Source organism: Daejeonella sp. (assembly GCF_036405355.1).
GTDB lineage: Bacteria > Bacteroidota > Bacteroidia > Sphingobacteriales > Sphingobacteriaceae > Daejeonella.
The window spans coordinates 1-57671 of record NZ_DASWXT010000142.1 but is presented as its reverse complement, the minus strand read 5'-3'; the positions used below and the strand labels follow the sequence as shown (position 1 = coordinate 57671).

Genomic DNA, 57671 nt, shown 5'->3' with positions numbered 1-57671 from the left:
TAAATTCATCTTTTGGTATTTTACCTTCATAAACCAGTTCAACATCATACCAGCGTTCAATTTCACGCATAATTTCCTTGATTGGTGTATTTCTGAACTTGAAATAGCCATTTTTCCAGGCAACAGCTTTTTCTGTGTCGGCATTTTCTATACGAATACCAGAATGTGAGGCTTTAGTCAAGGACTGCTCTCCTGGTTTTAGTAGCCTGGTATTAGAAATCAGATTTGGTTTAGAATTAAGGATAACTTTAACACTTCCTTCCAATAAAGTTGTCTTAACGTAATCTTCATCATCATAGGAGTTTATGTTAAAATGTGTACCCAGAACTTCTACGATCTGGTTACCGCTTTGCACACGAAAAGGAATATTTTTATTGGGTGAAATCTCAAAATACGCCTCCCCTTTCAATTGAACCTTTCGTTCATTGCCGGCGAAAGTAGTTGGATAACTTAGTGTAGAAGCCGAATTTAACCATACCTTACTCCCATCAGGTAAACGAACCTGATATTTACCTCCTTTAGGAGTTTGAATTGTATTGGTCACAGAACGATTGGCCATAAATTTAGTCCTGTCTCTATTGTTATTTTCGTAAACAATCTGTCCGTTTTCTGTTTTGGTTATCGCGATATTCCCCTGACTGGCAAGCAGCCCATTAGCAGCATCATCCAGACTTATCTTTGAACCATCTGCAAGTGTTAAAATAGCTTTATTATACCCGGGAGCTATATCATTCCTGACATCGATCTCAGCAAAATGTTCAGGCTCGGCAAGTTCTCTGCTAGAGTAAAAATATATACCTGTGGTAATAGCCAGCAAGATCATCGCTGCAATTGAAATTGATTTTAAATAATAAAATCTATAAGAATACTGATCTTCTTCAAGGGGCTGAATTGTTTCCTGAATTCTTTCAAAGATATTATCTCCTATCTGATCAATCTCCAGATCTGATTCAGGTTGTTTTTGAAAACTGCCATAGAAGTTAAGTAAACGCTGTTCCTCCTCCAAAGAGGCCTCTCCGGCAATATACTTATCCAATAGTTTTTGAAAATCTTTCTTATCCAAAACAGGGTGTTTGATATGATGAGTAAAAAAACAGGCTTATCCCCTAGTTGAAATAAAAAAAAAATGATAATTGAGAGTGTAGACCCGATAGTATTCGGGTGGAGAGCTGAACAAATTGGGAATAGGAAATGGGAAATGGGGAATAGGAAATAGGAAATAGGAAATGGGGACCCGATAGCCATTGGGTGGGGAATTAAAAACTGGAAGATAACAATGGAAAAGAGTGCGTATAGAATTAACAAACTAAAATAAAAGGGAGGGACTACTTAACAACTGAACGACGTTGAACCTTATGTCAACACTTGTCTAACACTATCTATATCGGTATAAGGTCGGTATAAGGACGGTATATGGTCGGTATAAGCCTTGAGGAGTACTTAATCAGATAGTCTAATATACTGAAAATAATGTAAATGCTAGAACAATCCAAGAGAAATCCTCAATTGGCGGAGTGCTTTATTCAGGTGATTTTCAACAGTTTTGGTCGAAATATCAAGTTGTGATGCAATTTCCTTATGTGATAATTGTTCCTCACGGCTTAATTTATAAACCACCTTGCATTTGGCAGAGAGTTTATCTACAATCGAATTTATCTGGGATAGCAGTTCGCGATGCTCAATATTACCATATTCAGAAGGTGATTCCATGCGCTCAAATATATTCTCGAACAAATCTTCACGGACTGAGCTAAAACGAACCTGCCTGTAAACTTCATAACGGGTTGAAGCGAAAAGATAGGATTTTAATGATACTTTAATTTCTATTAATTCTCTTTTATTCCAAAGATTGATAAAAATTTCCTGAATGATATCCTCACAAACCTGCTGATCATGCAAGACATTATATGCAGAAGAAAATAATTGATTCCAGTATTTTTTGTAAATAAGCTTGAGTGCTATATCATCTCCCGACCGTATCCGATCCATCAATTCTACATCCTCAATTTTTAATTGCTCACTCATACAGTCAATAAAACTATTAAATAAAAAGTAAAAATCAAAATTTACCAGAGAGCATAAGCTAAACCCCGCGAAGAAATATTTTACTAAAATAGAATTTTGTCAAAAAAACAAATCCTTCTGTAACAAAAAAAATATTATTGCCAGACTAGGGGATATATTCATAAATTAACACTCCATATTACCGGTGAACCATTAACCAGGAATTAAATTTCTTGTTAATGGTTTAAAATCAATAAGATAAACCAAAATAATAAAAACCTAAAACGAGTAAAATGAATCAAAAACATCTTTTTATTTTCGCCCTGCTCTTCTCTGTTTATCTGAGCGTTCAGGCACAATCGCCCAAGCCTTATAACATTGTTATAAAAGGGGGCCATGTTATTGATCCTAAAAATAACATCAACACTGTGATGGATGTTGCTATTAAGGACGGAAAAGTTGCCATGATAGCAAAAAATATCAATGCTTCAGAGGGAGTTCAGGTTGTTAATGCTAAAGGTATGTATGTTACTCCGGGATTAATTGACATCCACGTTCACTTCTTCTGGGGACATGATGGGGATGCTTACATGAATGCTCCGGCAAGTTTACCTGCGGATGGTTTTACTTTCCCCGCAGGTGTTACAACTGTTGTGGATGCAGGTAGCCCTGGATGGAAAACTTTTGAATTATATAAAAAGCAAACGATAGAGAAATCTCAAACCCGTGTACTTGCATTTTTGAACATTGTTGGTCAGGGTATGGCCGGTGGCAAATATGAGAACGACATCAATGAGATGGATTCTCAAAAAGCCGCTGAAATGGCAAAAAAATACCCAAATGATATTGTCGGTTTCAAACTTGCTCACTTCAACGGTCGCACATGGGTACCAACTGATCGTTTAATGGAGGCGGGTCGTCTGGCGAACCTTCCGGTTATCGTAGATTTTGGTGGCGCAACCCCATTCCTTCCATTAGATTCACTATTCAACGTGAAATTTCGCCCTGGCGATATCTATACGCATGCTTTTGGTGGAAACGGAAGTACAAGCCCTAATGGACGCGAATCAATTGTTGATGTAACTACAAATAAGGTAAAACCATACGTAATCAAAGCACAGAACAGAGGAGTTATATTTGATGTGGGTTTTGGAGGATCAAGCTTCCTGTTCAATCAGGGAACCCCTGCAATTAAAAGCGGCTTCTATCCTAACTCAATCAGTACTGACCTTCACACAGGAAGTATGAATAATGCAATGAAGAATATGCCAAACATCATGTCGCTATTCATGGCAATGGGAATGGATCTTCAAAGTGTAATCAAAGCCAGCACCTGGAATCCCGCACAAGAGATTAAAAGACCAGAACTGGGTAATCTTTCAGTTGGTGCAGAAGCTGATGTTGCCATATTTACTTTAAGGGAAGGAAATTTCGGCTTCTATGCCAGAGATGGTAAAATTGCTGGAAAAAACAGGTTAGAAACTGAAATGACAATCAGAGGCGGAAGAATTGTTTATAATTTAAATGCAATTGCTGAGCCTAATATTCTTCCAAATCCTCCAAGAACCAGGCCAGCAAGACCTGCAACAAACTGATAGATTAAATTCATTTAAATAGTATATATGGGCACCATTCGATGCACATTTAGAAAAACAGGGCTATTAACCCTGTTTTTTTCTTGCTCTGTATTTTGTTTTGCACAACAGAACAGTCCCAGAGCAGCACCGCCAATAAAGACACCAGTATCATTAAGGGCAGATATAACTGTCGAAAAAGTAATGAATATAGGCCGTCTGGGAGTTAGATTAATTCTAAACCCAAAAACCAGGGAGTTCTGGTACTCAACTTTTGATGGCAATGTATTCAGGATATCAGATTTTGATACCCCTGAGGCAAAAGAACACCAGATTTTCAGTGCTGAAGACCACGGTATCACCCGACTGCAGGGTGCTGCTTTTTTAGGAAATACTTTATTCCTGTGTGGCAATATCAGTGTAAACAATGGTAAAGGAACGAAAGGCCGCATGGTAAAATATGAGCTGTCGGGATCCAAACCGGTATTGAAAGAAGTTTTCAATACTGTTGAATATGGAACCAATGCAACCACATTTGATCATGGCTGGAATGCCCTTGTTGTTAGTCCGGATAAAAAATTCATTTATGTAAACTCCGGAGCCAGAACAGATCATGGAGAAGTTCAGGATAATAAAGGTGCTTACCCTAATGCCCGCGACAATGCCCTGACAGCAAATGTCTTCAGAATCCCTGTAAATGCCGAAAATTTGCTTCTGGGTACTGATGCCGCGAAGCTAAAAGCAGATGGTTATCTGTATGCGGAGGGTATCAGAAATGCTTATGATATGACCTTCGATGGTAAGGGTAATTTATTTGGCGTTGTAAATTCGGGTGATTATGACCAGTCGGAAGAAATGTTCTGGATCAGGCAAGGCCGACATTACGGCTTCCCATGGCAAATGGCCGGAGTCGAAAACCCACAGCAATTTTCACCTTGGGAACCAGATCCGGCAAAAGATGCATTCATTAGTCCCGGCTCACATGCCTGGATTGTAAAATATTTCAGGAATGACCCGGACTTTCCAAAAATCCCTGAAGGGGTTAAATTTTCGCCGGGAGTTCAGAATCTGGGACCTGACGCCAATGAATACCGGGATATTGCATCTGGCAAAATTGTAGACGGTGATATTACCGGAAGAACTGTGAGCACTTTTAATGCCCATAGTGTGCCACTGGGTCTGGTTTTTGACGTAAAGAACGTACTATCACCTGAGTTTAAAGGTGATGGATTCGTTTTCAGATATGGTGGAGGCTCTGACCGTCCCGGAACCAATTTATTAAGAAAAGCCGGAAAAGACCTGATGCATTTGGATATGTCTTATAATTCGGCTGCTGATAATTATTATATGAGAACTACTACATTGGTTAACAATTTCAATGCACCTGTGGATGCCGTTATGGTTGATAATAAAATCTATGTGATGGAGCATGGAACGGCAAATTCTGAAGGTGGAAGAATATGGAAAGTCACTCTCCCAAAAAAATAATTCAATAGAATTAATTCCAATCCCCGGTATCGATTTCAAAAATCAATACCGGGGATTTTCTATTCAATTTTATTTATAAATTGTAAGCCAATAATCAAAAACTAAACTCTTTAAAATGGAACAAATCTGGTCTCAAAATTATGATCCCTTAAATAATGCCGTGCTGTCCACTATTCTTGCAGCACTCCCAATAATCGTTCTTCTGGGATCCATTGCTGTATTCCATATCCGGATTCACCTGGCAGCTGTTTTTGGTTTGACAGTCGCTATCGGAGTTGCACTTTTTGTATACCAGATGCCTGTTCAAACCGTTGCTGCGACAACACTTTATGGTAGTGCTTATGGCCTCTTTCCTATTGGCTGGATTGTCTTGAATCTGATATTCCTGTATCAGCTAACAGTCAATAAAGGTTTGTTCACCTTGATCAGGATGCATTTATCAACCATTGCACCCGATCCAAGAATACAGGTAATTCTGATTGCCTTTGCATTCGGTGCCTTTTTTGAAGGTGCAGCTGGTTTCGGAACTCCGGTCGCTATCACTGCTGCTATTTTGATACAGCTTGGTTTCAGGCCACTGGCGGCCTGCGGACTATCTTTGATAGCAAATACCGCTCCTGTTGCATTTGGTGCCCTGGGAACCCCTATTATTGCCCTTGCGGCTGTAACAGATATAGATATACTAAAATTATCTGCCATGGTGGGAAGACAACTGCCTCTATTCTCATTCATCGTTCCATTCTGGGTAATCTGGGCCATGGCAGGATTCAGGGGAATGATCAGTGTATGGCCTGCAGCACTTACTGCCGGTTTATCATTCGCGGTGACACAATTCCTGGTTTCAAATTACCACGGACCATGGTTAGTCGATATTTTTGCCTCAATTGCATCTATCGTTTCTATCATTGTCCTGCTTAAATTCTGGCAGCCAAAAACTATATGGGAACTACCAAAAGCAGACGACGTGATTCCAATAGCTGCAGACCCCGTCTCAGTCTCTACGAAAGACATGGTACGTGCCTGGACACCATGGGTCATACTTACCATATTCATCTTTGCCTGGGGAGTTCCTACAGTTAAAAAATCTTTGAATTCTATATCAGCGCCGGAATACCAGGTTTCATATCTGCATAATCTGGTGAAACGCTCCCCTCCCATTGCTCCGGTTCCAAGCATTGATAAACCGGCAAAAACCGAAGAGGCTGTTTTCAAACTAAACTGGATATCGGCTACAGGCTCAGGTATTTTAGTTGCCAGTCTAATTGCAGGTTTTGCAATTGGTTATTCTATTCGTGAGATGCTGAAAATTTACCTGCAGACCTTGTGGAGGGTTAGATTCTCACTGATTACTATAGCAGCAATGCTCGGACTAGGGTATGTAACCAAATATTCGGGGGCGGATGCGACCCTGGGGCTGGCTCTCGCAAAAACAGGAGTTCTTTATCCATTCTTTGGAACCATGCTGGGATGGCTGGGAGTTGCGTTAACAGGTTCTGATACTGCCTCGAATGTATTATTTGGTAGTTTGCAAACCATAACGGCTAAACAAACTGATGTCAGTCCGATTCTGATGGCTGCCGCCAACAGTTCAGGAGGTGTAATGGGGAAAATGGTTGATGCTCAAAGTATTGTTGTAGCTAGTACCGCAACAAACTGGTATGGGCATGAGGGACAGATTCTTCGGTATGTATTCTTCCATAGTATTGCTCTGGCTGCGCTTGTCGGACTTTTTGTCTTCCTGCAGGCTTATGTAATACCGTTTTCGGATATGGTTGTGAAGTAGGAAGGGAATGGGAATGGGGAATAGGAAAAGAGAAATAAGAAAAGGCTGACAGGGTTATGAATCCTGTCAGCCTTAAGGCCTGCTTGTATTCCTTCCTGCCTATGTTATAACATTCTCGGATATGGCGGCTAAATCAGGGAATAGTTAACGGGAAGTGGGAAATGTTTAAAAGGGTCTCGCAGAGACGCGAAATATAACACCTAAATTAAATGATATTATATAATCTGTAGCCCCTTGCGTCTTGGCGTCTTTGTGAGAAAAAAAAATCAAGCAGTTTCAAAGGATAAAATGAGGTCGTGGCTTTCGCCACGATGACAAATCAATTTTAAAATTGAGGAGATTCCGGTTCGGAGACCGGAATCGGATTGCATCATGGCCTTGGATAGCAATTAATAAAAAAGGCTGACAGGGTTTTGAACCCTGTCAGCCTTATAAAACCCTTTCAGCCTTATCTCAGGCTTTAGATAATTCCTCTTTTATACGGGAAGCAACTATTTTTTCTTCTCCCGGAACCATAATGAAAGTAACCAGTGATATATTGTTCTTACCTGCATTTAATTCAATACCAGGTTCTCCTTTACTCAGTCTTTCCTGAATCTGCTGACCGGTAAAAGGAATGACCGCCGGATCCCAAGATATCTCAAGATTAGGAGTAGCATTAGCCAATTCAGGTACAAAAACACGTGTTTTAACACTCTTGATATTTTTTACGGCATTTTCGATATGGGCAATCTGTTTCATCCAGAAATTCCATTCATCTTCACCTGTACGTATGAATTTTTCAATAGCAACATACAAACCCAGAATTTCTTCCTTGTTAACTTTATGACCTCTTCCAATGGTGCTTCCTCTTGGTGAAGCGCTCAACCGGGCTGCAGCAATCAAATCTTTCCTGCCCATCAATACTCCAGAGCTTTGAGGACCACGAATTGCCTTTCCACCTGAAAGACATACCAAGTCAAAGCCCATATCATTGAATTTCCAAAAATTTTCAATTGGAGGAACGTCGGCTGCTATATCAATAAGTGTTGGAATATTGTGTCTTTTTGCAACTTCCAGCCATTCTTTGTGTTTGATCTGACCAGAGTTTGTATTGCAATTCATAAAGGCCATCATTGCTGTTTTTTCATTTATGGCACGCTCAAGTTCCTCGCGGGTCTCAACCCAAACCATGGTTACACCACAATTTTTCATAGCCTGATAGTAGCCAATATTATGACCCTTCTGCAAAATAACTTCTGTTTTCATACCACTGCCCTCCAGATGAGGAATCATCGCAGCTTTCTTTGCATCAAGCCCCGATAATACACCAGCAGTTCCCAGCATAATTGCAGAAAATGCTCCTGAAGTAACGGTTGCAGCTTCAGCATGGCATAATTCAGCAATTTTGGCACCTACTTTATCCTGCAGTTCATCCAGCATGCAATATCTTCTGGATGAGTTTTTTATTGCATCAAGCACTTCATCCTGCATCAGCGACCCAGTCATAAAGGTTAGGGTTGCTCTGGCATTAATGAATGTACGGACACCTAATTCCTTGAATAAATCTCTTTTTGCCGCTGCTGCGGCAGTGTTAGCTACATTGGGCAATGCAGCAGCTGCGGCACTTTCCCCTGATAAAATCCCTCCGGCTAATGGAAGAACTGTTAAACCTTTAAGAAGGTCTCTACGTTTCATATAATTAGTTTTTATAGTAAAAAAAATGTCTGATCGGCCTATGGCGGATCAGACATCGATTATTTTTCAGAACCGTGACCGAGATAAGTTCTGAGCTTTTCACTTTCGAACAAATCGGCTGCTTCTTTTTCTGGTTGTAATAGTGAGACAATGATACCCACTACGAAGGCTGAGGTCATTGAAACGATGGTAGGATTTTTCAGAGGGAAAATCGCCTCTGAATTGCCCATGATATCAACCCAAACTGTAGGACTTAGAACAATCAGTATCAAAGCGAGGGATGCTCCGGTAACCATACACCAGACAGCACCCTTAGTGGTAAATCCTTTCCAAATGATTGACATAAGCAATGCAGGAAAATTTGCACTTGCTGCTATTGAGAAAGCAAGTCCAACCATGAATGCAACGTTCTGACCTTTAAACATCAAGCCTAAGGCAACTGCAAGCACTCCTAAGAAGATTGTCGCTCTCTTTGCTACTTTCATTTCCCCCTTTTCATCAGAAACACCATGCTTCACCACGTGTACATAAAGGTCGTGCGAAATAGTTGAGGCACCCGAAAGTGTAAGACCTGCAACTACTGCAAGAATTGTTGCAAATGCTACAGAAGCAATAAAACCAAGAAATGCACTTCCACCTGTATTCTCTGCAAGCAGGAGTGCGGCCATATTACCTCCCTTATCAAGACCTAAGATTGCATCTTTACCTACAAGAGCAAGTGCAGCAAATCCGATGAAGAAGGTTAAAATATAGAAGTATCCAATGAAACCGGTAGCAACAAAGACAGATTTTCTGGCAGCCTTATCATCAGGTACAGTATAGAAACGCATCAGGATATGCGGAAGGCCCGCAGTTCCAAGCATCAATGCTAAACCAAGTGAAAGCGCATCAAATGGATTGGTAATAAAACCTCCCGGTGCAAGCATATCGGCTCCATATTGAGATTTTACAGAAATGAATAATTCTCCAGGACTGAAATTAAATTTAGCAAGTGCAAGCAAAACTAGAATAGTAGCACCTGAAAGTAAAAGAACCGCTTTAATGATCTGCACCCAGGTTGTTGCAAGCATACCTCCAAAAAGCACATAGGACGTCATCACTATCCCAACTACAAAAACTGCTATTTCGTAATCAAGTCCAAATAGCGTTTTGATTAAACTACCAGCCCCAACCATCTGTGCAATCAGATAAAAGGCAATAGTCATTAATGAGCCTGCTGCTGCAGCAATACGAATTGGTCTTTGTTTTAAACGAAAGGCAACCACATCGGCAAAAGTATATTTACCAAGATTACGGAGTGGCTCTGCAACCAAAAACATAATTAGCGGCCAGCCAACAAGAAAACCAATAGAATAGATCAGTCCATCATATCCTTTAGTTGCCACCATCCCGGCTATACCGAGGAAAGAAGCAGCACTCATGTAGTCTCCTGCTAATGCAAGTCCATTTTGAAAACCTGAAATATTCCTGCCGGCAGCATAGAATTCAGAACCTGTTTTGGTTTTTTTTGCAGCCCAGTACGTAATGTAAAGCGTGATTGCAACAAACAGGAAGAATATTGCGATTGATACCGGATTTGCAGTTCCCAGAGTAGATGGGGTAACTTCCGGACTGATTTGAAGTAATAAGTTCAAAGACATATATTTTATAGATGTATAGATATTTAGATAATTTCCTTTTTGATTTCCTTTACGGCTTCATCGTAATAATTGTTCGCCCAATAAACATATGCTCCTGTGATTAACCAGGAAAATAAAATAATCCCTAAACCAACCACAATTGCTAAATTAAGAGATTCACCAATAGGAATTTTAAGTGAGTCTTTATCATAGGCTACTAAAAGCAAAAAACCTATGTAAACAAAAAGCATGACGAATGTGAACGATAGAGATATATTCCATCTGTTTTTAACAAGTTTCTTGAATGCCGCACTTTGAAGAATCTCGTGTGTGTTTGTTTTACTCATAATCTTACCTGTATTTGTATCTAAAAAAATTAATTAAAAAAGGATTTGTATTCAGAAAATGTTTGCCATTGAAACCCAGGAAAACCGGTTTTATATCATGGAAATAATGCTGCCATAAACGAATCTATAATTCTATGAAAAAAAATTGAATAAGCGGCCTTATTGCAGTTAATCTTTTAAAAGTCATAAAATCGTTACGCTTTTGTTACAATACCCGTACCGCCGTTAATGATCTGTCCATAATTGTCAAATATGCTGTCAAAAGCTAAATTTTAAGTTTCAAACCAAGTCGATTCAGTGAACGGGTTACCAATACACATAAAAGTGCGAAACAAAACGACTTCAATAAGCCTAATCCTCCCGTTAAAAGAAGGTCCGGAAGTTTTAATCCAGTGATTCTGACGATTGCATAAGCAAAATAAGGTATGAGATAGCAAAGCAGGGTGTCAGTGCCTGCAGGTTTTATGATGTCGAACAACTTACTCTTTTTCCATACATCTGCTACCCAATAGATCAGGGTAAAGGCCATTAAAGTAAAGGCTGAACAAAGAAATAACCATGCGGGGGTAGCGCCTAGTTTAGCAAGGCCCCAATATGGGCGCGTTATTATTGATAAACAAATTAAAACCAATGATGAGATCAGAAATATTATGGTGAGTCTCCATCGCTCATTTATTTTAACATAATGCCTGAATACATAGGATGTTAAAACCCCTCCCATTGTAAGTGCGGGCAAAGTGCCACCCAAAATGGCACCAGGAATGTATGCTGATATACTTCCGGGAACCAAACCTGCTTTATTTACCATACTCAATACACAAAAGAAAATCCAGGCAGACAGAAGTGCATAGAAATTATTTCTTGAGAATAAGGTAACTAAGGCACCGGCAAGATAAGCCCAGCCTATTAAACCAAGAATACCCCACCACTGGCTTGCAAAACGAACATCTCCATTTTCGCCTCCGCGATAATAATAAGCTAAAACTGTTAAAGTAATGATGCCAGAGATCTTCAGGATATTTTGCAGCGCTATATTGACCTTACTTGAATAAGTATTCCAGATTAAAATAAAACAAAAGCAGCTTAGCGGATACCAGAGCCAGCCGGGGATTCCCATTGCCGCAGCATTAACAGTTTCACCGTTAACAAGAAATACACCCATCACCAATAAAGCAATAGTCCTGAATAAAATATGCTGAACAATATCAGCGGTAGTATCGCCTTTTTTTATCCTGTTAGCAATGGCGTATGGTAATGAAAGTCCCACAATGAACAGAAAAGCGGGGAAAATTACGTCTGAAAATCCTATACCATCTACCCCTCTTTTTACATGTTTCAATCCTTCCGGGATATCAGTCAGTGACCAGAAATCGTTGACAAAGATCATAAGTACCATCGTAATAGCCCTCAAAATATCGATGGAGGATATACGCTGTGCTGCAAAGCCGGGCTTGGGATTCTCTAACTGATTTTCTGCGACATTTGTTATCATCTTACAATTTTACTATTGGATTTCTGGATAAACAATCCGGCATACCAGTTTACTAATGTAAAGAAATAGCCATGATTATTCAGATCGATAATATTACATTTATAAAAAAATAACCCGAATATTCTTAAAAAAAAGACATGACATCAAATCTTAGAAGATCAATCCTGCTACTATCCATCATCTTTAGCTCGGGCATGCAAACAAATATGGTCTTTGCCCAAACCTTCAGAACATTCAATAAGCCTGTGGTTTTTGATGAACTTAGAAAAAAGCTCTCGGTTGAATACCTGAAAGAACGTCATGGAATAATCCAGGACTCTGCCACTATTGTTCCCCGAATGATCGTATTACATTGGACAGCCATCCCCACCCTGGAACAATCCTTCGATGTGATGAACCCTGCCCTTCTGCCCGGTGCAAGAAGTGGTATTGCAGGGGCAAGCAGTTTAAATGTGGCCGCACAATTTCTCGTGGATCGGGATGGAGTCATTTTCAGGCAATTGCCTGAAAATGCCTTCGCGCGCCATACTATTGGGCTAAATTATTGCGCCATCGGAGTAGAAAATGTTGGAGGCAGTAATGCTCCATTAACTGAAGCACAACTGGATGCAAATGTGGCATTGATCAGATACCTCAAGAAAAAATACAATATTGAATATGTGATCGGGCACCATGAATACAAATCATTTATCGGTCACCCGCTATGGAAAGAAAAAGATCCAAATTACCTGACTAATAAAACTGATCCCGGTGACGAATTTATGAGCAAGGTTAGAGAGCGTATTAAGGATTTAGATATTATGGGAGCTATTCAAAAGTAATCAGCTCTTTAAGGCCGATAAAATTCTGTGAGACGAATATTTATATCCAAAAAGGGTATCATCAGGCAGAGGTTTATAATAAAAGATTTTTTCGTAACTTTGAATATTGAAAAAGTTATTATCCATATTACTTATTTCAGTCTATCTGATTTCAACAACTGAATTTTATCAGGTGTTAAAATTTCCTTTGCTCGCAGAGCATTTCAATGAACATAAATCATTGAATAAAGGGACAACATTCTGGGATTTCCTGGTCATGCATTATACAAACAATGATGTTAAATATGCCGACCATGACAAAGACATGCGTCTTCCTTTCAAATCTCATGAAGGTTCTGTACATAGTATCGTATTAACATTTATTCACAATCCTGCTGTCCTCACACTTATCAAACCTGTAGTGATTGATTTGAATGAATATAATCTCAGGGAAAATATCTGTTTTAATTCCACCTACCTTTCCAATATCTGGCAGCCGCCAAAATTCTGTTAACAATTTTATAATTCTTTTACCAACTCTAAATCAGGAGCAGGTACATTTTTATTATCAATAAATTGTTAAACAATACAATATATGTTAAACGCAATTATAGAGTTTTCCGTAAGGAATAAACTAATTGTAGGATTGTTTGTCATCGGGCTTATTGTCTATGGCACTTATCAAACAACAAAACTACCAATAGATGCTGTTCCAGATATCACCAATAATCAGGTTCAGGTAATCACTGTTGCACCATCATTTGGTGCAACAGATATTGAACGATTGGTAACCTTTCCAATCGAACAGGCAAACAGTAATATTAAGGGAATCAAAGAGATCAGAAGCTTTTCCAGATTTGGTCTTTCATTGGTAACCATCGTCTTTAATGATGATATAGATGTTTACTGGGCAAGGCAGCAGGTTGCTGAGCGTCTTCAGCAGGTACAGACCATAATTCCTCCGGGTATAGGAACGCCGGAATTAGGTCCCATTTCTACTGGTTTGGGCGAAATTTACCAGTATGTGGTGAGGCCAGAAAAGGGCTATGAAAATAAATATGATGAAACTGAACTCAGGACGATTCAGGACTGGATTGTAAGACGTCAACTACTTGGAGTTGAAGGAGTTGCTGAAGTAAGCAGTTTCGGAGGAAAGCTAAAACAATATGAAGTAACGGTTGATCCCAATAAATTACAATCCTTTAATATTACCATCCATGATGTTTTCAATGCGCTGGAGCAAGGAAATCAGAATACGGGTGGAGCCTACATTGAAAAAGGACCTACTGTACTTTTCATCAGATCAGAAGGACTTATAGGTTCTAAAGAAGACATAGAAAGCATCAGTATAAAAAGCACAGAAAGTGGCTCACCTGTATTCATCAGGGATGTAGCTGAAATCAACATCGGATATGCAACACGATACGGGGCTATGACCTATAATGATGAGGGTGAAGTGTCGGGGGCTGTTGTAATGATGCTTAAAGACGCCAATAGCAGTGAGGTAATTAAAAATGTTAAAGAGAGAATTGCCATAATTCAAAAAACATTACCTGAAGGGGTAGTCATTGAACCCTTCCTTGACCGGACGAAAATGGTAAACAATGCCATTTCTACTGTTGAAAAAAATTTGATGGAGGGGGCTTTGATTGTTGTCTTCATTCTGGTGCTTTTTCTTGGCAACTTCCGGGCTGGCTTACTGGTTGCGTCTGTAATACCATTGGCTATGCTTTTTGCGATTATTTTGATGAATACCTTCAAAGTAAGCGGTAACCTGATGAGTTTAGGAGCACTTGATTTTGGTTTGATTGTGGATGGCGCTGTCATAATTGTAGAAGCTGTGATGCATCAGATATCACATGGCAAAAGGTACGGGATGGTCAATCGTCTGACCCAATCAAATATGGACGATGAAGTCAAGAAATCAGCTAGTAAAATGATGAATAGTGCTGTTTTCGGACAAGTAATTATACTGATTGTATACCTGCCTATTTTAACCTTACAGGGCATTGAGGGCAAAATGTTTAAACCCATGGCACAAACCGTTGCATTCGCACTGCTGGGGGCTTTTATACTATCTGTTACTTATATTCCAATGATGAGTGCCTGGTTTTTAAGTAAAAAAGTAAAACATAAACCAAATCTATCAGACCGGGTAATGAACCGGATAGAAAGGTCTTATCAAAATTTACTTTCAAAAGTATTACGTTTTCCAAAAGCTGTGCTGGGAACTGTTATTGTGCTTTTCATTACAGCAGTATTTATACTTACAAGACTTGGCGGGGAATTCATTCCGGCACTGGAAGAGGGAGATTTTGCAGTTGATACACGTGTATTGACAGGAAGCAATCTAAATACCACAATTGAGAGTACCACAAAAGCTGCCCATATTCTCAAAACGCAGTTTCCTGAGGTTATAAAAGTTGTAACTAAGATTGGAAGTGGTGAAGTTCCTACCGATCCGATGCCAATGGAGGCAAGTGATATGATGGTCATTCTTAAGGACAAAGCAGAATGGACCACTGCAAAAACCTTTGATGAACTGGCAGAGAAAATGGGAAAAGCACTTCAGGATGTACCGGGAATTACAACGGGCTTTCAGTATCCTGTGCAGATGCGTTTTAATGAATTAATGACTGGTGCGAGGCAGGATGTGGTTTTGAAGATCTTCGGTGAAGACCTCGATACTCTGGCAAAGTATGCTGACAATCTGGGAAAGATTGTAAATACAGTTAAAGGTAGCCAGGATTTGTTTATTGAGCCCGTGACAGGAATGCCACAAATTGTTATTGAGTATAACAGAGCATCAATTGCTCAGTATGGTTTAAAAATTTCTGATATCAATAAGGTAGTGAATACTGCATTTGCAGGTCAAAGCACCGGGCTTGTTTTTGAAGGAGAGAAGCGTTTCAATCTTGTTGTGAGACTAAATAACGATAAGCGGAAAGACCTGGAAGATGTACGAAATTTATTAATTCCTACTCCCAAAGGCAGTAATATTCCACTCTACCAGCTTGCTAATGTCGAGATCAAGGACGGCCCTAATCAGATACAGCGGGAAGATGCAAAGCGCAGAATTGTTGTGGGTTTCAATGCAAGAGGACGTGATGTACAGAGTATTGTCAATGAACTGCAGTTAAAAGTTGATGGGCAGATAAAACTTCCGGCAGGATACTATATCACTTATGGTGGTGCATTTGAGAACCTAAATGCAGCTAAGCAAAGACTGATGATTGCCGTTCCGGTATCTTTGCTTCTCATTTTTTTACTTCTGTTTTTTGCTTTTAATTCAGTGAAGCAGGGCTTAATTATCTACACGGCCATACCCCTGTCGGCTATTGGTGGAATTTTCTTTTTGGCACTCCGTGGGATGCCGTTTAGTATCAGTGCCGGAATTGGTTTCATTGCATTATTTGGGGTTGCAGTTCTAAACGGAATTGTCCTTATCGCCGAATTCAACAGGCTTAAAACATCGGGACTTAAAAATTTAAATAGAATCGTACTTATGGGAACAAAAATTCGCTTGCGTCCGGTAATGATGACTGCATTTGTAGCATCTCTGGGATTCTTACCAATGGCACTGAGCAGCGGAGCCGGGGCTGAAGTACAGAAGCCTTTGGCTACAGTAGTAATTGGGGGTTTAATGATTGCTACCCTCCTGACTCTATTCGTTCTGCCAATACTCTATATCATTTTTGAAAAAACAGGAAAACTCAAAGTTTCAAAGGCACCGGCCACCTTACTGTTGCTAATAGCTTTTTCAGGTATCCTGGAAGCAAATGGACAGGAACGAATAAGTCTTCAGGCGGCTATTGACACCGCATTGAAGAATAACTTATCAGTTAAAAACGAAAAGCTCAAAGCTGAATATCAGCAAAAGCTTATCAGTTCATCAGCTAATATTCCGCAGGCGAATTTGAGTACAGAGTTTGGGCAGATCAACAGTATTTATAATGATAATCGTTTCGGTTTAAGTCAGTCATTTAGTTTTCCAACTGTCTATTCCAATCAAAAAAAGGTTCTGAATGAAGAATGGAAGGCCTCAGTTTTAAGTGTTTCATTAAAGGAAGCTGAAATCAAAAAGGCAGTTTCTCAGATCTATCACAGTATTATTATTCTTAGGGAGAAGGAAAAACTTTTATTGCAGGCAGACAGCATCTATTCAGAATTTGTGAAGAAAGCCAATTTAAGGTTTAAAACAGGTGAGAGTAATGTATTAGAGAAAGCAACGGCACAAAGCCAGCGGGGGGGTATTTTTCTGCAGCTAAAATCCTTACAGGAAGAGATTCAACTGGCAAAACTGCAAATGGCTTTGGTTCTCAACTCTGCGAACAGATATGAACCGGTTGAAAATTCAATAAGAATGGATTTGCCGGCCATGATATCTTTTCAGGCATTAGAAGAACATCCCCTATTGAAAATTACAGATCAGCAGAAGATAATCACTGCCGCAAACACCCGGCTTGAGCGATCCAAAATGCTTCCTGATTTAAGTCTTGGCTATTTCAATACCAGTATTCAGGGTACAGGTGCAGATAATATACTGTATTCCCAATCCAAACGCTTTAATTCGGGTCATATCGGAATTGGGATACCCATATTTGCAGGTGCTCAGAAAGCCAGAGTAAATGCTTCAAGAGTTCGTGAAATGATAGCTGATAATGAATATCAGAATCAGCTTCAAACGATTGAAAATCAATATCAAAGTGCCAAATCACAATACGAAAGTTATTTGGAAGCTGCCAATTATTTTGAAAGGAACTCCCTGCCAGAGGCAAAAACAATCAGTCAGACAGCTGATAAACAATTTATAAATGGTGAAATCAACTATCTGGATTGGGTAATGCTGAATAATCAGGCTATAGTTATCCGCAATAATTATCTGGATATCATAAAAGCTTTAAATGAAAGCATTATTAATCTAAATTATTTAGGCTCAAAACAATAAGAACTAATGAAGAATCTACTAATAATTTCTGCTTTTCTACTAATAACAGCCTGTGGAACCAAGAGTCCTACGGAAGAGCTTAAGGCAGATGCAAATGCAAATCAAAATACAGTGAGTCTTACTCAGGCTCAATTCAAATCTGCAGGAATTGTACTCGGTAAACTGGAGAATAAAAGTATTGCTTCTGTACTGAGGGCAAGTGGTACAGTAGATGTTCCACCCCAGAACATGATATCTATTTCAATGCCATTGGGAGGATATTTAAAGTCGACAAGACTTTTGCCTGGAATGCAGGTAAGAAAAGGCGAAACCATTGCGATTATGGAAGATCAGCAATACATACAGTTACAACAGGAATACCTTACTGCCAAATCGAAGCTGGTGTTTAGTAAAGCTGAGCTCGAGCGTCAGAGGGAATTAAATCAAAGCAAAGCAAGCAGCGATAAGATCTTTCAGCAGGCTCAGATGGACTATAGTACATTAAGTATAAGCCTGAACTCGCTGGCCCAAAAACTGCGCCTGATCAATATTAATCCAAATAATATAACTGAGAATAATATTTCAAGAACTGTTCCGCTATATTCGCCTATTAGTGGTGTTGTTTCGAAAGTGAATGTCAATATTGGACGATTTGTAAATCCATCGGATATACTTTTTGAAATTATCGACCCATCAGACATACATTTAAATCTGAAGATATTTGAAAAGGACCTTGCTAAACTTTCTAAAGGGCAAAAATTAATGGCTTATACCAATAATCAGCCTGATAAAAAGTACCCCTGTGAAATCAGCCTGATCACTGGAGATCTCAGTGAAGAACGAACCGCTGAGGTACATTGTCATTTTGAAAATTTTGACAAATCCTTAGTACCCGGAATGTATATGAATGCTGAGATTGAAATAAAAAGCCATGAAACCCTTGCCATTCCGGAAGAAGCAATTGTTAGCTTCGAAGGTCTGGATTACGTATTTATTAAAAAGAGAAGACTGGAATTTGAGATGAAAGCCATTGAAACCGGTGTAAAAGAGAATAACTATGCAGAGGTAATCAATAGTGCTGCCTTTGCCGACAAAGAAATAGTAACAAAGGGAGCCTATACCCTGCTGATGTCACTTAAAAATAAATCTGAAGAGTAATTGTCTGGCAAATAATATAGGCCCTTTGCTTCTCGCAAAAGGCCTGTATTATAAAATTCAATATTAAATCAGGATTTAATGTACTTTCTTCCCTTCAGTTTATAGATATCCGATACAAGTTGTTTTAAAGCGGCTGTAACACATTCGCCAATACGAACACCTTTTTCGGCAGAGGATTTAGTTGGATCACCATAAACACCATTGGGTGTCAACTCCTTCATTGTGCGATAAAAGGAAATTTTAGGACCGGATAACAAATCTCCCTCCACCGAAGGAAATGCCGGTACATTTGCCCCAGGCTTGATCAGCGATTCCTGAACTAAATGGGGGGCAATAACCTTCATCAAAGAAGTCTCAAATTCGCAGGCATGGCCCGTGCCTCCGGGACCTGTTTCTGTAATTTTCAATAGTTCCTCTTTTGCTACATTCCACCAGGAAGCACCAAGGATATGAGCATCGGGATTAGCAAATCCAAGCTGTTCAATAATGACCTGCATGATACCCTGATTACCACCATGACTATTCAGCAGAATAATATTATAAAAACCATGATTCAAAACAGATAGAATGATCTCTTTTACTGCTGCTGAAAATGTAGCATGACTTAACGTGAGAGTCCCGCAAAAGCCCATGTGATGATCTGAGCATCCGACGGCGACAACCGGCAGAATCAGAACCTTGTCTGCGATCTCTTTATTGAGCAGACCTGAAAAATATTCACCTATCATTCTGTCGGTAGCTACCGGCAAATGAGCACCATGCTGCTCTATTGCAGCAATGTTCAAGAGAACCGGAGTTTGTTTATCCAGTGCAGCAAGCTGTAAGGATGTAAGTTGATCCCAAAACATAATTAACTATTTAGAAAAATATACCACTGGATATCAGTTCAAACCGATGATCCTGTGGCATGTTTTATATTTACTTCTTCGAAATTTTAGCAATTGCATCAATCTCCACTTTGATTCCGAAACCTAAGCCAGACTGAACGGTAATACGTGCCGGACGAACGCCGGTAAAGAACTCAGAATAAACCTTATTGTATCTGTCCCAATCCTTAATATCAGCAAGGTGTACAGAACATTTCACCACGTCATCTAATGTACCGCCGGCAGATTCAATCAGGCATTTTATATTATGAAGTGTCTGAAGTGTTTCTTCCTCAATGGTTCCTCTTACAAAATTACCAGTCGCGAAATCAACAGGACCCTGACCACTGATATAAACAGTGCCATCAACTTCAACAGCATCTGAATATGCTCCAATTACAAAATCCTTGTTTTTTTGTTCCGGATGAAAAATTTGTCTTTTACTCATTGTATATAATTTTAATAAGTCGCTCTTCCACCTGAAAGATCAAATGTAAATGCTGTAGAAAAACTTGCTTCAGGTGATACAATGAAAGCAGCAGTCGATGCTGCTTCTTCCAAAGTCCCGCATCGTTTCATTGGAATTTTATCAGTCATATATTTCACCTGCTCATCAGGCAGGGCTTCAACCATGGCCGTACGAATTACTGCAGGTGCAAGTGCATTGATGGTGACGCCTGTCTCTGCATATTCTTTACCCTGAACTTTAGTCATACCAATTACAGCCGCTTTGGATGTAGAATAAGCCAGCATACCGGCATTACCTTCCTTACCCGAAATAGAGGCTATGTGTAGCACTCTTCCATAATTATTCTTAAGCATTTTCGGAATTGCATATTTAGAGGTATAAAATGAACCCATAAGATTCACATTTAGAACCAATTGCATATTATCAGCCTCAACCTCATGACTAAGAATATTTGTTTTTCCAACGATACCTGCACAATTGACCAGAATATCAATCCGGCCAAAATGCTCATTTACCCTGTTAATTGAATCTGCAACTTCCGATTCATTTGTAATATCTAAAACATAGATCTCTGACTCACCTGCCAACAGGTTCCTTGTTTTTTGTAAACCATTTGTATCCCTATCGAATAAGGCAAGTTTTACACCTTTTTTTGATAAGTTCAGGGCAATAGCCTGACCTAAACCGGAGGCTGCTCCGGTAATAATTCCCACCTGATCTTTAAATTCAATTTTCATTACTTAATAATTTGTTTTTAATGACCCCGCATATACGGGATTTCAATTTCTACCTAAATATTTTATTCAACCAATTCCTGTAAACTTACTGTATCTGATTTCCTGGTCAATAAATGAATGATCGTCCAGGCAAACAGATAGGTTAATCCGCAAATAATGAATAGCAGGTTGTAACCACCGATTAAATTCCCTGCCGCTTTATAACTATCCAGGATATAGCCAACGAGTAAGGGGAACAGCATACCTCCTACTGCTCCGGACATTGCTCCTATACCTGTTACAGAGCTTACAGCCTGTTTAGGGAAAAGATCAACAACCAATGTGAATATATTTGTACTCCATGCCTGATGAATCGCCAGAGTAAAACTGAGGATTCCAACCACCATCCATGCATTGGTTGCATACTGAGCGGAAAGTACGGTTAATTCCATAATTGCAAAAATAAAAAGTGCAGTTTTTCTTGCTTTTAGTGTCGGCCAGCCCCTTTTGATAAGCCAGGATGAAAAATAACCACCTCCAACACTTCCCAAAACGGTCATTGTATAGATAATCATTAATTCAGGGCTCAAATTCGACATATTCAGCTTGAAAGTTGAGGCGAAATAAGAAGGCAGCCAAAACATAAAAAACCAGTAAATCGGGTCAAGCAATATTTTGCCGGTGATAAATGCCCAGGTCTGAGGATAAGTAAAAAGTTTGAACCACTTTATTTTCACAACTTCTTCCTCAGCTTCAGCATCAAGTTTTTGTCCATCATGGATATAATTATACTCATCAACAGTTAAACGTTTGTGTTTCGATGGCACATCATAAACGTATATCCAAACCAACAGCCATATAAAACCAACAGATCCGGTAATGATGAATACCTCATGCCAGCCATAATTCCTCAAAATCCAGGGAACAATAAGCAGCGCTATGATTATACCAAAACTGGTACCCGCATTGAAAAGACCGGTTGCCAAAGCCCTTTCTTTTTTTGGAAACCATTCTGCAATCGTTTTCATCCCCGCAGGTACGTTTCCCGATTCAGTCAAACCTAAACCAATTCTTGCGAGCCCAAAGCCGGTAACACTTCTTGCTGCTGCATGCAGCATACCCATAATGCTCCAGGCTGCAACTGAAATGACATATCCGGGCTTGGTACCGATCCGGTCGATGAACCATCCCCATGAAATCAAACCGACAGCATAAGCCCCTGTAAATGCCATCACAAGAAAGGCGAAATCTGTCTCAGACCAGGTGAATTCTATTTCGAGGGTTGGTTTTAATAAACCGAGGATCTGCCGGTCAAGGTAATTGATAGTAGTGGCCGAAACCAATAAGGTTAAGATGATCCAGCGGTAATTTTTTATTTTCAGACCAGACATGGAATAGGATTTTAATAGGCTAAGAAAAAATGACAAGATTGATTTTAGGATAGCCGGCTCTTCACTGAGCCGGCTAAACATAAAGGTGTATTCAAAAAAAGTTTAAAGATTCAGTTTCTTTCTTCCTGTATCTGTAAGAAGGTTAACACTCCATAAAGGATACCATGTTTGCTCCATGATTACTTTTTTGACACCTGGAACCGCATAAAGTGCTTCCATCATTGTTTTTGAAACTGAAGAATGCACCACATTGGAACTGTGGGTGAAATAAGCACCGAGTGGCCGACCTCTATGTGGCATAGCCAGCGTTACTTTTACAACACTACCACGTACTGCTATATCGTAAACTAATCCCAGATCAACAATACTGATATCAGCTTTATACAATTGCGGATCTTTCACCAATCCCAAAGCTTCCCATAGCAATGCTTTATTGATCGGACTGTCCTGGGCTTCGGAAGCCCGGGCAAGGCGACGAGGACTTTCCTTTGCAACTATTCCGGCAGGAAGTACAGCACCTGATCTGCTTAATGGATTCAGTAGTTCCTGTCTCAGATTTTCAATCTTTGCTGTATCGTCTTTCAAGGTAAATGGTATTGTTACATAGGCATTCTTCTGATGAAGCACGGCTCCTTTTGGAATGGTCTTAATTGTTTTTGGAACCGGATATCGGCTCCAGATCTGTCCATGCCATTGATAATGTAAATTAGGTGATCCATTATGAGCTAATTCGGCTCCTAAGCCCTCTGCATGATGCTCAAGGAAGAATCCGAAGAATGAGTCTTTGGTATCTTTATTGAAGAAACCAATTCCCCATAATTTATCGCTTAAATCTGCAGGAACATTTCCTGTTTTTAGTTTTTCATCAGGCCCCATCCATAACATGTCAGTAAATGACTGTCCTGTTATTACCCATTCATCATCTCTTAAGGCTGCAGGAGAGAATTCCTTCACAGCAGTCATATGACCGAACTTATGGAAATAAGGCAAACCGGCATAAAAACGATACTCAATGTCCATAATCATCCGGGCTGGTGAAAATAAGGGGTGAACCGGTGAGTAAGGGAATCCCCAGCGACGGATGATGGTACAGATCGGACCTTTGACTACCTCAAAATCAGGGCACTCATCCCATAATGAAATTCGCATTTTTTGAAATCCTTCTTCAGATACATAATCGTGAGCCCAATCTATGCCTGCTGGTTCACCATGACCCTGCCCACCTGAGTAGATCTCAAGACCATGTTCACGTTTTAAGATCATGCGGGCAAGCTGTCCGGTTTGTTTGGATAGAATTGCTGTGAAGAATTCATTTTCAATATCCAATCCATAACCTTCTCCGCTAACCTTTAGATCAGATTGATAATTAGGCAATTCGGCATCCGGATTACCGTAAAAAACAATATAATGTCTCTTCTCCTTACCCTGATTATCAGCAAGGAATAATAATTTACAGATCTTTTCTGCCCCTCTGCGTACTTCAGAGAATACCTGGGAAATTACTTCAGTTAAAACACCATTATTAATTTCTGCTACCCTAATTTCACGTGCAAGAGAGGCCGTCTGAGCCGCCTGAAAACTCAATAAAACCTCTACGGGCTCAGCTTTACGCGGAGTTCCTATTTTTTCTTCCAGGCTGACAACCTTATAATATTTCCAGCCCTTTGCCCAGTTCTTCCAGACTGCCGGAAGTGACTCAACTGTTCCAAACTGACTTGCAGCAACATGAGGAGTTCCGAAATTCTCTTCTTCTGCCTGAGCCTGTATTTCAGATATTCTGATTGAATTGGTAATTGCTCTGGCCGTTCTGTAATCCTTCTTTACCAATGCCTCCTGAAGTAATTGGATTTTTTCCTGAATACTATCGGTCTGGCTGGTTGTTTTATCAGCAAAAGGTGCAATACTCTCCTTTACAAAATTCTCAATAGAATTCTGAGCTTCTGCTTTGGAGCTTAGAGGCAAGGTCAAACCTGCAAAACCTAAAAGACCCATACCCAGAAACTTACGGCGTTTCATCCCGTCAGAGAACTGCGGTTCTGAACCGGAATTTGTAATTTCTGTTACCTTTCCCTTTTCATAGGAATCATCATGCATTTTTAATGCTGACTTGCTTGGATTAAATTTCTTCATGTTCATTCTATTTATGTCAAATATTCATCAGTAATAAGTATCTCCTTTAGAGAATCCAATTATAAAATCAATTCTAAATTCCCAATTTTTTCCGTCCATCATCTGTTAACATGTTAGATGACCAGCCAGGATACCAGGTCTGTTCCATGATCACTTTCTTAACACCCTGAACCTCATATACAGCTGTCAGAATATTTTTAGAAGTCGTTGGATGAACAACATTGGATCCGTAGGCAAAATAGGTACCCAGCGGGCGACCTCTGTGAGGCATTGCTATTAATACTTTTACTACACTCCCCCTAACTGTCACGTCATAGACTAAACCAAGATCAACTATACTGATATCCGATTTATAGAATTGGGGATCTTTAACATCCCGGAGAGCCTTCCATATCAGTTCTTTTGGAATCGGGCTATCCTGAGCCTCACCTAAACGGGCTAAACGACCCGGACTCGCTTTCGCCTGAACAGTATTATTCAATTCAGATGAAGCACTTGATAAGGGATTCATAAGTTCCTTTCTAAGTGCTTCAATCTTTGCAGGACCATCTTTTGTGGTAAAAGGGATAGTAACATAGGCGTTCTTTTGATGAAAAACAGCGCCTTCCGGTATAGTTTTTACCCCTTTTGGAACCGGCATTCTTTGCCAGAACTGACCATGCCATTTGTAATAAAAGCTTGGTGAACCACTATGACTTGGCTCCTGAAAGCCATCGGTATGATGATCAAGAAAGAGCCCAATAAATGAATCCCTGGTGTCCTTGTTAAAGAAGCCAACTCCCCATAAATTATCAGCTGATTCTTCAGGCACCGGCCCTAATTGTACCTTACCTTCAGAGTTCATCCATAGGATATCAGTGAAAGACTGACCGGTAATGACCCATTCATCATCGCGTACATAGACCATATCAAAGGTCTTGAGCGCCGACATATGGCCAAACTTGTGGAAATAAGGTAAACCGGCATAAAAACGGTACTCAATATCCATATTCATCCTGGCAGGAGAGAAAATTGGATGAACCGGGGAATAAGGTACTCCCCAACGACGAATGATTGTACAGATAGGACCTCTGACAACTTCAAAATCAGGGCATTCTTCCCAAAGGGAGATCCGCACTTTTTGAAAGTTATCTTCAGTCACATAATCATGTGCCCAATCTATACCTGCAGGTTCACCATGCCCTTGACCGCCAGAATAGATCTCTAAACCATGCTCACGTTTCAGAATCAATCTGGCCAGCTGACCGGTTTGTTTTGAGAGATATGCGGTAAAATACTCATTCTCGATATCGAGTCCGTAACCCTCACCTGTAACCTTCAGATCAGATTGATAATTCGGCAGTTCTGCATCCGGGTTCCCGTAAAAAATGAGATAAGTCCGCTTCTCTTTACCCTGATTATCCGCAAGAAACAGAAGTTTACAGATCTTTTCAGCTCCTCGTCTAATTTCTGAAAAGACCTGCGATATTACTTCTGTCAAAACACCATCCTTTACCTCTGCAACACGAATTTCGCGTGCAAGTGACGCGGCCTGGTTTGCCTGAAAACTCAGCAAAACCTCTACTGGTTCAGCCTTACGCTGAATACCAGCCTTCTCTTCCAGATTCACAACTTTATAATACATCCAGCCCTTTGCCCAGTTCTTCCAGGCAGCTGGAAGTGAAGCAACAGCACCAAATTGATTTGCAGCAATTAATGGGGTTCCAAAATCCTCGTTATCAGCCTGAGCCTGAAGTTCTGAAATACGAAGTGAATTGGTCAATGCCCGTGCAAGACGATAATCCTTCTTATCCCAGGCTTTCTGAAGCATTTTCATTTTATCTTCAAAACTATCCGACTGACTGGAGACAGTTTCTGCCACTGAAAAAGATTCCTTTACAAAACTCTCAGTAGCAGTTTTTCCAGTAACTTTATTGCCAAGCGGCAAGGTTAGTCCGGCAAGGCCCAACAAACCCATACCCAGGAATTTACGGCGTTTAATTCCATCGGAGATTATAGTTTCGGACTCTTTTCCCGGATTTTCTTCTGGGAAAAATCTTCCTGAGGCTTGTATTTCAGAGTCTCCTTCCAAAAGAACTAATCCTGATTTAGATGAACTATTTTTTTTCACGGCAGAAATGTTAAAACCATTTTATTGTTAAACCGAAATTCGGTTTGCTAATTTTTTGAATCTATATTCCTAATTTTTTACGGCCCTCCTCTGAGATGAAATTTGAATTCCATTCAGGATACCAGGTCTGATCAACTACCACTTTTCGAACTCCCGGTACTTCTGTGAGTGCACCCATTACTGTTTTGGATACCGTACGATGTACCACACTTGATCCCCATATAAAGAAACTTGTCAATGGTCTTCCCCTATGCGGCATCGTCATCAATACTTTTACCACACCATCATCATCCATTGAGAGGTTATAAATATATCCCAGCTCAACAATATTGACATCTGCGATATACAACTGCTGATCTTTACAGTTTCTTAAAGCATCCCACAATACCTGTTTTGGGATCTGTCCATTCTGTGCTTCACCTTCACGGGCAAGAACACGCTTATTTTCTTTTGCTGATATTCCGGCAGGCAAAGTAGCCTGGAAGCTGGTTAGCGGACTTAATAATTCTTTTCTTAATGCTTCAATTTTAGCCGGGCCATCAGCCTCTGTAAACCCTATAGTTACATAAGCATTTTTTTGATGAAGTACGGCTCCTTCGGGAACTAGCTGATTTCTTTCAAGCGGATAACGTGACCAGGTCGTTCCATGCCAGTTATAATACAACATGGAATGGCCGGCATGAAGAAACTTTGGTATTTCTTCTGCAGAATGTTCTAAATACAATCCAACAAATGAATCTTTAGAGTCCTTGTTATAATATCCGAATGCTTTAACACTATGTTTATTTGCTTCATCTATCTCACCGAATTTCAACTTTTCATCCGCTCCCATCCACAGACTTCCAGTAAAGGGCTGGCCTGTAAATACCCATTCATCATCTCTGAGAGCTGTGGAAATAAATTGCTTAACCGCTTTCATCTTACCAAATTTATGGAAGAAAGGTAAACCAGCATAGAAGCGATATTCAATATCAATGTTTAAACGGGATGGGTTATAAACAGGATGCAGTGCCGAATGCGGGAATCCCCAACGACGAACAATAGTACATATAGGACCTCGAACAATTTCATAATCAGGGCATTCTCCCCAGTACTGAATTCTGACCTTCATGAAATTATCTTCAGAAACATAATCATGAGCCCAGTCGATACAAGGAGTTTCTCCGTGTCCGGGACCACCGGCATACAATTCAACCCCATGCTCCCTTTTAATTAACATCCGTTCCAACTGGCCCGTTTGTTTAGAAAGTGAAGCGATGAAGTATTGGTTTTCTATTTTTAAGTGATAACCTTCTCCGCTTACTTCAAGATCTGAGGTATACTCAGGTAATTCAGCATCCGGATTACCGTAAAACACCAGATAATTACGCTTCTCACCTCCTTGATTATCAGCAAGAAACATCACTTTACATAATCTTTCTGCTCCTCTTCTTACCACTCCATATACCTGAGAAGTCACTTCCTTTATCTGACCATTAATGATTTCAGCAACACGGATTTCTCTGGCCAGGGATGTCACCTGATCTGAACGGAAAGCCAGGAGAACCTCCACCGGCTCAGCATTTCTTTTAATTCCGGCTTTCTCTTCCAATCCAATTATCTTATAATATTTCCAGCCGTTTGCCCAGGTTTTCCAGGCCACAGGAAGTGTAGCAACAGTACCAAACTGGCCTGAACCCACCAATGGCTTTCCAGGATCCTCATCTTCTATCTGAGCTTGAATACCCGTGTTTCGAAGCGAATCACTTAACGAGCGTACCATTCGGTAATCCTTTTCAGCCCAGGCTTTCTCGATTAATTTTATCTTGGTTTCGAAACTATCTGACTGCTTCTTATAGAGTTCAGTTTCAGTTGCAATGACATTTTTTACGAATTTCTCGACAGAATTATTTCCAGAACCTCTTGAAGCGAATGGTAAACTTAGCCCCGCCATCCCCAGGAGACCCATCCCAAGAAATTTTCTTCGTTTAATGGGGTCAGAAACAGGGCCAGAAAATTCAGGGTCATGGTTTTGGGAAGCCGGAAAATCCTGAACGAATTTTTCAGAATATAAGTCATTATGCATCGTTAATTCAGTTTGGATTGGAATATTTGTTTTCATATTTCTAATTTATATTTCAAATTACTATTGTCATAACATAAGGCATATCGTATCAGATATCAGGTTAATAATACCAGAACAAATATTCATCTGGTTAAGGCAGGAAAGTTCTTATTAGATTCTATCATGCATTTGAGTTTATCAGAATTATACCCGATCAAATTTTAAAATGAACAGCCAACAAATTCCAAGGATAGATCAAAAACCACCAACTAAAATTTGAAAAATCAAGGCAAAATTTTTTAAAGCATCATTAATACCAATTGATGGGTAAATTAGGGCATACCTGCTTTCGCAAGTATGCCCGGGGTATTATGATGATGCATTTTAAGAAATAAGTAACCTGCTGTAAGGTTCCTTAATTTGATTTTGATTTATCCCACCACAAACGGGTAGCTACGTTATCAGGACCACCACCCAGTAATGGAACTGCTGCCTTTACTGCAGCACCATTAGCAATAATTTCCCTGTCGAGGAAGGAAATTCTCCGGATCATTTTATCCGGTGTTATATCAGGATTTTGAGAATTTAACAAAGGATAAAATTTAGGATATCCTGACCTTCTGATACTGGCCCATGCCTCATGACCTTCCGGGAATAAAGCAATCCATTTCTGGGTTCCGATTTGCTCGCGCTGTCTTTCCGTAGCAGTTTCCCACTTAACCGGAATATCGGTTAAAGGCGGAGTTGGAAACATATTATCGGGTGCAACAGGTAAACTTGTACCATTAATATAAGCAGAAATAACAGCTGCATTGGTAATATCATGTTCACGCAATGAAGTTTCAATCCCCATCTCATATAGTTCCTTGGCGGTTCCACCCATGTTCCAGCCATTCAATGCACCTTCGGCCCTTAGGAAATAAGCCTCAGAGGCATAAAAAACAACCTGAGGAGTTGTAGTCATCGCAGCAGGCTGATACTTTGGACCAACTGCTGAATTATTGTTGATGCTATTAGCAGGCAAGTTTTGCTGAGCAACGGTCATTCCGTTTCTAACACCACGGAACTTACCATCAGTGAGAGCAGGACTCCAGAATACAGGTAGCCTTGGGTCTTTATAGCCCACTAATAAACTTTCCATCGTAGCACTCATCCTGGAGCCATTTCTTCCCATGAAATTATTCAGTCCATTGTTAAAATCTGCATTAGTTGCAAAATGGGCTCCATCTGAAGCCTGTGTCATCACCCCAGCGGCAAATGCCTTCTCTGCTTCCAATTTAGCTTTAGCAGGTTCTACATCCGAAATCCTCAAGGCCAAACGCAGGCGTAATGTATTTCCAAACTTTAACCATTTAGCATTATCTCCATTATAGATCCGATCTGCTGTTGCAAATGAAGGTTTAGCTAAATTGTTTTTGAGATCTGTAGTAGCTTCATCCAGTTCTTTGAAAAAATCAAAATAAATACTCTTTTGATCATCGTAACTCACAACAGTAGTGTCCTTGCCAATTTTAGAATATGGAATTGGACCCCATTCGTCAGTCACACGCATAAAACAGAAAACTTTCCACATTCTGGCAATTGCATTCATGCTAGGTTCTTTTCCACCTTTGGTTGCTTCGATAATATTTACCAATTTAGGCATTGCATTCACATAGGTTCCAGGCCATATGTCTTGCCATCTTTGCACAATAACATATCTATGAGACTCCTGATTGATGTTGGTACCGGCAAAATGTTGAGAGTATACTCCAGGAAACAAAAGCATACTCGTTTCGTTATAACCTATTCCACCTCCGGCTACTAATGCACCGGGGAATAAACTACGTAAATCCGGTGCAGTCAGTTCCTTTAAACCATCTGGTTTTTTATTTATTTCATCGAAATTTTTAGTACAGGCAGTCAGTATTACGATTGGTGCTAAAAATAGCATCAACCTACTGGCCCATCTTTTATATAATGATTTTTGAGTTTTCATTGTATTCAGTTTAATATTAATACTAATATTTATCTAATAGTCATTTAACTATTAAAATGACGCGTTCAGGCTAAGACCAATATTACGGGTTGTAGGTAAAGAAGAATATTCCATACCACCCCTATTAGTTACAGCTGTAGCAATCTCAGGATCGTAAGGCGCATATTTCTTTAAGAAAAGCAGATTCCTTCCAACCAGAGATAATCTGGCATTTTTAATAAATCCTGATTTTTGAACAAACTGATTTGGAATTTTGTACCCAAACACCACTTCTCTCAGCCTAAGGTTAGTCGCAGAAAAAGCATAAAAGTCTTTTGCAGGAGTTCTGTTACCTAATGATTGCCAGTATCTTTCTGCAGTAATTGATGTTGTGTTTTTTACACCGGCTGTTGTATAACCATCCACAACAATCCCAGTTTCTCTATACTGAAGAGAATTTTTCGAGTTACCACTCACATCCATTGCAGCCAAAGTACCGGCTACAACTGTACCGCCATTTCTGTAATCTAATAAGAAACTGAGGTTAAGATTTTTGAAACTGAATGAATTGTTGACACCAAGCATATAATTAGGATTATAATTTCCTGCATAAGCTGTTTTCCCGGTAAGAATTGGAACGCCTGCAGGACTAACTAACCTTCTGCCTTGTGCATCTTTACTCCATTCGGCCATGTACATTTCTCCAAATGACTTGCCTTCTTCAACTGTTTCGAGCACCTGTCTGTCATCACCTAAAACGGCTGTTTTAAGTCTCTCAGACAATCTAACAACTTTATTCACATTTTTTGAGAAATTAACCATCATATCCCATGAAAAACTTTGATTTCTAACTGGCGAACCACTCAACATAATTTCTACCCCGCTGTTACGAATTAATCCGGCATTGATGTATTGAGAACTAAAGAGTGTAGCATTTGGAACAGCCAAAGCAATTAACTGGTTTTCAGTATTAGATCTATAATAAGTAACATCAAGCCCTATCCGGTTGGTGAAAAATCGCCAGTCTAAACCTGCTTCAAATGAAGTAGTAATTTCCGGTTGATAATTCCCGAGTGATCTGACACTAGGAGTATTTATAGCACCGCCAGCCCCTACCGAAAAATAATTATCAGTCAAATATTGCTGTCCGCCAAAACCTGCTTTTGCATAAGTAGTCCTGAGCTTACCATAAGAAATCCAACTAGGCAAATCGAGCATATCTGTTACGATAGCTGTCAATCCTACTGAAGGATAAAAGTACGACTGATTCTCTTTAGGTAAAGCAGAAGACCAATCATTTCTAGCGGTTATATCCAAATAGAGGTAATCTTTAAATGATAGAGTCGAGGTACCATACACAGACTGCACTTCCGGGGTTTGTCCATAAATGTTTGTAGTTCTTGGATTTCTTGCATTAGACATGAAGAAGTAATCCAGTTTGTTCAGACCATTAGCGTTGGTACTGATTGATTCATATTTTGTTTCCTGAACCGAACCCCCAATGTATCCTGTTAAATTGAAACTCTTATTAATATCTCTTTTAAAAGAAAGCAAAGCATCAAGGTTAGTGAATCTTCTGTTTCCTTTGTATATCTCGAAATAATTTCCATTTCCGGACAGTTCATACGAATCATTGTGCATTCTGTTTTCAGTATCCTCGTCAGTTCTGTCCATACTACCACGAACCTGTAAATCAAGCCAGTTATTAAACTTATATTTTGCTTGTAACAGACCAATCATACGACGCTTTTGTTCAAAGAAAACCTGCCTGTTCATTTTCCAGTATGGATTCGACAAGTAAATCGAGCCGGGTAGCCAATAGCTTTGTCTAAGGTTACCAAAAGCATCAGTATATTCGTAGTTCTGCATTTCACTCAGTGGAATGGAAGCCGGAGCATGATAAATACTACCTGTTGCATCATTTCTTTCACCAGTGAACGGCTTATTATCAACATCTTCAACGATATAACTTAGCTTTGTGAAGAATGAAAGTTTGTCAGTGATACTATTATCGATCTTGAAATCAAAATTATGTCTGTCTAACACATGGTTTCGAAGAATTCCTTTTGCTTGATTATTACCATATGAAAAATAGGTTTGCATTTTCTCACTACCACCACTAATTCCTATTGTATTTGTCAAACTTGATCCATCCCTATAAAAATCCTTTATACGATCAGGCTGACCTTGCATAGCCATTTGCTTACCATTCCATAAAGTGATTGTTTGTCCTGTAATTTTTGGACCCCAACTAGTTTCAGAGTTTGCATTATAAACACCCCCAGCACCTTGCCCATATTCTGACTGTACTTCAGGCAGGATAAACGGACGATCAATAGTGGTATTTCCGGTATAATCAACGGTAATCTTACCTGATTTTCCTCTTTTGGTTGTGATAATGATTGCACCATTTTGTCCTGCACTTCCATATAATGCCGCAGCTGATGCACCTTTAAGGATAGTCATGGATTCAATATCATCACTGTTCAACATACCTATACCATCACCACCATCCCGGCTTCCATGGGTACCACCTGTACCTACCTCACGACTAGTATTGTCCATTGGAACACCATCAATAACATATAAAGGTTGGTTACTACCAAATACAGAGCGCTGACCCCGTAAAACTACATTTGAAGAACTACCCGGTCCGGTTGCATTCTTGGTAATAGTTACACCGGCAACTTTTCCAGCCAGGGAATTGATAAGATTTGTTTCTTTAGCCTGATTTAGATCAGCTGTTTTAACAGTCTGGGCAGCATAGTTTAGGGATTTAGAGGATCTTTCGATACCCAGAGCGGTTACCACAACCTCTCCAAGCATTTGTGAATCTTCAACCAGAGTGACATTAATCGTAGATCTGCCATTAACAGTAACTTCCTGGCTTATATAACCTATATAGCTAAAAATCAGAGTACCGTTATCAGGAGCATTCAAAACGAAATTACCCTGAGCATCTGTCGTTGTTCCAACAGCAGTACCTTTTACCCTGACACTAACACCCGGGAGAGTCTCTCCTTTTGAATCAACAACCTTACCACGGATATCCATCAGCATGAAACTCATGTTCTTCAGTGATCTTCTGTCTTTTGCAGATAATTTTTCGCTGATAACAATAGTTTTATTCTCAATACTGTAATCCAGTGGCTGATCATTAAAAAGAATAGCTAAAGCCTCCGATAGTTCGGTATCAACTATTTTTAAGGTTACCGGCTTGGCTGTTTTTAAAAGATTCAGGTCATAAAAAAACACATAGCCCGTTTGCTGCTTGATAGTAGAGAAGAACTCCTCCAGCGGGGCATGTTTACCTGTAAGGGTTACTTTTTGTGAATATCCTTTGGAATAGACATTCATTAGTGCAACCATGATTAAAATGAACGTCAGTTTCATAATCCGTCCGATTTGTTTGTAAAGCGACTTTTTTATCAGATTATCAGCAATCTGATGGTGCTCTGTATGGTCTAAGGCGTCTGATTTATGGCAGACTTTTGACCGAGTAATGTCTAAACAATACTCTTTATTAATTAGAGAATTCATACATTTGTTTGTTTTGTTAATAAATAATCTTTGTGCATCAATTTTTATTTAAGCGAAAACAGTGACCAGAGGCGCTCCAACGCTTCTGGTTTGTTTTTTTGTTCATTTGTAGACCTTTATGGCATTACAATAACCTCCCTTCCCTCTAAACGAAAATGAACTTTTGTTTTTTCCAATACTTTAAGCACTTGTAACAGGCTTAAATTTCTTTCAATCTCACCTCCAAAGCGGTAATTGGGAAGATCGCCTTCATACACGACTGATACATCATACCAGCGCTCAATTTGCCTCATAACTGTTTTTATATCCGCTTCATCAAACTGGAAATAACCTTCTTTCCAGGCAACAGCTTCGTTGGTGTTTTTTAAATTTATCACCTCCATCTGCTCACTCAACTGAGATTGTTCTCCGGGTTTAAGCAATTGAGAAATATTTGTCCTCAGATCAGAGACCCTTACGCTACCCTCCAGCAAAGTTGTATTTACAGTTGGTTCATCCAGATATGCATTTATATTAAAATGTGTTCCAAGTACCTGTACTACCTGATTTCTGGTATTGACCTCAAATATTTTTGATTTATCTGGTGATACTTCAAAATAGGCTTCACCTATTAATTCGACATGCCGTTTTGACCCGTTGAATACAGTAGGAAAACGAAGTGAAGAGGCTGCATTTAACCAAACTTTACTTCCATCGGGTAATCTAATCTGAAATTTACCTCCCTTTGGGGTTTCTATTGTATTATAAATAACGGGAGTATGTTCATCTACAGTCAGGGGATCCTTTACTTCGCTAAGGAATGAATAGATAACCTCACCTTCTGCTGCCTTAAGAACACTATTTCCACCCTGATTTGCAAGAATTCCATTTTTAGCATCATCCAATATAATTTTCGAGCCATCACCCAATGTAAGTATTGCCTTATTTTCACCTGCTTCGATATCATTGACCATAACAGACTTCTGATCTTCAATTTTAGAAACCGGAGATATCTTTTTTAAAGGAGAAGCTATTTTAGGCTCTGAAATTACTTTATCCGCAACATATTGTTTGGTTTCATTTGTTTCTGAAGAGAAATAAAGGCCGGCTGCGAAAACAGCTATAATTACAGCTGCTGCTGCAAACCATGATTGAATTCTATAGGATGGAGAAGAAACAGGTTCAGAAATACTCTGGTTTATTTCCGCAAAAATTCTTCTTTTTAAATCCTGATCACTATCAGCATAGTCTCTGGGGATATTGATATCATTCTCCTGCCCGCTATTGTACCACTGAAGAAACTCCTCGTTTTCCTGAGGACTTATAGTATTATTGAGCCATTTTTCGGCTAATTCCTGATATCGCTCGTTTGAACTTAAAGGTTTCATTTAAGGGGTCTTTATTTACAAGTCCCTCAACCCTGGCTTATCCCTTAGTGGGAATGAAAATATTTTTTGATTTTAATGAGATCAAAGGAAAAGCTGACCTAAACCTGTTCTTAAAGATTTAAGAGCTTTACTGATATGGGCTTCAACAGTCTTCTCAGAAATCCCAAACTGTTCAGCAATTTCCTTTTGAGAATAACCCTCTTCACGACTTGCTTTATATACAAGGCGGCATTTTTCGGGAAGATTTGATACCAGAATTTCTAATCTTGATCTTAATTCAACAAACTCAAACCAATCATCTGTTGAATTGGCTATTATCGGAATAACATTTTGACTATGAACAGCGTACTTATTGTATTGGTTTCTTTTTGCCAGAATCTTGATCACGCGGTATTTTGCTGAGACTGACAGGTATGCATTCAGATTTGAGGTAATAACAATTTCTTCCCTTCTGTTCCAGAGCGATATAAAAATATCCTGAACGATTTCCTCTGCTTCCTCAAGTTGTCCAATTTTATTGGATGCAACTGTAAATATATTCTTCCAGTACCTGTTATATATTTCTGCAAATGCAGACCTGTCCCCTGACCTTAAAAGATCGAGCAACTCGCCATCAGAATATACTGCATATGTAGACATTTCAACTACTAATATAATCGAAATTAATAAATAAAAATCCAATGTGAAAAATAAAAACAAGCAGAAAAAAATTGCCCGGGTAATATTTTAGATACTGAAACTTAGTGTCATTAAGACACAATTAGCACTACTTTTTATCCAATAAAAATGATATTTGAGATACAAAAAAAAGTGAAAATATTAGAAAATAATAGAATTTTACTAACAAAAATATACCTCTGAATTTTAAGATTCAAAGGCAAAAACGGCTCAAAATTGCATATCATTTCTCATAATTTCAACCAAAATAGAAATCTATTTCAACGCTTGCTTTGGCAAAGGATAGAATCGGGACGGTTTTTTTGAACAACAGGCTGGCACCTCATTCTTAACTTTCAAAACTTTTGCTGGTGCATTATTAGCCTGCCTTTCAGGATTAGGACCTGAGCATGATGTGGCTAGTAAAATGACCGGCATCAGGACGATTATTATATTTCTGGACAGTATAGAACTCAGCATAAAAATTCTACTTAAAAGATTATTTGGCACATCTGAAACCCAGATTACTCATCCCAGAATCCGGAGAGCTTTTCATTCGTCGGGCAACCCGATACCCGGAACAATAACTTTCATTACACATAAATGATCCTCCTCTTGATACCCTCTTAGGAGTAAAGGGTTCATCGGGATCAAAACTATCAGCAGGCCCCTGAGGATTTTTGACACCATTAGGGCTGTTTATACTCTGATAATAGTCATTCCGGTATTTGTCCTGGCACCATTCCCATACATTTCCTGCCATATCATACAATCCATATCCATTTGGAGCAAATGATTTAACCGGAGCAAGCCCCGTAAAAGTATCGTATGCAGTATTCTTGTATGGAAAGCTCCCCTCCCAGGTATTTGCCTTAGCCTTTCCCTTATTGATATGCTCATCTCCCCAGGGATAAATTTTATTGCTCAGTCCCCCCCGGGAGGCATATTCCCACTCTGCCTCAGTTGGCAAACGTTTTCCTGCCCACTTACAATAGGCCATAGCATCATCCCAGCTAACATGGATTACAGGATAATTGCCCTTACCATCAATTGTACTTCCAGGTCCCTCAGGGTGCTTCCAATTGGCTCCCGGGACCCATGCCCACCATTGGGAGTAATCATTGAGGTCAACCTCCTGCTTTTGAGGCGTAAAAACCAGTGAGGCCGCAACTAGTAAGGATTCATCGGGCTTTGGTGTTCCGGGTGGCAATTGTTTTTTCAATTCCTCCCAATCAGGTTTGCGTTCAGCCGTAGTTACATAACCTGTACTTTCAATAAACTTAGCAAACTGATCATTGGTAACTTCATGCTGATCGATCCAGAACGGATCTAAAATCACTTTATGTTTGGGATACTCATCTTTATCTGCCTGATCATTATCCGCACCCATCATAAATTCGCCGCCCTGGATAGAGACCATTCCGGTATTGGATGTATCCCCATTAAAAGCAATCTGATCAAGGGTCTTATAGACCGAGCTATTTCCTGCGGATTTATTTTCAATCGAAACTGTTTTGGCTCCCTGATTACATGAACTGAATAAAAAAAGGCAATAAAATCCTATTAAAAGACCAGAATACAATTTTGAGACATTATTAAGATGAGACACTAAAAATGTCCTAGAAAGCTTTTGCATTAAAGTCCCCATTTCATTTCTTTAAGATCTGCAATTTTTACATAGCCATCTTTCTTAACGCTTCCATCCTTAGCAATGGTATATCCCTTAGGTGCCGCATTGGTCCATGACAAGCCAGGCACCCGATCCAATAAGAGTTTCCTTTGTTCCTGAATTACTGATTTACTCGAAGCTTTATAAGCTATGTTATTCCATTCGTTAGGATCAACCTGATGATCATAAAGCTCTTCCAGATTAATAAAAGGGTAATAAATATAACGATACCTGTTTGAGCGAATGGTGTACCCATCACCTGAATTTGCACCACCCTGTTCATTCATAAAATAAGCTGTAAACGCAGGTTTATGATCAAAACTCTCAAGTTTAAGCATTGGAACTAAGCTTTCCCCATCACAGTATTCCGGAATTTTCTCACCTGTCAATTCAGCAAGTGTAGGAAACATGTCCATCATAGAGACCGGAACATGGGTAGTTGAGCCCGGTTTAGTTATACCTGGTGCCATAATAAACAGCGGAGCTCTGGTAGAACGTTCCCATAATGTAAATTTCTCCCAATTCTCCTTTTCACCCATATGCATACCATGGTCAGACCAGACTACAAGGATTGAATTTTTCAGATAACCAGATTTTTCCATACCATCCAAAAATTTTCCAAGCATTGCATCAGTAAAAGATATGGTTGCCATGTAGGCTTGCAAAACTTTCTTAAGCTGATTATTATCAGTAATAAAGCGATGGAGTGCCCTTCTTCCATGGATAAAGGCATCCTCTAAATCATCCTCTTTAAATGGAAGGTCAGGGACACTGGCCAGAGGGTACATATCAAAATACTTTTGCGGAACTTCCCATGGGTCATGAGGTTTGGTCAATCCAACAGCTAAAAATAAAGGCTTATCATGTTTTTGACTGAGTTCATAATTTGCCCATTCTGCAATTTGGAAATCAGCCATATAATCATCACCTAATGCAATCGGTCCCCAGGTAAAATAATCAGGCTGTACACCTTTGAAATTTTTGGGAGAGATAATTTCCTCGGGTGCTCTGACCTGGAATGGAACCGGAACTTTTAAACTAGGATAATAAAAATCCCATCCTTTGCCTTCAGATTGATTTATTGTTGATCTTGGAGGTGATAAGGTATGGTATATTTTACCACCTGCAAGGGTTTTATAGCCCTTTTCCTTAAAAAACTGTTCCATAGTCAGCAAAGTGCTCAGTGCAGGAACTTTACGCCAGTCAGGATGCTTCCAACCTGTTACCCCAGATCTTGCCGGACTAACACCTGTCATTATAGATACCCTCGAAGGGGCACAGGCAGGCGATGGAATATGTGCATTGGTAAAGGACATTGACATTTTTCTCAAACGATCGAAATTCGGAGTTTTCAATCCCGGTAATCCTCCCAGTCCTTCAGGATTAATCCAGTCGTTCAAATCATCAATTGCGAGAAAAATAATATTAGGTTTAGAACCCGGCTTTGGAGACTGAGCCCATGCAAATCCTGAATCTGCCAGCATAAAAAAAGTAACACTCAGAAAAAGTGTTACTTTAAATTTATAGCGAATACTATTTACAGAGAAATTTTTCATTGTGACAAGTTATATAAAACATTCATTTTCGAATGCATTGTCACCAAAAATAATTAAATATTGAGATTCTTCTTATAAAGATTAACCTTAAAAATCCATTCCTATTTTAAGAAAGTGTTTCCAAAATACGATCGATATCCGCCTGATTATTATAAATCGATGGAGAAAGTCTTAATTTATTTCCAAAACGCATTGCCACATTAATTTTGGCTGCACGGAGCTTTTTCATTGCCTCCTCCGGATCTTTAGCCTGGAATACAATAATAGGACTTTCATTGCCCTCTGGAGTGATCATAGGATAACCAATTTTTGGCATTTCTATGGCCAAACGGCTTGTTAGCGTACGAACATGATTACGGATATTTTCAACACCCAGGGTATGTATATATTTCATCGAAGTAATCGCACAGGATACGCCTTCATAAGAAGGGTAACTTACCTCATACATCGCCGGGCCTGTGGTAGGTTTGAAATCAAACTCACCCAATGCTGAATCAGGGTTATCTGTCCAGGGGCCATAATTGAAATTTAAGCCTCCATGGTGCTGCGTAGGCAGAACCTGGGTATCTTGTAAATCTTTACGGACATACATAAAGCCAAAACCTTTACTACCCATCAACCATTTGAAGGTAGAACAGGCAGCCATATCAATACCCATGGCTTTGACATCGACCGGTACAGCACCTACGCCCTGAATTATATCTACATAAAGTAATGCTCCATTTGCATGAGCCAGATCAGCAATCGCCCGAACATCCTTTACCAGAAAACCATTCACATTCGAAACCAGTGTTATAGCAACCAATTTGGTGTTCTTATCGATCACAGCTTCAAAATCCTTTGCATCAAACTTCCAGTCATTATGCTTAATGATTCTTACTTCCAGTCCATCACGTTTCTCGCGCATCTTGTAACCGTATAAACTTGGTGCATAATGAAGATCTGTTGTCACCACATTACCCCCTTTAAGATCCATCCCATTCAGAATATTGTTCTCTGCTTCGACGGTAGTTCTTGCAAAAGCAATTTCATCCGGATCTGCATTGATCAGTTTGGCAAAGCTATCCTTGCATTGCTGACGTGTTTCTGACCACTTTGGCCACCATGGCTCACCTACATCGTTCTTAGCCCATTCCGCATAGCGATGCAGGGCTGCAGCCGTATAAATATTAATCGGATGGGTTGATGCATTATCCATATAGACTTCCTCCCTTGTGCGGGGGAAATCTTCCCTGATCTTATTGAAATCCAATGCAGCTCCCGAAATATGTGCTGGCATCACATCAGGATTAACAGAGGAATCAGAGGAACTGGTTTTACATGCACTTAAAGAACTCAGTCCCAAAGTACCCACACCCACTCCAGCCAGGGATTTTAAAAAGGTTGATCTTTCCATTTTTTTTAATTTATAATGCTTAAAATTTAGTTTTTCAATACTGATTCGCTAGCTATAAATTTTATTTATCGGGTAAGGAATAAGCAACGTAGGTATCCGCCGATTTAGTTCTCATTCTTCCTCCACCAGATGCAATTACCACAAACTGCTTACCATTCACACTATACACAGATGGTGTAGCATATCCCCCGGCAGGCAAAGTAGTTTCAAATAGTAGTTTACCGGTGGTTTTATTGAAAGCCCTGAATTTTTCATCCCTTGTTGCAGCAATAAATACCAATCCGCCGGCAGTTACAACAGATCCGCCCCAATTTTCTGTACCAGCATGAATACCTTTTGCCTTCAATTCAGGGTAATCACCGAGGGTATTTTTCCAAACCAAGCGACCCGTACTGAGCTCAATAGCACTTAAAGTACCCCATGGCGGCTTAATCCCCGGATAACCTTCCTTAGTTAAAAACTGCTTATATCCACCAAAGCGATACGGTGAACGATAAAAAGGATGGCTTAACTTAGTTACCGGAATAAAAGTCATCTTTTGTTTTGATTCTATATTTAGTAAATACGATGCCAGAGCTGTTTTATCTTCTTCACTAAAATGCTTGAAGGCAGGCATCATTCGCTGTCCGGATGATATGATATTTTTGAATTTCAGCTCATCATACTTTGCCTGAAGATTGAGCAATGAAGGGAAATTACCTGAACCTTTAAGATCAGCACCATGACAGCCTTTACAACTCTTATTGTAGATACTTTTACCAGCCTGTAGATTTGTTTGAGTAGATTCTGGCAGCTTCTCTTTCAAAGTATCAATCATGGTAACCACCCATGGCATTTCAGTACCGTTAATATAAAGTATACCGCTTGAAGGATCAAAGGAAGGTCCGCCCCACTCTGCACCACCGGTTAATCCTGGCAGAACAAGTGTTCCCTCCACACTAGGTGGAATAAACATCTTACCCGATTTATGGCTTAAAAACCTCTTTTTCAGATCCTGATAGGAAGAGTCTGGTATAATATTATTCAGGTCAGATTCTTTAAATTCCTGTCTCACAAAAGGAGGAAGTACGGTTGGAAAGGGTTGGGTTGGAGAGGTCTGCTCCCCCCTGAGCTCTGATGCAGGCACTGGCTTTTCCAGAATCGGATGCACAGGCTTACCAGTCTCCCGTTCGAGCATGTAGATAAACCCTTGCTTACTAACCTGTACTACCGCATCAATATTTTCACCATCTTTTTTTATTGAAACCAGAACCGGAGATGTAGGAAAATCATAATCCCATAAATCATGATGGACACCCTGAAAATGCCAGATATATTTTCCGGTTTCTGCATCAAGCGCAAGAATACTATTCGAAAAAAGATTATCTCCTTTTCTTTTACCTCCATAAAAATCGGGCACTGCCGCTCCTGTAGAGGCAAAAACCATTCCTCTCTTTTCATCTAAACTAAGTCCGCCCCAGGCATTTGCCCCTCCTACGTATTTATGAGCCTCAGGGTCTTCCCATGAATTATATCCTACATCACCCGGTTCAGGTATTGTCCTGAACATCCATTTTAGTTTGCCAGTATGTACATCATAAGCCCTGATATGACCGGGAGCAGATTCCTCTTCTTCCGACAAACTGGTACCGATGATGATAAGATCCTTGTAAATCACCCCCGGTGAAGTTGCAGTGACTCTTAAATTTGATAAATCCCTGTCTAAATCAAGGCCATCGTGAAGCGGAATGCGACCCTTATTCCCAAAAGCAAGAACCGGTTTACCTGTGGTACTGTTTATACAAAACAAGGAAGATCCTACCGTATAATAAAGGAGATGTTCTTTGTTTTTACCCTTATAAAGTGCAATCCCACGGCAGGCATTCATTCCATAGCTCTGCCTGCCCTGAATATCAACCATCATCGAATCTACAGGATTAAATACCCATTTTTCCTTTCCGCTAAGGGCATCTACAGCAAACAGCTTTAGTTGTGCGGAAACACCATAAAGTACCCCATCAACGATAAGCGGATTCGCCTGAATCTGACTGCCTGATTCTGCATCTTTAGTATGGTAAATCCAGGCCAGCTGTAAATTTTCAACATTGGAAGTATCTATTGCGTCCAGCGCTGAATACTGAATACGTTCCTTGCTTCCGCCGTAAACACTCCATTCGTTTTTACTGTCAGAGTTATCACAAGAAATACAAAAGAAACCCAGACAAACAAAGAATAAAAACGAAAATTGTTTCTGGTTAATCATATTAAGTTTTTTGCTGCAGGGCCTCATTGTTCTAAAGAATAAAAGTTCATTAAATTCTGATCAACAACTAATGTTATTTTACGAAATCATGAACATAATTTCTAAAAAACATTGTTTACCAGATTGTTACTGCCTAATGATCGAACAGGTATGATATTGATTTATTTTAAGGTCACATCCCAGACTTTTGACAAACGTGAGGTACCGGCAGGCCCCTTGACCGATAAAGTCACAACATATTGCCCTGGTTTCGGGAAGAAATGAACAGGATGCTGCTGGTCTGAGCTGCTTCCATCACCAAAGTCCCAGTTCCACGAGGAAATTTCACCATATGACTTATCAGTAAAAGAAACCATCCGGCGATTCATATCCGTTACAACAAATGACCATTGAGCATCTATTGGTTTTAGATAAGGTTTCTCCAATGGCATCAGACGAAAAGGAAGCAGATAGGATGCATTACCATACATCTCCCGCACCTTGCTGAGATTCCAAAATCCATTGTATTTGGATGCCTTTACGTCATCATAATCAAGAATGGCCCAGCTTAGACCAATTTCCTTATTCTCTGTTAAAACTGATTCAACCGCTCTTGAAATACCTTCAGGACCAGCATAATCAAAAGGAGTAATCCAGAATTCGAGGGTTAAACGTCCTGACTCACCAGGTTTGAAGTTGTAATTATAAGCAGCATTGGCATAAGGCAAATCCTTAATCCATGGTTGACTTCCCCAGACCATTGCCCAATCTTTTTCCTTAGCCGGGGTAAAAATGTGATAGTTCTGTGCATGTACCCCCTGGTAAGAAAAATAAGTATCCATTTGATTGAGGTTTTTATTGGGATGAAAAGAACTGATAAGTGGACCACCCGACTGATCTCCGTCAACAACCACCTCGAAGATATCATTATGTAAATTTGTTAATGAAAAGTCCCAATAATCATCGTACGCTTCATATAGAAAATAAAGCCTGTTCATTCCCTTTACCCATCCCACCTTTACATTGACATCAAGATTTTCAGGATCAGCAAAGCGATGTCGGACGCTATCGTCCCTATCATCCCACAATTGATCCATACCGATATTGTATGAGAGATCTACCATTTTCCAGTCCTCAACTTTCCCATCTATTGTTGGGATCATGTTTGCAGGAAACTGAAAGATCTTAAACTTTCGCTTATCCTGGGCATTTGATAATCCACTGACAGACAGGAGCAAAAAAAGAAGAAAAATGAACCGGGAGATGAAATGCATATTAAATATTATAAAATTTTTGGGCATTGTCGTAAAATAATTTCTTTTGATTGTAAACATGACTAGCAGGTAACCATTCTTTTCAAACTTTCAATCTGCTTGTTCAGATGGTAATGAAAAAGCAACATAGGTATCTGCTGATTTGGTTCTCATTTTACCCCCACCACATGCAATCACTACATACTGCTTACCATTTACGCTATAAACTGCCGGACTTGCGTAACCTCCGGCGGGAAGCTTGGTTTCAAATAGAAGTTTACCATTCTTTTTATTGTAGGCTCTGAACATCTCATCGCTTGTTGCTGCAATAAAAACCAGTCCTCCAGCAGTAACTACTGATCCGCCCCAGTTCTCGGTACCTGAATGAATACCCATTGATTTCATGTAAGGATGATCTCCCAATGGCTTTTTCCAAACCAGTTTTCCGTTATTAAGGTCAATAGCACTCAATGTACCCCATGGAGGCGCGATGCCTGGATAACCTTCCCTGGTTAGAAATGGCTTAATCCCGGCAAGACGGTAAGGTGTATTGTAAAAAGGAGGCCTTTGTTTTTCTTCAGGAACATATGGCTCTTTCTGTTTAGATTCAAGATTCAACAGATAGGAAGCAATTGCAGTTTTATCATTTTCACCCAAATTCTTGAAGGGAGGCATCATTTTTCTACCAGAAGAAATCAGAGTCTTGAGATCTTCTTCATTAAAACGTTTATCAAGACCTAGCAAGGCAGGAAAATTACCGGAGCCTTTCAAGTCAGCACCATGACAACCCTGGCAATTTTTGGTAAATAACACTTTGCCTGCCTGCATGTTATTTTGTGCTGACTTTGCCGGTTTTTCTAAGCGGGTATCCTGCATGGATATAATCCAGGGCAATTCATTGGCATTGATATACATGATACCACTTTCAGGATCAACCGAAGGCCCTCCCCACTCAGCACCGCCGGTAAGTCCCGGTAATACTAATGTGCCTTCTATACTTGGCGGGGTAAACATCCCATTATTTTTTAAGGCCTTGAACCGCTTTTTCAGATCATTAAAAGAAGAGTCAGGAATATTAGTATTCAGATCAGCTTCTGTAAAACCTTGTCTGGCAAATGGGGGAATCACCGTCGGTATAGGTTGGGTTGGAGAAGCTTGTTCACCATCCAGATCAGTATTTGTTGGCACGGATTTCTCAATGATAGGATACACTGGTTTGCCTGTATCCCGATCAAGGAGGTAAATAAAACCCTGCTTACTTGTTTGTACGAGTGCATCGATTTTTTTGCCGTCTTTCTTAATAGTTACCAGTGAAGGCGCTGAAGGAAAATCCCAGTCCCATAGGTCATGATGTACAGCCTGAAAATGCCAAACATATTTGCCCGTAGCAGCATCGAGTGCGAGAATACTATTAGAGAAGAGATTATCCCCTTTGCGTTTACCACCGTAAAAATCCGGGTTCGATGTTCCGGTAGCCATATAAACAATCCCTCTTTTTTCATCCAAACTAAATCCGCCCCATGCATTCGCGCTTCCAACATATTTATATGCTTCAGGGTCTTCCCAGGAATCAAAACCAGTTTCCCCTGGTCCGGGAATGGTTCTGAATAGCCATTTCATTTCACCGGTATGGATATCATAAGCCCTGATGTGCCCCGGAGCAGCTTCCTCTTCTTCTGACAGGCTACTTCCCATAATAATCAGGTTTTTATATATAATTCCTGCCGAGGTTGAGGTTACCCTCAGGTTACTGATATCTCTGTTCAATTCCAGATTGTCATATAAAGAAATGCGGCCATCCTTTCCAAAAGTGTTAAGGGGTTTACCAGTAGCACTGTTAACACAATACAGGGATGATCCTGCAGTATAAAAGATCAGATGCTCTTTGTTCTTTTCTTTGTGTAAAACAATACCCCGGCATACATTGAGCCCAAAACTTTGCCTTCCGGCATTATCTGTCAACATACCTGGGGCAGGATCAAAGACCCACAATTCTTTACCTGTAGCTGCATCAGCAGCAAAAAGCTTCAATTGCGGGGAAGTACCATATAAAACTCCATCCACTATTAATGGATTGGTTTGCATCTGACTTGACAGATCAGCATCTTTGGTATGATAAACCCAGGCTACCTTTAAATCTTTGACATTTAATGTGTCGATCTGGCTTAGTGAAGAATAGCCCATTCGTTCTTTACCGCCTGCATAAACACCCCATTCACCATCACTTTGACTATTCCCGCAGGAAATAAAAAAACTCGCAATTAACATTAATAGGATCGGGAAACTATTCAAATTATCTATTGATTCGGCTGTTTTAAATATCCTGCTGATCATTTTTAACTTCTAAGAATTATTTATTAATTGTTTTTTTACAAATTCAATTTCCGGCGGCCAACATCAGTCAGCAGATTAGAACTCCAGCCCGGATACCAGGTTTGTTCCATAACTACATCACGTACACCCGGTATTTTCAGTAATACATCTGGAATAGTATTGAAAATTTTAGGATCAATCGGACTGGTTACATGTGTAAAAAAGCCTCCAAGAGGCCGGCCACGGTGTGGCATAGCCAGAACTATTTTTACTAAATCGCCCTGAACACTTATATCGTACACCAGGCCAAGATCCACAATACTGATATCAGCCTTGTATAATTCATAATCTTTACAATTTTGCAGGGCATCCCATATTATTTTTTTAGAAATCGGGCTATCCCCGGTCTCTCCCGGCCGAGCCAGTCTTCCGGAGGAAACCTGAACCAAATCTTTTTCTAATTTTCCAATTGTAACACTTAAAGGTTTCATTAATCTGCGCCTCAATTCTTCTATTTTTTGAGGCCCATCTTCATAAGTAAAAGGAATTGACAAATAAGCGTTCTTTTCATGCAGCACCGTTCCTGCCGGTAATTTCTTGACCGGTAACGGAGAGCGACTCCATAATTGAAGTGCCCAGTCATAATGAGCCTGTGGAGATCCATTATGCAACAATTCTGGGATTCCATCTGCATAATGCTCTAAAAACAAACCAAAAAATGAATCTTCGGTATCCTTATTAAAGAATCCAACACCCCAAAGATTATCCTTAAAATCAGGATCAACTTCTCCGATTTTCAACTTTCCATCGCGGCCCATCCATAAAGGGTCAGTGAAGGGCTGACCTGTAAATACCCATTCATCATCACGGGCATAAACAGCTTCAAAATCCTTTACAGAAGTCATCTTACCGAACTTATGAAAATAGGGTAAACCCGCATAAAACCGATACTCGATATCCATATTAAGCCTGCTTGGTGAAAAAACAGGGTGAATCGGCGAGTAAGGAAAACCCCATCGGCGCACTATGGTGCATATCGGACCTCTAACTATTTCATAATCAGGACATTCATCCCATAAAGTAATTCTGAATTTCTGATAAAATCCCTCTGAAACATAATCATGTGCCCAATCAATCCCAGGCAATTCGCCATGAGCTTCTCCACCTGCATAAAGTTCAACCCCATGTCCATGTTTAATTGTCATACGCTCCAACTGCCCTGTCTGAGCAGAAAGAATCGCTTTATAAACATTGTTTTCAATTGTTAATCCCACACCCTCTCCTTTTGTGTTTAGATCGCTTAGATAGGACGGCAATTCTGCGTCAGGGTTTCCATAGAAAACCAAAAAGGTTTTACTTTTACCTGCATGACAGTTTGCAAGAAAAAGCAGTTTGCAAAACCATTCTCCTTTGCGACGTATAACATCAAAAACCTGAGAAGTCACTTCAATTAATTTACCTTCATCAATTCGGGCAACACGAATTTCCCGGGAAGGTGAGTTGATTTGATTTGCTGAAAAAGCTAAAAGTACTTCAACAGGCTCTGCCTTTCTTTCTATTGCGATAGTTTCCTTTAGCTCCAATACTTTAAAGTACTTCCACCCGTTTGCCCAGGATTTCCAGTGTAGAGGAAGTGATGCAACTTCAGCAAAATGAGATGAACCGGATAATGGCAATCCCGGATCATCTTCTTCCATCTGTGCCTGAATGCCCGTAATTCTTAAAGAGTTGGACAGAGCTCTAACCAATTTAAAGTCCTTACGCTCCCAGGCTGTTTGCATTAACTTCATTTTCTCCTCAAAACGGTCGGTCCGATCCCAATAAGTTTCTTCCCTGGTACTTGATATCAACCTGGAGATACTTTTAACTACCCGATTTTCTGACTTATTTGCGAAAGATGATAGGGAGGAAAGAGAAAGACCTGTAAGACCCAAAAAACCTAATCCCAAAAAGCTCCGTCTCCTGATGGGTGAATTAATTGCTGGCTGCTCAACATCACATTCTAAATCTAATTCTGAATGTGTTTTACTTTGACGATTTTCATACTCAACTTTACCTTTTTGAGATGATAACAGATTCTGCTTAGCAGAAGAATTACTCTTAATTTTCATAGAAGTATATTAAAATCCTGAAAAAAATCAGGGGATTAGTAAGATCTATTTGAGTCTAACCAATTTTAGTGCTGAGTCATTTAGTCCAAACACTAATGATTTTGAATTGTCCGTTGTCAAAACCTCCATTGAACGGACATTTCCCCTGATTTTAAGTCCACTCTCTCTTTGAGGTATATAGTTAAATCTACCTTTACCATCACCTAAAAAAACCATTCCATGATTAGCTGTATATTGTCCGAATTTCACCCTAGTCCAGGTATTATTACCTGCTAAAACAAGGTCCTTCTTATTATCATTATTTACATCTATCGACCGAATCGCATATACAGGAGAGAATTGTGCCTCAGCAGGCAGTTCAATGTACTTCAAGCCATCTTTACCATTATTTTCGAGATAAACAGTTTTTAGGAAGTTTGCTGAAAGTACTGAGGCAGCTTTCAATTCCCCGGCGTTAAACAGATCATTAATTTTGGCTGTAGAATAGGTTTTATAATATAAAAATTTATTCTTCAGAAAAGGAAGTTGTTCTGTCAAATCGTCCCTTGATGCAGCAGGATAGGAAATGCCATCAATATAATAACAGAAAATCGGATCAATTGAGCCATTGGCATCAAAATCCTTATAATAGAGGCTAAGCGGCTCCTTATCTGAGGCCCTGAACTGAGCATTCAAACCAAGATTTCCAATTACCAGATCTTTGTCGCCATCTCCATCTATATCATCTGCATAAATCCTGTTCCAAAACCCTTTTGAGGCGAAATTTATGTATGAGGAAGACTGATCTTTTAATTTATTTCCGGAATTAATAAACACCTTTATTGGCATCCATTCTCCAACCAGAATTAAATCTTCCATTTTATCCTTATTGAGATCTACCCAAACAGCATCCGTTACCATTCCTGCACTTTTTAAGCCGGGAGCAAGAACATTGGTAGCATCAGTAAAATTGCCTTTACCATCATTGGTCAGAAGCTTACTTTCGGGAGCAAGGGGATAACTACCGGGGATTACCCTACCCCCAACAAAGAAATCCAGGTCACCATCATTATCAAAATCAACAGATTTAACACAGGATGAACTAATCCTGAAAGCAGGAAGCGCTTTAGACTTTCTGATAAAATTACCTCTACCATCATTTAAGTATATGCGATCCTCCAATATGGAATCAGATTCGGCTTCATAACCTCCGCTCCCTACATACAAGTCTGCATCACCATCATTATCAATATCAGCAAACTCTGCTGCGGTATCTTCATGAATGGCATCTTTTTCAAATGCTGAATTATTCAACATCCTATACTCACCTGATTTGGTACTAAGTAATATTCCTCCAGCCTGGCCTGATGCCCCACCTATGAACAAATCTTCTCTACCATCTTTGTTCACATCGGCTTTTGCCATACATGGACCCTCCCTGGATAGAAAGTTTAATAACAAAACCTGTTTTGTAAAATCGCGGAAATAGTTTTCTTTGTGGGTAAAACCAAGAGAAACAGGTTCTGTAAAAATGGGCTCTGGAATAACATGCATTTTATATTTGACCTTTTGATCAGAAGCTGTCATGGATAAATTAAGTAACTGATTTGGCCTTATATTTTTAAAGGTTGATACCTTATCATCTGGCCAAACAACCTGTATAGAATCAATTTCACTGTGTTTACCAATCCCAAAGTTTAAAACCGGATCAACAGAGGATTGAAAACCACGTACCGGCATTTGTTCCTGAAAATATTGATCATTTTTACAATAAAGGGTAATTTTTGCTCCTATTGCTGAGCCATTGCCTGGGGTTCCGTTTAATTTTAGTTTTATATAATTATTATCAGGAAGCTGATCTCTGTTATTTTTATAAGCCTGAGCATATGAATTTATATTGTTTATAATCAAATCCATATCACCATCATTGTCCAGATCTGCATAAGCAGCACCTGTTGAAATTGCAGGATGGTTCAGACCCCAATCTTTCGTTTTCTTCTCAAAACTATCACTTCCCTTATTTCTGTATATATAATTTGGGATAATGATGGTTGGCATTTTTTCAATAAAGTCTGCCACCATAGCATCTCTGCCTAAATTTGCCATTCTAAGGGCATTATTCATCGTATATTTTATAAAGTCCATGTCGTTATAATCCTTGACATAGCCATTAGTTACCATTAGATCCTTTAACCCATCATTATCAAAATCAGAAAATAATCCGGCCCAGCTCCAATCGGTATTTGATACGCCTGACAATTGTCCTATTTCAGAAAAAGTACCATCACCATTATTTTTTTGAAGCATATTTCTACTTAATTGATAATGAAACCCTTTCTTGTGCAGAAACTGAACCTTATCAAAATTTTCAGGACCAGCATGCATCTTTTGAATTTTATTATCTTCCGGAAGCATATCCAGAGTATATATATCAGTTAAGCCATCATTGTTATAATCGGCAATATCTGAACCCATGGAATACAATGAAATCTGATCCAGACTTTCCTTCATCTGATCTGTAAATGTTCCATTTTTGTTGTTTATGAACAAATAATCAGGTTCGTTGAAATCATTTGAAACATATACATCGGGCCAATTGTCATTATTTACATCAGAAATTGCCAGTCCTAATCCAAACGTAAGTACATTAGAAGTAATGCCAGCTCCTTCACTCACATCCTTAAACCGTCCCTTGTCATTTCGATAGAGCTTGCTTGCAAAATCAGGGTTTTTGATTTTTCTAACTTCAGGATTCTCCTGTGCTCCGGTTGTATATTGCTGTAAGGAATGATTAATAAGGAACATATCCAGGTCACCATCTTTATCATAATCAAAAAATGAGGCCTGTGTAGAGTAGCCCTGATCTGCCAAACCATATTGTTCTGCTTGCTCAGTAAAGGTCAAATCACCATTATTTACATAAAGCAGATTCTTTCTTCTTTCGGGCGAATAATCTGCTGACTGACATACATAGATATCCAGAAAACCATCACTATTTATATCCACCATAGTTACTCCTGTACTCCATCCCTGCTTTACAGTAACATTACTGCTTTGTGTTATATTCTCGAATTCAAAATTACCCTTGTTAAGATACAATCGGTTTTTAACCATATTGCCTGTAAAGAAAACATCCTGCAGGCCATCATTATTAATATCTCCAATTGCCACACCTCCCCCATTGTAGAAGTATGTATATTTCATAATATCAATCTCTGTACTGGGCTGAAGATTATTCCTGAAATCTATACCGGTATCTGATTTATCTATAAGGCTGAACAATACCGGTTTTTTATCCTTACATGAAATAATCATTACCGAAAAAACCAGAAATGAGAGGAGTCTAAACATGATTGGGGTCAAAATTCCCCTGAATACAGTACTTACAGATAAATAGCGTGAAATATATCTTCGATTCATATTTTAATTTTTTTTACTTCAATGTTACGTCCCAAACTTTAGAAATTCGTGAATTACCTTTTGGTCCTTCAATCCATAGAGTCACTACATATTGACCGGCTTTAGTATACTTATGTACAGGATGCTGCTCCGTGGACATTTCACCGTCGCCAAAATCCCATTTCCATGAAGTAATTATTCCTGTTGACTTATCTGTAAAAGCCACCAACCTCCTGTTCATGTCTGTGACAGAAAAAGACCACTTTGCATCTATTGGCTTTAAAAATTCAGGTTCAAGCGGCATTAATTTAAAGGGCAACAAATAGTTTGCATTACCATACATTGTTCTTTCCTTGCTTAAATTCCAGAATCCATTGTTAAGGCCATCTCTTTTGTTTACATCATCATAGTCAATTATTGCCCAGCTTAAACCAATATTATTGTTTTCAGTCAGTACAGTTTCAACAGCACGGGAAGGTCCTTCAGCTCCTGCATAATCAAATGGAGTGATCCAGCATTCCAGTGTTAATTTACCTGATTCACCGGGATTAAAATTAAAATCATAAGCTGCATTGGCATAAGGCAAATCCTTAATCCAGGGTTGGCTTCCCCAAACCATAGCCCAATCCTTTCCAACTGCGGGAGTGAATATGTGATAATTTTGTGCATGAACCCCATGAAAAGAAAAATATGCATCCATTAGACCGAGGCTTTTATTTGGATGAAAGGGGCCAATAAAAGGGCCTCCTGACTGATCACCGTCCACAACGATTTCAAAAATGTCATTATGCAGATCTGTTAATGAAAAGTCCCAGTAATCATCATAGGCTTCATAAAGAAAATATAAGCGGTTCATTTCCTTTACCCAGGCAACCTTTACTTTTACATCAAGGTTCCCGGGATTACTCTTCAGATGTCTGTTACTATCAATCCGGTCATCAAATAAATTATCCATCCCAATTGAATATTCATCTCCAACGATTTCCCAGTCAAGACCTTTCCCATCTATCACCGGAATTTTATCCGGAGGAAATTGAAATATTTTAAATGAACGTGTATCCTGTGCGTAAACATCATGAGCTGAGATTGCAACTAAAAAAAAAAGAAAGGCAAGTAAGCGAATAAACATAGGCAGATGCTATTTAGTTGTAATAATAGAGCTCCGGCTCAGCTAAATCCTGGTGCCTCTATTGTAACAAAATCCTGAAGAAAATTAATAGTATCAAATTAAGGGCACATCTTAGGATACAGATGTGCCCTTATCTTTTATAAAGGTTAAATCATTTCTTAAAATGGATTCTTATCCCACCATAATTGTGTACTGGCTTTATCAGGGCCACCGAGCAAAGCTTCTGCGGCGGTAACAGCAGGGCCATTACTATTTCTCTCTATATCAAGGAAGGTGATACGACGAATCATTTTTTCTTTTGGTACATCCGGATTATCAGAATTAATTAACGGATAGGTTTTAGGATAACCCGAACGACGCACCTCAGCCCATGCCTCGTGAGATTCCGGAAAGACTGCAATCCATTTTTGAGTAAGGATTTGTTCCCTTTGCTTCTCAGGATCTGAAGCGAACTTTACAGGAATATCGGTTAATGCAGGTGTATTGAAATAACCACCTGGTGCTATTGGAAGACTTGTTCCATTGATGTAATTATTAATCACAGTCTGGTCAGTAATTTCCCAGGATCTCATAGACATCTCTATACCCTTTTCATATAATTCCTTAGCTGTCCCACCCATGTTCCAGCCATTAACAGCTCCTTCAGCTCTTAGCAAATATGCCTCAGCAGCATAAATAATTGATTGTGGTGTAGTGTTCATATTAATTGGAGCAAGTCTTAAGCTTACATCCGAACTATTATCAAAACTGTTTGCCGGAATATTTTGCTGAGCCTGAGACATACCACTACGAACACTACGGTATTGTCCGTCAGTTACTGCCGGCCTGAAATATTTACTCATCCGTGGATCATTCCAGCCTTTAAACAAACTTTCAAAAACCGAACTCATTCTGGACTCATTCCATCCTGATTGTAAATTGAATCCATTATTGACATTTGCTGATACTTTCATGAATGCATCGTCAACATTACTAAGCATAACACCACCAGCTACAGCTTTTTCAGCTTCTTCCTTTGCTTTTGCAGGTTCAACTTTTGAAATCCTTAAAGCAAGTCGAAGACGTAATGTATTAGCAAATTTCAACCATTTGCTATTATCACCACCATATATTAAATCCTTATCGGCAAAGGATGTAACATTGATATTGTTCTTTAAGTCATTCGATGCTTCATCTAGTTCTTTAAAGAAATCAAAATATATGTCCTTTTGAGAATCATAACTGATTGTTGTTCCTTTATCTCCGATCTTTGAATAAGGAATCGGTCCCCAGTAATCTGTTGTCCTGTGTAATACATACACTTTCCAGATTCTGGCAATTGCATTCAATGTCGGATCCTTACCTTTACTTTGTTCAATTATATTTACAAGGGCCGGCATTGCAGACACATAGGTATTTAACCATTGTAAAAATACCCAACCCTGAACAATAAGGTAACGGTGCGACATGTGAGCCGGTTGTGTCGAAGCAAAGTGCTGTGAATATACACCAGCAAATAATGCAGTGGTAATAATATACCCGTCGCTGTTTACTCCCGCAATTACAGCTCCCGGAAATAAGCTACGGGTATCTAAAGGTGTTAATTCACTTAATTTTACGGGATTGGTATTTATCTCCTCAAAATCTTTAGTACAGCTTGTCAGAACTAGCGCAAACGCTAATATGAAGGATATTCCACTGACTTTTGTTATGTTAAATTTCATTTTCTTCAATTTTTATAAGTTCATAATTTAAGTGAATACCGTATGTTCGGTTCATACTCATGCTCACCCAATCAAATTAATTATCAGAATGATAATTTCAGGTTCAAACCAATATTACGTGTGCTAGGTAAGGATGCGTACTCCACACCGCCAGTATTACCGGTCCCGGTTGCCATTTCAGGATCAAATGGTGCATCTCTCTGAAAGAAGAAAAGATTTCTTCCAACAAGTGAAAGCTTTGCCGCCTGAATAAATCCTGTTTTACTTATAAGAGTTTTAGGGAAATTATAACCAAAAACCACTTCTCTTAGCCTGAGATTGGTACCTGAATAAGCATACAAATCACCTACAGGTGTCCAGTTACCTACAGATGCCCAATATGTCTCAGCAGATATACTTTTAGTATTTTTTACTCCGGCCTGGGTATATGCATCAAGCACTAAACCTGATTCCCTACCCTCCAGAGATCTTTTCGAATGACCATCGGCATCGATGATAGCCTGAGTACCAGAAATAACTGTCCCACCGCTTCTGTAATCAATCAGGAAACTCAATCCAAAATTTCCATAGGAAAATGAATTATTTAAGCCCATCATATAATTAGGATTATAGTTTCCTACATATGAATCTTTTCCTGTAAGGATAATTCTTCCATTATCATCAACAAGTCTTCTGCCCTGGCTATCCTTAGCCCAGTTAACCATATACATATCACCGTAGCTTCCACCTTCTGCAGCCTTGATCATAACTTGTCTGTCGTCAATCAGAATTGCTTCTCTGAGAGCTTCTGTTAACCTGATTATTTTGTTCTTATTATCTGCAAAATTCAGATTCAAATTCCAGGAAAATTTATCCTTGCGTATTGGAGTACCTGAAATTGTGAGTTCAATACCTTTATTTTCAATTAAGCCAGCATTGATGTATTGGTTTACAAATAAAGAAGCATATGGAGTTGCAACTGCCAGTAACTGATTTTTAGTTTTAGTTATATAGTACGTTGCATCTATACCAAATCTGCCATCAAAAAATCTCCAATCCAAACCTGCTTCAAAAGAACTGGTTAATTCAGGCTTGTAATCCCCCAAAGAGCGGGTTTGAGGTGTTTTGACCACTCCTCCCGGAGCAACATCAAAATAATTTCTGTCAAGATATTGGGTACCGCCATATCCGGCATTTGCAAGTGTCAATCTGGCTTTTCCATAAGAAATCCATTTCGGCATTTGAATCATATCGGTCACAATTGCGGTTAACCCGACAGAGGGGTAGAAATAAGATTGATTAGCTTTAGGAAGGGCTGAAGACCAATCGTTTCTGGCCGTCAAATCCATAAATAAATAATCCTTATATCCCAATGTAGTAGTGGCATACAATGACTGAACCTGCGGAGATCTGCCGAAAGAATTTGTTCCTTTAGGATTCTTAGCATTTTGGATAAAAAAGAAGTCCTGACGAAATAAACCATTAGCGTTTATATTAAGACTTTCATATTTACTTTGCTGAATAGAACCTCCCAGGTAACCATTTAAATCAAAACTCTTTGATATCTCTTGTTTAAAAGATAAAAGTGCATCAATATTGGTGGAATGGCTGTTCAATTTGGTTAGCGCATAAACCGCTCCCTGCCCGGCACTATGATAGGAATCTTCGTACATTCTATCATCAGTTTTTTGAATTGTCTTATCAATACTTCCCCGTACCTGTAAATCAAGCCAACTGTTGAACTTATATTTCGCTGAAAACAAACCCAGCAATCTGTCCTTTGTTTCAAAAAACAAATGCCTGTTTAATGCCCAATAAGGGTTCGAAAGGAACACGGAACCCGGTTTCCAGTAGCTTTGCTTTCTATTTCCAACGGCATCAAAATACTCATAATCTTGCATCTGACTCAATGGAATACTGACCGGGGCACGATAAATCCTCGAGACAACATCTATCCTTTCATTCAGATATGGTTTGTTATCCACATCTTCATTGATATAGCTCAGTTTTGTGAAGAATGACAACTTAGACGATACCTGATTGTCAATTTTGAAATCGAAATTATGCCTGTTATAGTCATGATTTCTCAAAATACCCTGAGCCATTGTGTTTCCATATGAAAAATATGATTGCATTTTTTCACCGCCACCTGTAAAGCTTAAAGTATTAGTATAAGTACCAGCGGTTCTGAAGAAATCTTTGATCCTGTTCTCCTGCCCTTGCATCGAAACAGTTTTTCCATTCCATAAAGTTACCTGCTGACCAGTAATCTTTGGACCCCAGCTCGTTTCAGATCCGGCAGCATAAACTCCGCCTGACCCCTGTCCATATTGGTACTGAAAATCAGGCAGGATATTAGGCTGATCGAATGTACTGTTGCCAGTATAATCCACAGACACCTTCCCTGCTTTACCTCTTTTGGTAGTAATTACAATAGCCCCATTCTGACCCTGACTACCATATAAAGCTGCTGCAGAAGCACCTTTCAAAATAGTCATCGATTCGATATCATCACTATTTAACATCCCAATACCATCACCTCCATCCCGGCCACCAGCAGTTCCTCCTCCCTGCTCACGAGTTGAATTATCCATAGGAACGCCATCGATTACGTATAATGGCTGATTGTTACCTCCTATTGATCTGCTACCACGAAGAAGCACTTTTGAAGAACTTCCCGGACCTGTGGCATTTCTGGTAATGGTTACTCCGGCAATTTTCCCCTGTAAAGAGTTAATTAAATTAGTTTCCTTTGCCTCATTCATTTTATCAGATTTTATGGTCTGAGCTGAATAAGTTAGGGATTTAGCCTCTCTCTCAATACCTAGTGCTGTTACAACCACCTCT

The 57671-nt window shown here is 39.5% G+C and carries 35 protein-coding genes (1 of these 35 running past the window's edge); 7 read left to right on the top strand and 28 right to left on the bottom strand.

What is annotated here, in order from left to right:
- Together VGE44_RS17790 and VGE44_RS17785 are read right to left on the bottom strand one after the other, a co-directional pair.
- Positions 1-1063, bottom strand: the 5' portion of a protein-coding gene (locus tag VGE44_RS17790) for a FecR family protein (protein ID WP_331081682.1). The gene continues 116 nt to the left of window position 1, outside the view; the window shows 1063 of its 1179 coding nt (coding positions 1-1063); the start codon lies at positions 1061-1063; its stop codon lies beyond the left edge, outside the window.
- Between the two features lie 416 nt (positions 1064-1479).
- A complete protein-coding gene (locus VGE44_RS17785) occupies positions 1480-2025 on the bottom strand; it encodes an RNA polymerase sigma-70 factor (protein ID WP_331081680.1) in 546 nt (181 codons plus the stop codon).
- A gap of 272 nt (positions 2026-2297) precedes the next feature.
- Between VGE44_RS17785 and VGE44_RS17780 the strand changes: the two genes are divergently transcribed.
- From VGE44_RS17780 to VGE44_RS17770, 3 genes are all read left to right on the top strand, one after another.
- Positions 2298-3599: an amidohydrolase/deacetylase family metallohydrolase gene (locus tag VGE44_RS17780; RefSeq protein ID WP_331081678.1), complete on the top strand. Its 1302-nt coding sequence runs from the start codon at positions 2298-2300 to the stop codon at positions 3597-3599.
- A 183-nt stretch (positions 3600-3782) separates the two neighbouring features.
- Complete coding sequence (locus VGE44_RS17775; protein ID WP_331081676.1) at positions 3783-5066, top strand: hypothetical protein; 1284 nt, start codon at positions 3783-3785, stop codon at positions 5064-5066.
- 115 nt (positions 5067-5181) lie between these two features.
- A complete protein-coding gene (locus VGE44_RS17770; protein WP_331081674.1) occupies positions 5182-6849 on the top strand; it encodes an L-lactate permease in 1668 nt (555 codons plus the stop codon).
- 453 nt (positions 6850-7302) lie between these two features.
- On the opposite strand, the gene VGE44_RS17765 is transcribed toward VGE44_RS17770, so the two are convergent.
- The 4 genes from VGE44_RS17765 to VGE44_RS17750 all read right to left on the bottom strand — a co-directional run bounded on the left by VGE44_RS17765 (position 7303) and on the right by VGE44_RS17750 (position 11984).
- The gene (locus VGE44_RS17765; RefSeq protein ID WP_331081672.1) at positions 7303-8526 is read right to left on the bottom strand and encodes an aminotransferase class V-fold PLP-dependent enzyme; all 1224 of its coding nucleotides are present in this window, start codon (positions 8524-8526) and stop codon (positions 7303-7305) included.
- Between the two features lie 59 nt (positions 8527-8585).
- A complete protein-coding gene (locus VGE44_RS17760) occupies positions 8586-10160 on the bottom strand; it encodes a sodium:solute symporter family transporter (RefSeq protein ID WP_331081670.1) in 1575 nt (524 codons plus the stop codon).
- A gap of 29 nt (positions 10161-10189) precedes the next feature.
- Entirely contained in the window at positions 10190-10492 is a 303-nt protein-coding gene (locus tag VGE44_RS17755; RefSeq protein ID WP_331081668.1) for a DUF485 domain-containing protein, read from the bottom strand.
- Between the two features lie 265 nt (positions 10493-10757).
- Positions 10758-11984, bottom strand: coding sequence for a DUF5009 domain-containing protein (locus VGE44_RS17750; RefSeq protein WP_331081666.1), 1227 nt, complete (start codon positions 11982-11984; stop codon positions 10758-10760).
- Positions 11985-12121: 137 nt separating this feature from the next.
- Here VGE44_RS17750 and VGE44_RS17745 point away from each other — a divergent pair, with 137 nt between their 5' ends.
- The 4 genes from VGE44_RS17745 to VGE44_RS17730 all read left to right on the top strand — a co-directional run bounded on the left by VGE44_RS17745 (position 12122) and on the right by VGE44_RS17730 (position 18869).
- Positions 12122-12805, top strand: coding sequence for a peptidoglycan recognition family protein (locus tag VGE44_RS17745; protein WP_331081664.1), 684 nt, complete (start codon positions 12122-12124; stop codon positions 12803-12805).
- Between the two features lie 106 nt (positions 12806-12911).
- Positions 12912-13298, top strand: coding sequence for a hypothetical protein (locus VGE44_RS17740; protein WP_331081662.1), 387 nt, complete (start codon positions 12912-12914; stop codon positions 13296-13298).
- An 81-nt stretch (positions 13299-13379) separates the two neighbouring features.
- Positions 13380-17732, top strand: coding sequence for a CusA/CzcA family heavy metal efflux RND transporter (locus VGE44_RS17735; RefSeq protein ID WP_331081660.1), 4353 nt, complete (start codon positions 13380-13382; stop codon positions 17730-17732).
- 6 nt (positions 17733-17738) lie between these two features.
- Complete coding sequence (locus VGE44_RS17730) at positions 17739-18869, top strand: efflux RND transporter periplasmic adaptor subunit (protein WP_331081658.1); 1131 nt, start codon at positions 17739-17741, stop codon at positions 18867-18869.
- A 68-nt stretch (positions 18870-18937) separates the two neighbouring features.
- On the opposite strand, the gene VGE44_RS17725 is transcribed toward VGE44_RS17730, so the two are convergent.
- The 22 genes from VGE44_RS17725 to VGE44_RS17620 form a co-directional block, all read right to left on the bottom strand.
- Positions 18938-19717, bottom strand: a complete 780-nt coding sequence (locus VGE44_RS17725) for a creatininase family protein (protein WP_331081656.1) — start codon at positions 19715-19717, stop codon at positions 18938-18940.
- A 70-nt stretch (positions 19718-19787) separates the two neighbouring features.
- A complete protein-coding gene (locus tag VGE44_RS17720; RefSeq protein ID WP_331081654.1) occupies positions 19788-20183 on the bottom strand; it encodes a RidA family protein in 396 nt (131 codons plus the stop codon).
- An 11-nt stretch (positions 20184-20194) separates the two neighbouring features.
- Positions 20195-20941 carry an SDR family NAD(P)-dependent oxidoreductase gene (locus VGE44_RS17715; RefSeq protein ID WP_331081652.1) on the bottom strand — a complete coding sequence of 249 codons (747 nt, stop codon included), beginning with the start codon at positions 20939-20941 and terminating at the stop codon, positions 20195-20197.
- Between the two features lie 62 nt (positions 20942-21003).
- Entirely contained in the window at positions 21004-22311 is a 1308-nt protein-coding gene (locus VGE44_RS17710; RefSeq protein ID WP_331081650.1) for an MFS transporter, read from the bottom strand.
- Between the two features lie 102 nt (positions 22312-22413).
- Entirely contained in the window at positions 22414-24441 is a 2028-nt protein-coding gene (locus VGE44_RS17705) for an iron-sulfur cluster assembly protein (RefSeq protein WP_331081648.1), read from the bottom strand.
- Positions 24442-24514: 73 nt separating this feature from the next.
- A complete protein-coding gene (locus tag VGE44_RS17700; protein ID WP_331081646.1) occupies positions 24515-26551 on the bottom strand; it encodes a metal-sulfur cluster assembly factor in 2037 nt (678 codons plus the stop codon).
- Between the two features lie 61 nt (positions 26552-26612).
- Positions 26613-28652: a hypothetical protein gene (locus tag VGE44_RS17695; RefSeq protein ID WP_331081644.1), complete on the bottom strand. Its 2040-nt coding sequence runs from the start codon at positions 28650-28652 to the stop codon at positions 26613-26615.
- A gap of 358 nt (positions 28653-29010) precedes the next feature.
- A complete protein-coding gene (locus tag VGE44_RS17690; RefSeq protein WP_331081642.1) occupies positions 29011-30573 on the bottom strand; it encodes a SusD/RagB family nutrient-binding outer membrane lipoprotein in 1563 nt (520 codons plus the stop codon).
- Positions 30574-30624: 51 nt separating this feature from the next.
- The gene (locus VGE44_RS17685; RefSeq protein WP_331081640.1) at positions 30625-34092 is read right to left on the bottom strand and encodes a SusC/RagA family TonB-linked outer membrane protein; all 3468 of its coding nucleotides are present in this window, start codon (positions 34090-34092) and stop codon (positions 30625-30627) included.
- A gap of 116 nt (positions 34093-34208) precedes the next feature.
- Complete coding sequence (locus VGE44_RS17680; protein ID WP_331081638.1) at positions 34209-35459, bottom strand: FecR family protein; 1251 nt, start codon at positions 35457-35459, stop codon at positions 34209-34211.
- Between the two features lie 81 nt (positions 35460-35540).
- Positions 35541-36098, bottom strand: a complete 558-nt coding sequence (locus VGE44_RS17675) for an RNA polymerase sigma-70 factor (RefSeq protein ID WP_331081636.1) — start codon at positions 36096-36098, stop codon at positions 35541-35543.
- A gap of 517 nt (positions 36099-36615) precedes the next feature.
- Positions 36616-37752 carry a formylglycine-generating enzyme family protein gene (locus tag VGE44_RS17670; protein ID WP_331081634.1) on the bottom strand — a complete coding sequence of 379 codons (1137 nt, stop codon included), beginning with the start codon at positions 37750-37752 and terminating at the stop codon, positions 36616-36618.
- Complete coding sequence (locus VGE44_RS17665; RefSeq protein ID WP_331081632.1) at positions 37752-39341, bottom strand: sulfatase; 1590 nt, start codon at positions 39339-39341, stop codon at positions 37752-37754. The genes VGE44_RS17670 and VGE44_RS17665 overlap by 1 nt, the downstream gene beginning before the upstream one ends.
- 106 nt (positions 39342-39447) lie before the next feature.
- A complete protein-coding gene (locus VGE44_RS17660) occupies positions 39448-40737 on the bottom strand; it encodes an aminotransferase class V-fold PLP-dependent enzyme (RefSeq protein WP_331081630.1) in 1290 nt (429 codons plus the stop codon).
- 61 nt (positions 40738-40798) lie between these two features.
- Positions 40799-42979 (bottom strand): PQQ-binding-like beta-propeller repeat protein, encoded by a 2181-nt coding sequence (locus tag VGE44_RS17655; RefSeq protein ID WP_331081628.1) that lies wholly within the window; start codon positions 42977-42979, stop codon positions 40799-40801.
- 161 nt (positions 42980-43140) lie between these two features.
- Positions 43141-44232, bottom strand: a complete 1092-nt coding sequence (locus VGE44_RS17650; protein ID WP_331081626.1) for a PKD domain-containing protein — start codon at positions 44230-44232, stop codon at positions 43141-43143.
- 90 nt (positions 44233-44322) lie between these two features.
- Positions 44323-46545: a PQQ-binding-like beta-propeller repeat protein gene (locus VGE44_RS17645; protein ID WP_331081624.1), complete on the bottom strand. Its 2223-nt coding sequence runs from the start codon at positions 46543-46545 to the stop codon at positions 44323-44325.
- A gap of 35 nt (positions 46546-46580) precedes the next feature.
- Positions 46581-48635, bottom strand: coding sequence for a hypothetical protein (locus tag VGE44_RS17640; RefSeq protein WP_331081622.1), 2055 nt, complete (start codon positions 48633-48635; stop codon positions 46581-46583).
- A gap of 45 nt (positions 48636-48680) precedes the next feature.
- The gene (locus VGE44_RS17635; RefSeq protein WP_331081620.1) at positions 48681-51965 is read right to left on the bottom strand and encodes a VCBS repeat-containing protein; all 3285 of its coding nucleotides are present in this window, start codon (positions 51963-51965) and stop codon (positions 48681-48683) included.
- Positions 51966-52047: 82 nt separating this feature from the next.
- Positions 52048-53142, bottom strand: coding sequence for a PKD domain-containing protein (locus tag VGE44_RS17630; RefSeq protein ID WP_331081618.1), 1095 nt, complete (start codon positions 53140-53142; stop codon positions 52048-52050).
- Positions 53143-53300: 158 nt separating this feature from the next.
- The gene (locus VGE44_RS17625) at positions 53301-54845 is read right to left on the bottom strand and encodes a SusD/RagB family nutrient-binding outer membrane lipoprotein (RefSeq protein ID WP_331081616.1); all 1545 of its coding nucleotides are present in this window, start codon (positions 54843-54845) and stop codon (positions 53301-53303) included.
- Positions 54846-54928: 83 nt separating this feature from the next.
- The coding region (locus tag VGE44_RS17620) for a SusC/RagA family TonB-linked outer membrane protein (RefSeq protein ID WP_331081614.1) at positions 54929-57671 on the bottom strand (2743 nt) is incomplete at its 5' end.

Excerpts from the sequence above, each read along its gene's own strand:
- VGE44_RS17785 (WP_331081680.1), bottom strand. The coding sequence starts at position 2,025 with ATGAGTGAGCAATTAAAAATTGAGGATGTAGAATTGATGGATCGGATA.
- VGE44_RS17780 (WP_331081678.1), top strand. The coding sequence starts at position 2,298 with ATGAATCAAAAACATCTTTTTATTTTCGCCCTGCTCTTCTCTGTTTAT.
- VGE44_RS17775 (WP_331081676.1), top strand. The coding sequence starts at position 3,783 with ATGAATATAGGCCGTCTGGGAGTTAGATTAATTCTAAACCCAAAAACC.
- VGE44_RS17770 (WP_331081674.1), top strand. The coding sequence starts at position 5,182 with ATGGAACAAATCTGGTCTCAAAATTATGATCCCTTAAATAATGCCGTG.
- VGE44_RS17765 (WP_331081672.1), bottom strand. The coding sequence starts at position 8,526 with ATGAAACGTAGAGACCTTCTTAAAGGTTTAACAGTTCTTCCATTAGCC.
- VGE44_RS17755 (WP_331081668.1), bottom strand. The coding sequence starts at position 10,492 with ATGAGTAAAACAAACACACACGAGATTCTTCAAAGTGCGGCATTCAAG.
- VGE44_RS17750 (WP_331081666.1), bottom strand. The coding sequence starts at position 11,984 with ATGATAACAAATGTCGCAGAAAATCAGTTAGAGAATCCCAAGCCCGGC.
- VGE44_RS17745 (WP_331081664.1), top strand. The coding sequence starts at position 12,122 with ATGACATCAAATCTTAGAAGATCAATCCTGCTACTATCCATCATCTTT.
- VGE44_RS17735 (WP_331081660.1), top strand. The coding sequence starts at position 13,380 with ATGTTAAACGCAATTATAGAGTTTTCCGTAAGGAATAAACTAATTGTA.
- VGE44_RS17730 (WP_331081658.1), top strand. The coding sequence starts at position 17,739 with ATGAAGAATCTACTAATAATTTCTGCTTTTCTACTAATAACAGCCTGT.
- VGE44_RS17725 (WP_331081656.1), bottom strand. The coding sequence starts at position 19,717 with ATGTTTTGGGATCAACTTACATCCTTACAGCTTGCTGCACTGGATAAA.
- VGE44_RS17720 (WP_331081654.1), bottom strand. The coding sequence starts at position 20,183 with ATGAGTAAAAGACAAATTTTTCATCCGGAACAAAAAAACAAGGATTTT.
- VGE44_RS17715 (WP_331081652.1), bottom strand. The coding sequence starts at position 20,941 with ATGAAAATTGAATTTAAAGATCAGGTGGGAATTATTACCGGAGCAGCC.
- VGE44_RS17710 (WP_331081650.1), bottom strand. The coding sequence starts at position 22,311 with ATGTCTGGTCTGAAAATAAAAAATTACCGCTGGATCATCTTAACCTTA.
- VGE44_RS17705 (WP_331081648.1), bottom strand. The coding sequence starts at position 24,441 with ATGAAGAAATTTAATCCAAGCAAGTCAGCATTAAAAATGCATGATGAT.
- VGE44_RS17695 (WP_331081644.1), bottom strand. The coding sequence starts at position 28,652 with ATGAAAACAAATATTCCAATCCAAACTGAATTAACGATGCATAATGAC.
- VGE44_RS17690 (WP_331081642.1), bottom strand. The coding sequence starts at position 30,573 with ATGAAAACTCAAAAATCATTATATAAAAGATGGGCCAGTAGGTTGATG.
- VGE44_RS17685 (WP_331081640.1), bottom strand. The coding sequence starts at position 34,092 with ATGAATTCTCTAATTAATAAAGAGTATTGTTTAGACATTACTCGGTCA.
- VGE44_RS17680 (WP_331081638.1), bottom strand. The coding sequence starts at position 35,459 with ATGAAACCTTTAAGTTCAAACGAGCGATATCAGGAATTAGCCGAAAAA.
- VGE44_RS17675 (WP_331081636.1), bottom strand. The coding sequence starts at position 36,098 with ATGTCTACATATGCAGTATATTCTGATGGCGAGTTGCTCGATCTTTTA.
- VGE44_RS17670 (WP_331081634.1), bottom strand. The coding sequence starts at position 37,752 with ATGCAAAAGCTTTCTAGGACATTTTTAGTGTCTCATCTTAATAATGTC.
- VGE44_RS17665 (WP_331081632.1), bottom strand. The coding sequence starts at position 39,341 with ATGAAAAATTTCTCTGTAAATAGTATTCGCTATAAATTTAAAGTAACA.
- VGE44_RS17660 (WP_331081630.1), bottom strand. The coding sequence starts at position 40,737 with ATGGAAAGATCAACCTTTTTAAAATCCCTGGCTGGAGTGGGTGTGGGT.
- VGE44_RS17655 (WP_331081628.1), bottom strand. The coding sequence starts at position 42,979 with ATGATTAACCAGAAACAATTTTCGTTTTTATTCTTTGTTTGTCTGGGT.
- VGE44_RS17650 (WP_331081626.1), bottom strand. The coding sequence starts at position 44,232 with ATGCATTTCATCTCCCGGTTCATTTTTCTTCTTTTTTTGCTCCTGTCT.
- VGE44_RS17645 (WP_331081624.1), bottom strand. The coding sequence starts at position 46,545 with ATGATCAGCAGGATATTTAAAACAGCCGAATCAATAGATAATTTGAAT.
- VGE44_RS17640 (WP_331081622.1), bottom strand. The coding sequence starts at position 48,635 with ATGAAAATTAAGAGTAATTCTTCTGCTAAGCAGAATCTGTTATCATCT.
- VGE44_RS17635 (WP_331081620.1), bottom strand. The coding sequence starts at position 51,965 with ATGTTTAGACTCCTCTCATTTCTGGTTTTTTCGGTAATGATTATTTCA.
- VGE44_RS17630 (WP_331081618.1), bottom strand. The coding sequence starts at position 53,142 with ATGTTTATTCGCTTACTTGCCTTTCTTTTTTTTTTAGTTGCAATCTCA.
- VGE44_RS17625 (WP_331081616.1), bottom strand. The coding sequence starts at position 54,845 with ATGAAATTTAACATAACAAAAGTCAGTGGAATATCCTTCATATTAGCG.